At 43.3% G+C, this 57,671-nt stretch carries 42 protein-coding genes and 4 pseudogenes (2 of these 46 cut by a window edge); 33 read left to right on the top strand and 13 right to left on the bottom strand.

Annotation, left to right across the window (positions count from 1 at the left end; genetic code table 11):
* The 3 genes from OCV20_RS10450 to OCV20_RS10440 all read left to right on the top strand — a co-directional run.
* A protein-coding gene (locus OCV20_RS10450; protein WP_086773684.1) for a DUF11 domain-containing protein crosses the window boundary here: on the top strand, positions 1 to 7,319 show its 3' portion. It extends 3,058 nt beyond the left edge of the window; 7,319 of the gene's 10,377 nt are visible here — the last part of the coding sequence; its start codon lies beyond the left edge, outside the window; its stop codon occupies positions 7,317 to 7,319.
* 42 nt (positions 7,320 to 7,361) lie between these two features.
* A complete protein-coding gene (locus OCV20_RS10445; RefSeq protein WP_086773683.1) occupies positions 7,362 to 10,877 on the top strand; it encodes a hypothetical protein in 3,516 nt (1,171 codons plus the stop codon).
* Between the two features lie 62 nt (positions 10,878 to 10,939).
* Complete coding sequence (locus OCV20_RS10440; RefSeq protein ID WP_086773682.1) at positions 10,940 to 11,890, top strand: OmpA family protein; 951 nt, start codon at positions 10,940 to 10,942, stop codon at positions 11,888 to 11,890.
* Between the two features lie 107 nt (positions 11,891 to 11,997).
* On the opposite strand, the gene OCV20_RS10435 is transcribed toward OCV20_RS10440, so the two are convergent.
* A complete protein-coding gene (locus OCV20_RS10435) occupies positions 11,998 to 12,417 on the bottom strand; it encodes a BLUF domain-containing protein (protein WP_086773681.1) in 420 nt (139 codons plus the stop codon).
* Between the two features lie 336 nt (positions 12,418 to 12,753).
* On the bottom strand, positions 12,754 to 12,945 hold the full coding sequence (locus OCV20_RS10430; protein WP_231624734.1) for a hypothetical protein: 192 nt from the start codon (positions 12,943 to 12,945) through the stop codon (positions 12,754 to 12,756).
* Between the two features lie 527 nt (positions 12,946 to 13,472).
* Here OCV20_RS10430 and OCV20_RS10425 point away from each other — a divergent pair.
* The 9 genes from OCV20_RS10425 (at position 13,473) to OCV20_RS10385 (ending at position 20,219) form a co-directional block, all read left to right on the top strand.
* Positions 13,473 to 13,898, top strand: coding sequence for a hypothetical protein (locus OCV20_RS10425; RefSeq protein WP_048614424.1), 426 nt, complete (start codon positions 13,473 to 13,475; stop codon positions 13,896 to 13,898).
* A gap of 218 nt (positions 13,899 to 14,116) precedes the next feature.
* The gene (locus OCV20_RS10420) at positions 14,117 to 14,929 is read left to right on the top strand and encodes a hypothetical protein (protein ID WP_086773735.1); all 813 of its coding nucleotides are present in this window, start codon (positions 14,117 to 14,119) and stop codon (positions 14,927 to 14,929) included.
* A 125-nt stretch (positions 14,930 to 15,054) separates the two neighbouring features.
* Entirely contained in the window at positions 15,055 to 15,303 is a 249-nt protein-coding gene (locus OCV20_RS10415; protein ID WP_050648790.1) for a TIGR03643 family protein, read from the top strand.
* Between the two features lie 67 nt (positions 15,304 to 15,370).
* A complete protein-coding gene (locus OCV20_RS10410) occupies positions 15,371 to 15,766 on the top strand; it encodes a DUF3465 domain-containing protein (protein WP_086773680.1) in 396 nt (131 codons plus the stop codon).
* Between the two features lie 40 nt (positions 15,767 to 15,806).
* A complete protein-coding gene (locus tag OCV20_RS10405; protein ID WP_086773679.1) occupies positions 15,807 to 16,343 on the top strand; it encodes a GNAT family N-acetyltransferase in 537 nt (178 codons plus the stop codon).
* Positions 16,344 to 16,345: 2 nt separating this feature from the next.
* Positions 16,346 to 17,119: a nucleotidyltransferase domain-containing protein gene (locus tag OCV20_RS10400; protein ID WP_414503105.1), complete on the top strand. Its 774-nt coding sequence runs from the start codon at positions 16,346 to 16,348 to the stop codon at positions 17,117 to 17,119.
* Between the two features lie 494 nt (positions 17,120 to 17,613).
* On the top strand, positions 17,614 to 17,823 hold the full coding sequence (locus OCV20_RS10395) for a MerR family transcriptional regulator (protein ID WP_010434910.1): 210 nt from the start codon (positions 17,614 to 17,616) through the stop codon (positions 17,821 to 17,823).
* Positions 17,824 to 19,086 (top strand): site-specific integrase, encoded by a 1,263-nt coding sequence (locus tag OCV20_RS10390; protein WP_086773678.1) that lies wholly within the window; start codon positions 17,824 to 17,826, stop codon positions 19,084 to 19,086.
* Between the two features lie 257 nt (positions 19,087 to 19,343).
* The gene (locus OCV20_RS10385; RefSeq protein ID WP_086773677.1) at positions 19,344 to 20,219 is read left to right on the top strand and encodes a hypothetical protein; all 876 of its coding nucleotides are present in this window, start codon (positions 19,344 to 19,346) and stop codon (positions 20,217 to 20,219) included.
* A 384-nt stretch (positions 20,220 to 20,603) separates the two neighbouring features.
* Here the strand turns inward: OCV20_RS10385 and OCV20_RS10380 are convergent.
* Positions 20,604 to 21,271, bottom strand: a pseudogene (locus OCV20_RS10380) (IS5 family transposase); the annotation flags it as partial.
* A gap of 614 nt (positions 21,272 to 21,885) precedes the next feature.
* On the opposite strand from OCV20_RS10380, the gene OCV20_RS10375 reads away from it, so the two are divergent.
* The 4 genes and pseudogenes from OCV20_RS10375 to OCV20_RS25875 all read left to right on the top strand — a co-directional run.
* Positions 21,886 to 22,806 carry an IS5 family transposase gene (locus tag OCV20_RS10375; RefSeq protein ID WP_086773621.1) on the top strand — a complete coding sequence of 307 codons (921 nt, stop codon included), beginning with the start codon at positions 21,886 to 21,888 and terminating at the stop codon, positions 22,804 to 22,806.
* 366 nt (positions 22,807 to 23,172) lie between these two features.
* Positions 23,173 to 27,954 carry a PKD domain-containing protein gene (locus tag OCV20_RS10370; protein ID WP_086775934.1) on the top strand — a complete coding sequence of 1,594 codons (4,782 nt, stop codon included), beginning with the start codon at positions 23,173 to 23,175 and terminating at the stop codon, positions 27,952 to 27,954.
* A 4-nt stretch (positions 27,955 to 27,958) separates the two neighbouring features.
* On the top strand, positions 27,959 to 29,179 hold the full coding sequence (locus OCV20_RS10365; RefSeq protein WP_086775935.1) for a DUF1552 domain-containing protein: 1,221 nt from the start codon (positions 27,959 to 27,961) through the stop codon (positions 29,177 to 29,179).
* Between the two features lie 383 nt (positions 29,180 to 29,562).
* Positions 29,563 to 29,730, top strand: a pseudogene (locus OCV20_RS25875) (integrase); the annotation flags it as partial.
* Positions 29,731 to 29,853: 123 nt separating this feature from the next.
* On the opposite strand, the pseudogene OCV20_RS10360 reads toward OCV20_RS25875, so the two are convergent.
* Together OCV20_RS10360 and OCV20_RS10355 are read right to left on the bottom strand one after the other, a co-directional pair.
* Positions 29,854 to 30,732: pseudogene (locus tag OCV20_RS10360) on the bottom strand (nuclease-related domain-containing protein).
* A gap of 425 nt (positions 30,733 to 31,157) precedes the next feature.
* Positions 31,158 to 32,132, bottom strand: coding sequence for an integron integrase (locus OCV20_RS10355; protein WP_086775936.1), 975 nt, complete (start codon positions 32,130 to 32,132; stop codon positions 31,158 to 31,160).
* Between the two features lie 295 nt (positions 32,133 to 32,427).
* Between OCV20_RS10355 and OCV20_RS10350 the strand changes: the two genes are divergently transcribed.
* Positions 32,428 to 32,775 carry a DUF3024 domain-containing protein gene (locus OCV20_RS10350; RefSeq protein ID WP_086775937.1) on the top strand — a complete coding sequence of 116 codons (348 nt, stop codon included), beginning with the start codon at positions 32,428 to 32,430 and terminating at the stop codon, positions 32,773 to 32,775.
* A 40-nt stretch (positions 32,776 to 32,815) separates the two neighbouring features.
* Here the strand turns inward: OCV20_RS10350 and OCV20_RS10345 are convergent, their stop codons facing one another.
* On the bottom strand, positions 32,816 to 33,772 hold the full coding sequence (locus OCV20_RS10345; RefSeq protein ID WP_086775997.1) for an IS110 family RNA-guided transposase: 957 nt from the start codon (positions 33,770 to 33,772) through the stop codon (positions 32,816 to 32,818).
* A gap of 625 nt (positions 33,773 to 34,397) precedes the next feature.
* On the opposite strand from OCV20_RS10345, the gene OCV20_RS10340 reads away from it, so the two are divergent.
* The 4 genes from OCV20_RS10340 to OCV20_RS10325 all read left to right on the top strand — a co-directional run bounded on the left by OCV20_RS10340 (position 34,398) and on the right by OCV20_RS10325 (position 37,049).
* Positions 34,398 to 34,715, top strand: a complete 318-nt coding sequence (locus OCV20_RS10340; protein WP_238382971.1) for a YgjV family protein — start codon at positions 34,398 to 34,400, stop codon at positions 34,713 to 34,715.
* Positions 34,716 to 34,779: 64 nt separating this feature from the next.
* Positions 34,780 to 35,700, top strand: a complete 921-nt coding sequence (locus OCV20_RS10335; protein ID WP_261881408.1) for an IS5 family transposase — start codon at positions 34,780 to 34,782, stop codon at positions 35,698 to 35,700.
* Between the two features lie 111 nt (positions 35,701 to 35,811).
* Positions 35,812 to 35,967 (top strand): YgjV family protein, encoded by a 156-nt coding sequence (locus OCV20_RS10330; protein WP_238382984.1) that lies wholly within the window; start codon positions 35,812 to 35,814, stop codon positions 35,965 to 35,967.
* Positions 35,968 to 36,572: 605 nt separating this feature from the next.
* Complete coding sequence (locus OCV20_RS10325) at positions 36,573 to 37,049, top strand: GNAT family N-acetyltransferase (RefSeq protein WP_086775984.1); 477 nt, start codon at positions 36,573 to 36,575, stop codon at positions 37,047 to 37,049.
* Positions 37,050 to 37,397: 348 nt separating this feature from the next.
* Here OCV20_RS10325 and OCV20_RS10320 read toward each other — a convergent pair whose 3' ends face one another.
* Positions 37,398 to 38,426, bottom strand: a complete 1,029-nt coding sequence (locus tag OCV20_RS10320) for an IS110 family RNA-guided transposase (protein ID WP_086774218.1) — start codon at positions 38,424 to 38,426, stop codon at positions 37,398 to 37,400.
* 849 nt (positions 38,427 to 39,275) lie between these two features.
* Here OCV20_RS10320 and OCV20_RS10315 point away from each other — a divergent pair.
* Positions 39,276 to 39,650 (top strand): hypothetical protein, encoded by a 375-nt coding sequence (locus OCV20_RS10315; protein ID WP_086776012.1) that lies wholly within the window; start codon positions 39,276 to 39,278, stop codon positions 39,648 to 39,650.
* Positions 39,651 to 39,714: 64 nt separating this feature from the next.
* Positions 39,715 to 40,635: an IS5 family transposase gene (locus tag OCV20_RS10310; RefSeq protein ID WP_261881408.1), complete on the top strand. Its 921-nt coding sequence runs from the start codon at positions 39,715 to 39,717 to the stop codon at positions 40,633 to 40,635.
* A 335-nt stretch (positions 40,636 to 40,970) separates the two neighbouring features.
* Here OCV20_RS10310 and OCV20_RS10305 read toward each other — a convergent pair whose 3' ends face one another.
* Positions 40,971 to 41,999, bottom strand: a complete 1,029-nt coding sequence (locus tag OCV20_RS10305; protein WP_086774218.1) for an IS110 family RNA-guided transposase — start codon at positions 41,997 to 41,999, stop codon at positions 40,971 to 40,973.
* Between the two features lie 113 nt (positions 42,000 to 42,112).
* On the opposite strand from OCV20_RS10305, the gene OCV20_RS10300 reads away from it, so the two are divergent.
* From OCV20_RS10300 to OCV20_RS10270, 6 genes and pseudogenes are all read left to right on the top strand, one after another.
* Positions 42,113 to 42,997: a CBS domain-containing protein gene (locus OCV20_RS10300; RefSeq protein WP_157896381.1), complete on the top strand. Its 885-nt coding sequence runs from the start codon at positions 42,113 to 42,115 to the stop codon at positions 42,995 to 42,997.
* Between the two features lie 71 nt (positions 42,998 to 43,068).
* A pseudogene (locus OCV20_RS10295) lies at positions 43,069 to 44,248 on the top strand (IS3 family transposase).
* A gap of 212 nt (positions 44,249 to 44,460) precedes the next feature.
* A complete protein-coding gene (locus OCV20_RS10290) occupies positions 44,461 to 45,309 on the top strand; it encodes a TIR domain-containing protein (RefSeq protein WP_086774618.1) in 849 nt (282 codons plus the stop codon).
* Positions 45,310 to 45,456: 147 nt separating this feature from the next.
* Positions 45,457 to 45,951, top strand: coding sequence for a hypothetical protein (locus OCV20_RS10280; RefSeq protein ID WP_261881407.1), 495 nt, complete (start codon positions 45,457 to 45,459; stop codon positions 45,949 to 45,951).
* A 50-nt stretch (positions 45,952 to 46,001) separates the two neighbouring features.
* Positions 46,002 to 46,922 (top strand): IS5 family transposase, encoded by a 921-nt coding sequence (locus OCV20_RS10275; RefSeq protein WP_086773621.1) that lies wholly within the window; start codon positions 46,002 to 46,004, stop codon positions 46,920 to 46,922.
* A gap of 17 nt (positions 46,923 to 46,939) precedes the next feature.
* A complete protein-coding gene (locus tag OCV20_RS10270) occupies positions 46,940 to 47,197 on the top strand; it encodes a hypothetical protein (protein WP_261881406.1) in 258 nt (85 codons plus the stop codon).
* Between the two features lie 350 nt (positions 47,198 to 47,547).
* Here the strand turns inward: OCV20_RS10270 and OCV20_RS10260 are convergent, their stop codons facing one another.
* The 4 genes from OCV20_RS10260 to OCV20_RS10245 form a co-directional block, all read right to left on the bottom strand.
* Complete coding sequence (locus OCV20_RS10260; RefSeq protein ID WP_086774218.1) at positions 47,548 to 48,576, bottom strand: IS110 family RNA-guided transposase; 1,029 nt, start codon at positions 48,574 to 48,576, stop codon at positions 47,548 to 47,550.
* 123 nt (positions 48,577 to 48,699) lie between these two features.
* Complete coding sequence (locus OCV20_RS10255; RefSeq protein WP_086774217.1) at positions 48,700 to 49,089, bottom strand: hypothetical protein; 390 nt, start codon at positions 49,087 to 49,089, stop codon at positions 48,700 to 48,702.
* 323 nt (positions 49,090 to 49,412) lie between these two features.
* Positions 49,413 to 50,333 (bottom strand): IS5 family transposase, encoded by a 921-nt coding sequence (locus OCV20_RS10250; protein ID WP_086773621.1) that lies wholly within the window; start codon positions 50,331 to 50,333, stop codon positions 49,413 to 49,415.
* 275 nt (positions 50,334 to 50,608) lie between these two features.
* Positions 50,609 to 51,529 (bottom strand): IS5 family transposase, encoded by a 921-nt coding sequence (locus tag OCV20_RS10245; RefSeq protein WP_086773621.1) that lies wholly within the window; start codon positions 51,527 to 51,529, stop codon positions 50,609 to 50,611.
* Positions 51,530 to 52,552: 1,023 nt separating this feature from the next.
* Here OCV20_RS10245 and OCV20_RS10240 point away from each other — a divergent pair.
* Together OCV20_RS10240 and OCV20_RS10235 are read left to right on the top strand one after the other, a co-directional pair.
* Positions 52,553 to 52,882: a hypothetical protein gene (locus tag OCV20_RS10240; protein ID WP_261881405.1), complete on the top strand. Its 330-nt coding sequence runs from the start codon at positions 52,553 to 52,555 to the stop codon at positions 52,880 to 52,882.
* 30 nt (positions 52,883 to 52,912) lie between these two features.
* Positions 52,913 to 53,833, top strand: a complete 921-nt coding sequence (locus tag OCV20_RS10235) for an IS5 family transposase (RefSeq protein WP_086773621.1) — start codon at positions 52,913 to 52,915, stop codon at positions 53,831 to 53,833.
* Positions 53,834 to 55,104: 1,271 nt separating this feature from the next.
* Here the strand turns inward: OCV20_RS10235 and rplY are convergent.
* Entirely contained in the window at positions 55,105 to 55,383 is a 279-nt protein-coding gene (rplY, locus tag OCV20_RS10230; protein ID WP_017060373.1) for a 50S ribosomal protein L25, read from the bottom strand.
* A gap of 367 nt (positions 55,384 to 55,750) precedes the next feature.
* Here rplY and OCV20_RS10225 point away from each other — a divergent pair, with 367 nt between their 5' ends.
* Together OCV20_RS10225 and OCV20_RS10220 are read left to right on the top strand one after the other, a co-directional pair.
* Positions 55,751 to 56,479 (top strand): glycosyltransferase family 2 protein, encoded by a 729-nt coding sequence (locus OCV20_RS10225; RefSeq protein WP_017079049.1) that lies wholly within the window; start codon positions 55,751 to 55,753, stop codon positions 56,477 to 56,479.
* 14 nt (positions 56,480 to 56,493) lie between these two features.
* Positions 56,494 to 57,671: the 5' portion of an LssY C-terminal domain-containing protein gene (locus OCV20_RS10220; RefSeq protein WP_086773623.1), read on the top strand. Its footprint extends 142 nt past the window's final position; 1,178 of the gene's 1,320 nt are visible here — the first part of the coding sequence; the start codon lies at positions 56,494 to 56,496; its stop codon lies beyond the right edge, outside the window.

Here is a 57,671-nt window from a genome sequence, read left to right as displayed (position 1 = left end):
AAACGACGGACGTAGTTCGTTATACACCGGGTGAAGATCTTACTTATACCATCGTTATTGGCAACAATAGTGATACTGAAGAAACCGATCTTATTTTTATGGATCGATTGAGCGATATCACCACAACGCTGGCTAACGATAAAGATGGGGAAGCCGAAGACTTTCTTGCTCAGAATCCATTTGAGTATTGGTCGGTTGATACTGGTTCGGGCTTTGGTTCTCCAACGACTGAAGACGTCGAGTTACCGGTTTCTATTCCCGCTAAAGATTACGTGACCGTGCGTATCAAAGCGCGTGTTAAAGATAATGCGGTATCCAGTGGTGTTGCTGATAGAGACGCTGGAATCATCCGCAACGAGGCGGTGCTGATCCACAGCAGTGATGTTGGGTGTACCAATGACTGTGAGTATGCCAAACGTGCAGTGGCTGAAAACCATCAGGTACATAACAGTGGCGGCGTTGTTCGCACAACTAACATTAACCGCTACTCTCCGGGCGATGAGCTGACTTATACCATCAAGTACAACTCTCAGGATGGCCATGGCTACCGTAACAATGTTGACGTCAATGAACTGATCAATGGTATCTCGGTTGAGCTTCAAGACGGTACGTTTGGAAATCCGTTCTTCGATGATGTGGCGGGTACGAATAAGTTTACGGTTGCCGTTGCGAAGAGCGACCCTGCAAATGCGGGAACAACCGATGGCACAAACGACGGCGATGTTAAGAATGATACCGATATCGTGACTTCCATTGATATCGACGCAGGGGAAGACGTGACTTACACCGTTACGGGTATCGTTAGACCTGATGCGACTGGTGATATTCATTACCGCGATACCGTAGTGCTGCCCGATGATTACCACTTGAATTTCGATAAAACAACCGATGAAGTGGTTTATGAACCAGGTAAAACGGTGACTTATCATTTAGTGGTTGAGAACGATGGTAAAGGTAACGCTCACGACATCCCAATCGTCGACAACTTAAAAGACATTACCGTTGATCTCGTTGATGGGTCGACCGGGCCTGCTTATTCAAGCTGGACAATTACATCTATCGCTTCTGGTGCCGATTCCGATTACGTAGATGCTGGAGCTGGTGCGGGTAATGTCTATACCTCAACGGACACTAACCTCAATCTTGAAGCGGATATTCCGATGGGGGCGACACTTGAGTATCGAGTGGTTGCGACCATCAACGATAAAGCGAATGGCGGTATCGTGAATGTATTGACTGTTGATGGCGATACGATTTCTCACAACATCCAACAAGAAGCTCGCAAAGTTGATTTTGAGAAGAACATCCTCGCTTACTACGATGCTGATGATAACCCAATGCCAGGGGCTACAAGTTATATGCCAGGGGGGTACATTGAGTACGAAATCTTAATCGAGAACGTCTCTAGCGCTCACGTTGATGATATGAGTTTACGTGACGACATTGACCAAATTAACACGCAGTACTTCGATGGTTCTCGTGGCCCGGCCTTTGATAGCTGGACAATTGAAACCTTCGCAGACGGTTCTGGAATCTCAGACCCAGACGTTGATAACTCGATTCGAGATAACCAGCCAATTGATACACATTTTGATATCTCGGCGGATAACTTTGGTCGTTCAGGGGCACTCGCATTCGTACGTTATGTCATTAAAGCCAAGATTAGTCCGAAAGCAGTAGGCTCATTTACTAACAGAGCCTACATGGGCGAAGACAACGGCAATGAATTTATTGCCGTTTCTCCGCCAGCATCAATGTCGGAGCCAGAAGTCGTATTCAGCAAGCAAGTGTTCTCCGATTCTGGCCTATCGAGTAAGAAAGAACATTACTCTCAAGCGTCTGGAGAAAGCGAGGTTTACTACCGCGTTCAAATTAAAAATACAGGTAATGGCACAGAGTATGGTTCTCGATTAGAGGATACTATTTCAGCGATTGAAACTCGTATTGCAGAAGACGCTTCAACAACAGGTAGTGACCCTGTCGGCCAGCCGTTTTTGTCTGGTTGGGAAGTGAATCTAGAGAAAGCAGCAGCTGCTGGCTCAATTACGGATGCGGTTGACTTTGTTTCTGGTAACAATCTCGACATTGATAACGAGATCGTTATCGCGCCTCAAGAAAGCCTGACTTTTACCATTCATGGTGTTATCCGTGAAGATGCATTGGGTGAAGTCCTCAACAGAGCTAGTTACGACGGTAGTGTTCGAAGTGCGAATTTATTACCGCTTGAAAACAAGATTAGTGTCTCTAAACGTGTGGTATCGGTGAATGGTAAACCGTTCTCTGATGGTGACACCTACCTACCGGGGGACCAAGTCGAGTATGAGTTTGTCGTGGCTAACCCAGAAAATGGTTGGGCTAACGATGTGCACATCAAAGATGTGATGAGCAACGTTCAAGTTGAAGTCATTGGCGGAGATGTAGAGTCGGCGTTTGTTTCGAGTGAGATATCTCATGAAGTCGGTAATGGTATTGATGCCAACGCTGATACTTATGTACCAGGCTACAACGCAACCAGCAACCTAAACATCGAGACAGATATTGCCGCAGGTGAAGTGTTGACGTTCAACGCAACTGGTGTAATACGCGATGACGCATTGGGTACTATCAGCGCTAACCGAGTAACGGCAGACAGTGAATCTGCTACATCTGAAAAGATTCCACCACAAGCGGTTGAGCTCGATTACTTCAAAACCTTAGTTTATACCGATGGTGAATCGGCAGGGTGTTCTGTTCCTTCAAACGATGGCAGCGGTTGTACTTACGCACCACGTGGTGATGTTGAGTATCAAGTGACGTTAGATAACACAGGCGATAGCATCGCAAATGATGTGAGCGTTATTGATGCGATTCAGGCCATTAAAACGGAAGATGGTGATGATGCGTTTTCTGAGTGGTCAACAGCGATTGCGGTAGAACCTGCTGGTTCATATGATGTACAGGGTGACTATAACGGAAGTGTCCCTTTGGATGCGACTGTCGACCTTCGTCCTGGTGAGCGTATTGTTTTTGATGTGAAAGGCAAGGTATCAACATCAGCAACCGGTACTATCACTAATACGGCAAAAGTGAACGGTGATGACACCAACGACATCGTACTTGATCCGGGTCGCTCGAATATCCTAGTTGATAAGTGGACAGATACTCCTGAGTACGTGCCGGGAGGGACGATCAATTACTACATTGATATTACCAATGATGATGTTGACACTGGCTTGTTCTCAATCCGAGATATGATCAGTGGCTTTGAAGTCGAAACTGTCGATGGCTCGATGCAAACGGCACTCACTGAGTGGACGATTGATTATGATGTTCTTGCTAACTCTGCTCCTTTAGACCCAAATGCGAATGACTTCTCCGAGCTAGATAAATTGGTAGGGCAAAACAGCCCAGATATTAATCTACCGGCTGAGTCTCTTAAGATCTCTGGGCGTGATGACACAGGTACCGGTGGTGGTGCTCAGCACACGCTCGTTCGTATTCATATCGAAGGCAAGGTTCGTGATGACGCAATAGGTCGTTTTACCAATACGGCTTATCTGCGACATGGTTTAGACGACTCAAAGATGATTCGTTTGAGAGAGGGGTATATCACTCCAAAATCGGGGTACTTGGTGTTAACCAAAGAAGCGACTCCGATTGATGAACCTGACGCTAAGTATCAGCCGGGTCAGCCTATCTCCTACAAGATCACCGTCGCGAATACAGGGGAAGGCTACCTTGTGGATCAGATCCTGACCGATCGTATAGATACCATCATGACAGAGGTGGCTAACAGCCCAGATCAAGCGCAAGCGTTGACAGGTAATTGGATCATTAGCGACGAACAGCTTGATGGCAGTGGCGATCCAGCCCTGAATGCTCGCAAAGATGCGGTTAATAACGCACAGGGTTATAGTGCGACGTACAGCATTCACCCGGGTGACAGTTATTCATTTGTCGTGACCAACACTGTTAATGATAAGGCCAAAGGCGAGATCACTAATATGGTTAAAGTCGAAGGTGATGATGGTGAATACACCGCAGATGCGACTTACATTCCTGAAGATGCGCAAGTCGAAATCACGAAAGAGGTTGATAAGGCGGAGTACCTCCCAGGAGAGACTCTGCAATACACAGTGACCGTGACAAACAACGGATTAGGCTGGGCAGAAGATGTTGCCATTGAGGATGCGCTGCAGTCTGTTGAAACCACAATTGCTGGTGGTGAGACGTCGCACGCCTTTGAGCCTGCTTCAATCCAAATCTCGGCAGCCTCAGCAACGGGTGAGACGCCAGTGCCAGCTCCAACGAGTGGCGAAGATCTTAACGAAACGTTAGATATTGCTCCTCAAGATAGCGTTGTTTTCACGATTCAGGTGACAACCAATGCACTTGCAACCGGTGATATCACGAACTTGGCATCAGCCTCTTTTGACGGCACGACTTTTGACGACTCTGCGACGAGTACACCTGTACTAGCAACGCTGTCTATTGAAAAAACAGTCGACACTCCGACGTACGAAGTCACCAAATTGAGCCACTACGAGATCACAGTAACCAACAGCTCTGACTCTTTTGCTGCAGGTGTTCAACTGCAAGACATCATCAGTGACATTCAAGTTGACACGACGACTGATAAAAAAGAGTCGGCATTCCTAATGTGGGAAGTCAGCTTTGAAGCGAGTGATGACCGTACAGTGGTGAACCCAGAGAGCTTTGAGTTGAGCAAAGATATCGACGCCTACATGGATATTGCGCCACAAAGCACCGTGACGTTCCATGTCGAAGCATTGATTCGTACAACTGCTGTTGGTGATATTAGTAATACGGCGACCATCACTTATAACGGTACTCAACAAGATTCTACAGTGGTAATGACACCGAAAGATTCTGAGTTTGTTGCAACGAAAACCAATGTGCAGACGGAATATGTGCCGGGTGGGGAATTAGAGTTCCTGATTACGATTCAGAATACTTCCAACAACAACATCAATGACCTCAGTGTTGTCGATGATATGAGTTCGATTGAAGTTGAGTATTACGACGATACAACAGGCCCAGCTTTCGTTTCTGGCACAACTTCAATGGCGGTGGAATCAACCACAGTCGGGACAACCGCCGAACAAATCAGCCCAACAGAATACAGTGTTGATATCGCTCCACATGGTACGGTCGTTTTCCGTTCAAAAGGTACAGTGGTTGATACGGCAACGGGACGTATCGTCAACACCGCGCAAGTCGATGGCGGTGATGTGGTCAGCCCTCCAGTTCATACTGTCGCGGCCGTTGTCCAGGCTGAGCTCTTTACCGACGCACCTTATTACGTACCGGGTGAGGAGGTCGAGTATCACTTAGTCGTACAGAACATTGGTCGCGGTATTGCCAAAGATGTGGCGCTTTACACTCAGTTTGCTGAATCGATGGGAGACCATATTGATGGCTCACACAGTAATTCCTTTGATAAAGGAACCCTAAGTGCTACATGGGAAGGTGCAGAAACGCAGCCGGGCACTTTTGATACCGATAGGGATTTAGCAACGATCGTTGACATCGCACCGGGTGGCAAGATTGATTACACCTTCATCTTGACGGTTAACGAAGACATGCTGACCAACATCGATGTTTTTGGCTATTACCTTGATTTGACAGGCAGTTCAACAGCACGTGCTCGCTCGAAAAACACCAAGGAATCTGATGCATCTAAACAGATAACGGGTAATCAAGTCTCAGCTTTGAACTTGCCTCCAGTAAGTGCTGATCTGGTTGTTGAAAAACGTTCTGATAAACCTGAATACACCGAAGATGACGACAGTGTCACTTATTACTTAGCCGTCACTAACAATGGTCAAGGTAACGCGGCCAATGTTCGTCTAACCGATGAGATCAGTGAGCTACAAAACAGCACTGCTAATAAAGTCTTTACGGATTGGACAATTGAAGGGGTCGAAGTCGACGACTCGGGCGCGGTTATTCAGCGTCATTCTTTCCCGTTGAATAAAGACTTAAACATCACCGTTAACCTGAAATCCAACAAACGTAATGCCTACGCGTTTGAAGTAGTGGGCACGCTAGGTAAGGGCTTGGATGACGACATTACCAATACCTTCACGGCGACTGAATCTGACGGTACTGAAACCAGCGACAGCGTAACTACTCACATCAAGAAGATTCCTGATAACTCTGGGGAGTTGGAGCTGACCAAGTCTGCGCTGCAAGATACCGCGCAAGTTGGCGATGCGGTTGAGTACGAGATCATCGTTGAGAACAACAATGAATCTTACTTTAAGAACGTGACGGTGGAAGACCGCTACCCAGGTGGTCTGAAATACATCGTGGACACATCAGAAGTTGTGCTGAGCGGCATTGATGGTGAGTTTGGTACTGAAGACGATCAGGTTATCTCTCAAGAGCCATCAGACACGGGCAAGTTAATGTTCACATCGTTGAACTTTGACCCGGGTGAAAAGCTGCGTATTCGTTACTTATTGCGTGTATCGGTAGGCGCCACCTTTGGCGATTACATCAATACAGCAGTAGCGAAGGTTGATGGCACGGCTGTTTCTAATGAAGACACCGCCAAAGTGACCATAGAGCCGGACAAGGTGTTTGATACCTCATCGATCATCGGCAAAGTTTTTGAAGATCATAACAAAGATGGATTCCAAGCTGATGCAACCGCGTTTGATGTTGAGCTAACTGCGAACTTAGCAACACAAGGCTACATCGCTGATTCGACGCACATCATTCGTGATGGTCAAGATGTTGCTATTCAAGATGGCGCAATAACCACAGCACTTGAGCAAGGCTTGGATCTTGGTGACCTTTGGGGTCATTCCGTGAACCGAGCCCTGCCAGAAACCAGCAAAGTGGTGATTCAATTTAAAACTCGCACACAGCAGAGTTTTAATTTCTACGTCACGACTGATGCGGGTTCTCGTATCGAGTTCGACGCACAAGGTCAGATTCAGTTTAAACATGAATCGGACAAGAAAAAGGGACTGAGCGCGGAAAACCTCAATGTAACCAGAAACCTATATCGCGATGGTGAGGATTTCCTATGGGAAATCGTTATCGAGAACAAAGGTATTTACGAAGATGGTATTCCGGGCGTTAAGTTGATGACGGTTGAGGGAATCGTTATTTACACAGACCAGTACGGTCGTTACCACGTGCCCGACCAATGGGTACTCAATAAGAAAGGTAAGAACTTCCTCGTGAAGTTGGACACTGACTCGCTATCCACCTCCATGGAAGTGGTAAGCGAAAACCCGAAAGTGTTGCGAATTACCCCGAACAAGCTCACCAAGTTCAACTTTAGCGTTCATCGCAAAGACCAATAAAGTGAACAGAAGTAAGCCATTGGAACCGTATCTGGAAATTGTATGAAAGTATTTATTAAGTCTCGTTTAGCGACGTGTGTGTTAACGGCCATTCCTGTGATGGCGGTAGCGAAAGACACAGGTAAGCTTGAAAAACTCGGTTCTGAGACGACTGGCATTGAAATCACCAAGCCGAACCAAGACCAAGACAGCTCGCGTATTTACCTAGAACAAGGCGCTATTTGGGCAAGCCGTGACATCACTCGCTTTGACCCAGTGCTCGACGTCAGTGTCAGCGATGAGTTGGAAGTCGAGCAGGGAACACTACGAGACAGCGTAGGTTTCACCATTACCACCAACTATGGTTACTACATCAAAAAGTATCAGTTGGAAGTGTACCGCGTGGGTGACTTTGGCTTGTCTGAGCCAATCGCTGTGCTTGAAGGCGATAAACTGGCGAACGACTCTGACATCAATTGGGATGGTCAAACTGATGTTGATTATCAGTTTGAGGTCGGTGAGCAGCTGATGTTCCGCCTAAAAGCGTGGGACAAAGATGGCAACATGGATGTGACCACCGTTGGTGTGACTGACTTAGTCAAGCCGGACTCTGAAGTCGATATCGACCGAAACGATAACGACGATGAGGAGAGCAAAGATAAAAGCTATGGCCAAGCTAAGTTGATGCGTCACAACATTCCGACCAATGCGGGCTTAGCCAAGTTCATTGGTACCGGTTTAAAAGGCGTTGATAAAGTCATCATCGGTGAAGACGAATTTGACGTTGAAGATGGCAACTTATACGCCGAGCAATACCTACCAACAGACTCCTACATTTTCCCTACCAAGGTTGTGTTTGATAATGGTGATGAACGTCGCTACAAGCTGTACGTTCGTATTCCAGATACGTACTACGCACAAACCGGCTTGGCTGATCTTTATGTTGGTAAGAACAATGTGTCTGGTAATAGCGATGCATTAAGTGTCGATGACCAGTACCAAGATGACATCTATAACCAAGGTCGTTTAGCGTACTTTGGTCAGGGTAAATTTGGCGACAAACTTCGTGTAACGACTCACTTCGATACGCGAGAAAGTGAAATCAAAGACATGTTCAAACATCCGTTCGCCTCCGACGATTCGGATGTGTTCGATATTCTTGAAGACGACGATGAGCTTTATTACGGCAACTATGGCGATAGCTCAAACATCGAAAAAGTGGTCAACACCAAAGGCAAGGTTTACCTCAATGTTGAATACGATAAGTCTCAATACTTGTGGGGTAACTACAACACGGGGTTAACAGGCACTGAGAACAACGATTACAACCGTAGCCTCTATGGTTTCAAAGCTGATTATCGTACTCGCGATACTACACAATACGGTGAAGATCGTCTGAACGTGGTCGGTTTTACCGCAGAAGCAGATTCGTTGTATGCACACGATGAGTTCTTGGGCACAGGCGGCTCTCTGTACTTCCTTCGTCACGGTGAAGCGGTACCAGGAAGCGACAAGGTTTATGTAAAAGTAAAAGATGAATCTGGCCTAGTGCAGAATGAAATCCAACTTGAGCCGGGCGTCGACTATGACTTTGACCCGTACCAAGGTCGAATTATTTTGACCAAGCCACTCGATAATATCCTATCCGACAGCTTTGGTAGCGTGATAGAAAACGGAGACGACTACGAAAACTTTCTGGTTGTTGACTATGAGTACGTCCCACAAGGTTCTGACTCATTAGATGCGATGTCTTACGGTGGTCGTGCCAAAGGCTGGATCAACGATTATATTGGCGTTGGTGTCACGTACGCGACCCAAGAGAAAGACAATCAAGATTACGAGTCTTATGGCACGGATTTAACGCTACGTGCTACTGAGGGGACCTACATTAAGGCTGAGTTTGCGCATAGTGAAGGTAGGCAAACCGAGTCGAATTTCGTCTCTACCGATGGTGGTTTAACCTTTACGCCCATTGGCGAAACATTGGAAGACCGCGAGGGTGATAGTGTCCAAATCACAGCTGTCACCAGCCTTTATGACCTTGCGCCAACCATTTTTGGTGCTGTTGGTAATGACCTGAAACTTTGGTACCGAGACAAAGACGCGGGATACAGCTACGCAAGCAGCAGCGATGACCTTGAACAAGAAGCTTACGGTGCTGAACTTCGTTTGCAAGCCACCGATCGTTTGGCGGTTATGTCTCGCTTCTCGACCAATGAAGAGCGCGATGTCGATGGTAATCTAGAAACAGATACTGAAACGATTGAGATCGAGACTCAAGTTAAAATCACCGAGCACATCAAAGTTTCGGCGGCAGGGCAACAAACTGAAGAGCTTAATCAAAACGACGAGCACAGCGATGCCACCTTAGCGGGTGTGCGTTTGGAATACATGTGGGACAGCGAAAACAGCGTTTACGTCAAAGGGCAAAAGACCGTCGATCAGTCGGATGACTATGATGAAAACGACAGCGCGTCGATTGGTGCTGAATTCCAAGTGTTGGAAGACTTGTCTCTTGGCGGTGAATACACCGATGGCGACCGAGGCCAAGTAGCAGAAGCTACCGTGACTTACGATGTATCCGATGACCACTCAACCTACGTAACTTATGTAGATGATAACTACGAAGGTCAAAACAACGTGGTTGTTGGTCAGCGTGCAGACCTGACTAGCAGTGTCGATTTCTACCAAGAGAACCAGTTTGTTGATGAAAACGACGGTCATGGCCGTATCGACTCGTACGGCTTTGGTTACGACGTGACGGAAGATGTCGAGATGGGCATCGGTTATCAGCTTGGTGAAATTGAAGATGACCAGAACATTGCCACTGAGCGTGAGTCCATCAGCTTCAATGCATCGATTGACCTAGACGACATCACCCTAAGCCACAAATTTGAATACCGAGTAGATAAGAGTGAAGACGATCCAGACATCGCTCAGCGAGAACTGCAACAAATCGTGACCACCAACCGTTATACGCATCATTTAACGGAAGAGTACACGCTATTTGGCAAGTACAACTACTCCATCACCGAAAGCGAAACCACCGGCGAAACCATGGCGCAATTTACCGAAGCCACTGGCGGCCTCGCGTATCGTCCGATCTACAACGATCGACTCAATTTACTGAGCCGCTACACGTATATTGCAGATTTCGATCAACTGGATCGCGATGTGGATTATCAAGACGAAACCAGTCAGATCATTGAAGTTGAAGCGATCTATTCGATCGACCAACACTGGGATGTCGGTACTAAGTACGCGCATAAAGACAAACAGCAAGCTTTTGAACGAGCATCTGGTTCGAATGAGCTGGTTAAAAGCGATATCGACCTATACGGATTAAGCGCTTCTTACCGCGTGATGAAAGAGTGGGATGTGACGGGTGAATACCACTGGAAAACAGACACACTCAACGATGAGCTAGAACACGGTGCGTTAGTTTCGGTGAACAAGCACATCGGCGAGAACTTCAAAATGGGGATTGGTTATAACTTCTCTGCATTTGATAGCGATCTAACCAATGATGATGACTACGATGCATCCGGTGTGTTCATTAACTTAGTCGGTAAGATCTAAGCCAGCCCAAAAGTGGGTTGAAAGTTAAGAGTTGAGAATTCGAAGTGATAGTTAAGAGTAAGATGAAAACAATTATTTTCCTAATAAGCGCAGTGATGAGTACCTCGCTGCTATCCGGCTGTGCAACCGACACGTACGTGAGCCAGGAGAACCGAGACAAGTTCGCAGGCATCGATGTGTCTAAGTTTTTAATCAGCGAGTGTTTGGCGCCAGAGCGTGAGGTGCACATCGCCATCGCAGAGCATTTTGCGTTTGATAAATACCAATTACGCGACCTCGATAAGATCAACTTGGATACCTTTGTTAAAGAGATCAGAGGCCTCAAAGGGCGTATCACGATTGTCGGCCATACTGATTACAAAGGTTCTCTGGAATACAACGAACGTCTTTCACAGCGCCGTGCTAAATCGGTCGCAGATTATCTGAAAGGGCAACTAGACCCAACGCATTATGACTGGGAAGTGAAACACCTTGGTGAGACTCAACCTCTTCTGTTTGGTAAGACAGATAAAGACCGAGCGGAGAACCGCCGTGCATTTATTGTGTTTGAAGAAGCTCAGAAGTACGAAGAGATGCCTTTCTGTGAGCCACCAAAACCAGAACGTAAAGTTTATATGGCAATGACACCACACTTCGATTTCGACAAATCAGTACTCAAACAAGAAGATCTAACGCAGTTAGATGACTTCACAACTAAGTTGAGCGGCCTGCAAGGTAGCATAATGGTGGCAGGGCACACCGACCAAGCGGGTTCACTTTCTTACAATGAAAAGTTGGCAGAGCGCCGCGCAGAAACGGTGGTTGAGTACCTCAAAACCAAACTTGACCCTAAGCAGTTCATCTGGGAAGTGAAGTCATTTGGTAAGTTGCAGCCTGCGATTAATGAACGCTCTGAAAAAGCCGATGCATTAAACCGCCGCGCGTTCATTGTGTTCAAAGAATCTGATATTACCGCCGAACAGCAAGCTCTTGCTGGCAGTGAACAAGAAGCGGTGAGCAGCGAGAGCGAGTAGAGTTCACCGAAGAATATCGAATAGATGTCTCTATAACAAAACGCCAAAAAGCCCCATACGTTGGGGCTTTTTGTTGCTAACTCTAGGGATTCAGTCGGAGCGAAGCTCTATTCTGATGGCAAATTCTGTTTCAGTTCCAGAAGCATTCGGTAGGCACTTTCTCCTGACATCTCATACGGGTTGAACTGATCGGATGTTGAAAACTGTAAATTAACCAGTTCAGTGAGACTAGATTGTGGAATATCACCCATAGACCAATCACCAAACTGCCTACAATCGATCTCTTTGAAATATAAAATCATGACGTTTTTGTGTCGCTTGTCATTCAAAATATGATTGTAAGTATGGTTCACTGCGGTTCTCGAACCTTCAATGCATTGCAGGAAATACTTATCATTGTGGCTTAGAAGGCCAGTTAAATGGCTTTGCTTATTGCGGTCGTGTGAAATCTGAAGAATGTCGTTCAAAGCATGAGAATCGCAACTTTCACAGAGCGTACTGACATAAATTAACCGAGTTAGGAGCATAGGCATCACTTCGATTTTTGTTCAAAGGGTACTAACAAATATAAGCCAAGCTCATGGAATTGCTAATTATTGGTAGAATTATCATTAATGCGTTTTTTGAGGAAAGTGAGAATGGTGAACAAGTAGAGAATAATTAATCATAAGAAGAAAGGGAGCTCAGAAATAAGATGGAATTATTCGAGCGTTGGCAGTTAGCGCACTTTAAGAATGGCGTGAAAAGCAGGCAATAAGCTCTATTTTACAATTGTATTTGGTCAATGAAGAGAGCTGATGCTTCGCCACACCTTCAGTTGATTGCCCTTACCTGCTTTACGCTAACGTTTGAGGTGATAAATCCTACTCGCTTAAAACCGAAATCGATTCGACGTTAGAAGAGGAATCAAATCGAACGTTGACCAACACACTTTCACGTTCGAAAGTCACATCATCAAAGTCAGTCGTTGCAATCTTAAACCCATTTCTTGCGAATAAACTCGTTACCGTTGTTCGTTGTTTCTGTTCCATAGCGCATGTCAGTAGTTCGTTCATCGTGATCTCCATTAGGTAACCGTGTGCATAGTGTAAGCGTACAGGCTCTACATTATGAGATCAATTGCTTAATCGATAAGCTATGTTGATATGTTCAATTGAGTGATTCAGGAATTTAAATGCTGAATGGATAAGTGGTGAAGAGGTTGTACTACCTATGATAAGTAGAGCGTTATGTGACCACTGTTCAGCATTCCTTGAACACGAAATTTGTCCCAAAAATCGCGTTGAAACAAGTGGTTACAAAGTAGGAGGAATCATGCCCGCCGGTTAATCCGTTTGGTCGGTTATTGGAACCATTGTCGGCCTATATCCCACTTAAATAAAGTACACCGGTTTGTGATGAAGCAACGCGCTAATGAACCTTCTTTTTATCTGAATTTTGTATACCAAGTGATATTGTTATAATTATTATTAATTACATAGACTTGATTTTAGCATTGGCTTGATTTATAAAATAAGAATTCGTTCATTAACTTCATGATTATATTAGTTTTTACTAACCTTTAATGACATGGAGAAAGGCGATGAAAAAGAATCAAACACGCAACAGGTTAGCGAATTTAGTGCGACTTCGTAGGTCATACAAAGCATCAGACTTTCTGGTGAGTTCTGATGAACTCCGAGTTAAGAAGGATGTTTACAGCTTACGTAAAATCAAACAGTTAGAAATTCGTCAATTGGGTCTTAAAGAAAACGCAATCAATATCGTTTCGTTGGCTTTAGTCCTCTCGGCAGCGACTTGGGCATTCGTTCCTCAGTTCGGTTTGCCGATGCTTGCACTGACCTTTATTTTGGCGTTTGTTACATGGCGAAGATATGAGTTACGTGCAGAGTTTAAAGGAGCCGATGAAACTGGCGACCATTGGGTTTCCGTGGCGCGCGGTTGTACTCGAGAAGAGTTCAAAGTGTTGAAAAACGTTGAATTGGCTTTACGCGATCAAGTGTCTTAATGGCTAGATCGGTTAATGCTCGGGTCTTATAACCGTTAAGCTCCAATAATCACTAAGGCTCGTCATTGTATGGCGAGCTTTTTGTTTTCGGAACAGCACCGATAGTGAAGGGTAATTTGAGAGGTCTGCGCTTATATGTGTAATAGTTATCTGTATGAATCTTAAGTTACGGCATTTTTGGTGATCTTTACGGCTTTGAACTGAGGAAGAGGATGGAGATGAATACATTAGTCAGAGAGGGTTCCTTTAAAAGGCTCATCCAGTTAGTTGGCTATGTTTTGATTATCGTTTTGAGCAATAGCCGACTCTCCAATGCTCAAAGTGTCGAGTTTCCTACTTGTGCACAGAGTGAGATATTGAATACAGAGATCCATCTATATGTTGATGAATCGCTGTTATCTGAATATTCCAAAGCATTCGTTGCCGCTAAAATAGCGACATGGGAAAGTTATTCGAATCTGGTATTGAATAACTCCTGCATCCCTATCACGAGAAAAGTTACCAAGGTGACTTACACGCCGGAAATTGACAGCCTTTGGTTTCAAGATTTGAGCACTGCAGAGAGGTTATTAAAACTCTCGTTGGAAGAACCGATCCCAGAAACAACAGAAGGCGGCGTTCCCATTTTTACAGGGATAGTATTTTCTAACTATAATTCTAGCTTCGAGTCTGATTATTGCGGCGTCTCATCTCCAGTATCCTATTTTTTCTCTTTAGCGATAAACTGCCCTGATCACCTAATGGAGCATGAAATTGGCCATTTAAGTGGTGCGCATCATGACTACAAAACGTTATTGAAAGACTTTGATAGTATTGAAAGTTACATTTATGGAACGTATCCAAGAGCTCCTCAATATTCGTTCGGCGCAATTTGTGCTGACAGAGGAACTATGATGTCTTATGAGCGATATGTTATACCCGCTTATTCTAGCCCGGACATCAGAGTGGATGGCATAAAGTGCGGGGATAGCAAATACCACAACAATGCAAGAGTGCTTAGAGAGTTCGCGCAAGCTTATTTAACCCCATGATTGCCTAGCTGCTAGCCTGTTGTTTATTGAACGTTATAACGCGTTCAATTCAAAGTGTTTGTCCTGTGATCTTTAGATTTAGAACGAGCGTACTTCTCCAAGTTTTTAAAGGAAGAGTATGCCCAATGTTATCTAAAGAAAATGAATCAAGAATTATCGAAATGGCGTGGGAAGACAGAACGCCGTTTGAAGCAATAGAACAGCAATTTGGTTTGAATGAATCGCAAGTGATTCGTTTTATGCGCAGTCATCTTAAGCTCTGCAGTTTTAAGCTGTGGCGCTCTCGTGTTTCTGGGCGCTCGACTAAACATGTAAAGTTGCGTAATACCGATGTATCGAGAGGTTATTGTCCAACTCAGTACAAGCATCGTTAGAAGAGGGAATGCCCAGTCAGTATCCCAAATCAACACTCAGATATGGGAAACGAAAGAAATGAAGGGAATGAAACAATTTTGCGCTCTACTTTTGGTGCTGCTTAGCTTTGGCATCAATCATGTTCAAGCGAATGATACGCGACTTAAGCAAGCTTACGAAAATCATCAAAGCGACGTTCAGGTGCGCGGAGCGGGTACGGTGTATCGAGTACTTCCTGATGATAATAAAGGCTCTCGACATCAGAAATTCATTTTGCGACTCGATAGCGGACAAACCTTGCTAGTCGCACATAATATTGACTTAGCTCCTCGTGTTCAGGACCTGGGAAAGGGCGACCGAGTTGAGTTTTATGGTGAATATGAATGGAACAAGAAAGGTGGCGTAATGCACTGGACGCACAAAGATCCTCGCAATCATCATGCTCATGGTTGGTTAAAGCATAATGGGAAAGTATACGAGTAAGCGACACCTTGTTTTGTTTTAACATGAAAAAGGAAATTTGATGTTCAAACTCGAAACCAGCAGATTGATTCTTCGAGATATGAGGCCTCAAGATGAGCCTGCGTTTGTTGGCATGTCTCAAGACGTAAAGTATCAGCGTTTCTATGACGAAAGTGATTGTGAACCTAACAAATATCGAGAGCTAACCCAGTTGTTTGTTGATCAGGCTTTGGAAGTACCACGCCAGTCCTATCAGCTCGCGGTTGAAAACAAAGATTCAGGGAAGTTTATTGGAACCGTTTGTTTACGTCTTGAAGGCAACCTACAAGCTTCAATGGGTTGCGCTTTCTCAAGGGAGACTCAGGGAAAAGGGCTTTCTATAGAAGCGGCTGAAGCGCTCGCTAATTTTGGATTCTCAGAGCTAGGGGTTCATCGGATTTATGCAGAAACCATTAGTAAGAACTTGGCAGCAATCAAATTGTGTCAGTCACTGGGAATGAAAGAAGAAGCGCGCTTTGAGAATCATCGATTCTTCAAAGGTAAGTGGTGGGATACTGTGAGGTTGGCAGTTGTTCGATCTGATTGGAAAAAGGCTTAGTGATGGAAAGTGGCATACAGAAGCTAGATAAAGGGCTCGACAAAGACGGATTTATTAAAAATCTTTATTCGCCAAAGAACATTGCGCCTGAATTTCAAGAAGTGGTGTCAGCAGTCGTTGATTCGCTGCCAAGAGAGCTCCCAGGACAAATAGATGGTATCTACTTGTACGGTAGCGTGCCAAGAGGGACTGCCATTATTGGTCGCTCTGATTTGGATGTTTCTATCGTGCTTTCTACGGCAATTGGTCAGAGAGAGCAGGAAGTATTTAAGCTACTTTCTGACACCATTCCCAAATCATATCCGCAAGTGACCAAGCTTGATATCGATCCTGGCTTCCTGCGAGATGTTCTGCAACCCACGGAAAAGTATCACTGGCACTTTTGGATCAAGCATTGCTGCTGTTGTGTTTGGGGGAATGATTTATCTAATGAGTTCCCACTATACAAGCCCAGTATTGAAATCGCCCAAGCGCTTAATGGCGACTTGTCTACTTTTCTTGAGCAAATGAGCCCGTCTTTTCAAACAATGGCTGGTGGGGATGTCGCTAAGGTGATTGGCAAGAAGTTAGTGCGTGCAGCGTATTATTTTGTGGCTGAGCGAGACGGAAGTTGGTACACCGACTTGAACCAATGCGCTGCAGTAGCCAAGCGTTATTACCCTAATCAAAGCGACGACATTGAGTTAGCGTATCAATATGCTCTTGGAAACTTGATATCTAAAACAGAAGCTTTTGAATTGTATAAAAGGCTGAGCAAAGAGCTAATTCGAGAGTAGGTGAATCGGCTAGTCAATGGATGAAGGAGGTATCACCGCTCAAGAAGCTTATGATGTCGCGTGGTATTGCTTTGAAAGAAGTAGAGCACGTGGGTAGGTATCTTTAGTTTGGATTCGATAACCTGTTTACGACGTTTTTGAGGGCACAAAAACGGTGAAACCCCGATGTTGGTAGTAATCTTAGCTGTATGATATTGATTTATATGAATTTCATGTATTTAGAGCTGGAGGTTAAGCTCTAATTGGCCTAAAAAATGGTTAAAAAGGCCAATGAAATAGTCAAATAAAATCAATAGATTAGCAACTTGGTACTACTGTATTAGTCCACCCTAAAGTGGGCTTGAAATCGATTCGTTGAATCATTTTACGCTTCGGGAATTCTTTTTGTTAATTGCTGCGCAAATAGAATGTCACTGAAAAAATCGTGCATAGTTTTTCTACCAGTAGATGAAAAATCTTAATTTTCATGTAGTGAGAAAGGTAAGGAGAACGATATGGCGACGCGTAAAATCAGACCTAGACAATTTATTGATGAGTTTTACCCTGATTCAGGGATATGCAATACCACCATCATAAACTGGATTAAACACGGCAAGCTTGAGGGCACTAGAACGCCAACGGGCCGATATTTAGTCTGTGTTGACGATGAGATAGGGAACCCTGCAGACAGGGTGAGTGAACTTCTAAGATTCTTGGAGTCATAAATGGTTGGTAGAGCTAGAAGCAAAGAAACGGCTCATTACCCTCCATTCTTGGTGAAAATGAGCCATAGGGGGCAATCTCGATTTCGGTTTACGACCGTAGATGGTGTGAAGAAGCTATTTCCTATCGGGACTGTAGAGCAAGAAGCGATACAAGCTGCGCATGTTTACAACTTGCAATATCGTCCTGAGCTAGGAAGCGCGTTTTCCCTTTCTGAGATGACCCCATTTCGCAAAGCTGTCTCCAAAGGTCGAAAGGACAAATTCAATCGGCCTTTAAAAGACTGGCTTCCATTAGTGTTGTCTCGTGTGAAGAAAGAAGAACGGCTTTCCAAAGACGTTTATCGAAATTTGGAGAGGGACTGTTACCGCCTTGATGAGTTCATGGGGCGGTTGCCAACCAAATCGATCAAGTTACAGCACATCAACGAGTTCCTTTCGAAATACTATTCAGAGTTAAATAATCGTCAGCTCAACAATAAAATCAGTAACCTTAAAAAGGTGTTTTCCTACCTTGCCGATGAAAGCGCTATTGAGAGTAATTTTGTTCTCAATAAAAAACAGCGTCGATTGACCAGAGAAGATTACACAAAGGCTCGCCATGACCTAGATATTGAAAACTATCAAAAGGTCTACGATGCAGCGCCACTGTTTCTTAAGGTAGCAATGAGCCTAACACTTGAGACGACTCATGCTGTGAGGGAGATCTATAGGCTTCGTTATCGGATATACAAACCACGGGAAGGTGTTTGTGGGATTCTTTGGAATCCTGACAAAGAGGTGGAGTATGTTGATGGGCATGCTGTGTATGGAATGCTTTATGTTCACCGAGAGAAGGTTAAAAAGTCCGATGCTTCCACTGTTGCCATTCCTGTTACTCAAACGATTAAAGACATTGTCGATCTTTCTAAAACATCGAGATTGATTTGTCCTTATATCGTTCACCGTAAACCCAAACAGCAGCAACGTGGTATTTCCAAAGAGACCGACCATCTTTACCAAGTACATCACCACAATATAAGTAAAGAGTTTAGTAAGGTTCGAGACTCATTAGGGCTTTATAGCCACCTAAAGAAAACGTTAAGGCCGACCTATCATGAAATTCGAGGGCTCGCTGCTCGAATGATTGAACAGCAAGGGCAGAGTGCTACCCAGCGAATGGCACATGCGAACGCTAAAACAACAAAAATCTATACAGGCACAAGTGACATTATTTGGCACCAAGTACCACCTGTTGAGGTTATGCCGAAAAGTGGCCTGAAGTGATTTGTGTTAGTTGTTTAGTTTTGGAGGAATTCGGAATCCGAATTTGATAAAGGGTCGCTTTACCCTATTAACTTTAATTTGAATCTATGCAGATTGTATTGACTCGAAAACGGTTACTGAATAAAGTCAGATATAGGTTATGCGCGACCTATCAGCTCACGGATGAAGCGAAAGCAGCGCGAAGTGAATTATCACTTCATCGATTTTGTATCTTTATTGCGGTTCGTGAGCCCGTAAATTTAATAGGATGCTTAATCATGCTTAAATACCCATCAGTGAGCCAATCTGAGGCCCACGCAAAGTACATTTCAAGAACTTTAAAGATCAAGCTCAGTTTTGCAAAAGAAGCTGTCGCATTTATGTATGGCTGTGACAATTTTAAAGAGCTATGTAGTAGCTCTGATCTAGCGATGCTCGACAGTAATAACGAATTTTCGGCAATTCCAAACAAGCAGGACTTAGAAACATTGGAGCTCTTGTTGAAACCTCACTTACCTGCTATTCGTGCTCACTTGAACCCCGATATCCATTTGGATTGTTCCGTATTGGCGTTAGTAGTAAACAACAGACTAAATTGTATATCTCATGATGCTGTGAACTATCTCCTTTTATTGGGGGACTCTTTTGATTGGAGCGATACGAAATCTATCATCAATGAACTTGAATTTGTTGATGATACTGTATCGACAGTACTGGCAAGTCGAATTGCCATGAATAGAGTCAAAAACAAAGTAAACCCATGGATAGAGTTTTCATCGTTCGGTATCAGAGCATATGGTTACTATAACTTCTCCGGTAAAACCGTCTGTATTGAGATGCGTGAACTCGACATTATGTTTAAGTATCCGAATGGATATAGAGATATTTCGAGCCGTAAATGGATTGGTGATTATGTCATTGGTTTTTTAGGAGTGCTTGCCAAGCAGTTTGAAACCTTAGGGTATACAGGCGAAATACAGCTTTCAAATGTTAACTTTCCAATAAACTTAGCAAATGAGATGAACACCCTAAGGGGGGAGGTGAGAAGTGCTGATCTAATACGTGGAGTAAAAGTTCCACTTGATGTTTTGCTAAATGAAAATGATCCACAAAACATCTGGTTAAGAAAAAACCTAGTGAATGAAATAGGGTAATACCAGTCTCATAAAGCTTCGACGATATCAGTCGAAATAGCTTAAATGCAGAGGCCGAATATGAATATATTCGGCCTTTTTTACGCCTAGTCAAAAGGGTATCTAGTCCTGACTGTAGTTGCCTAATGATCCCGGACACCTAATTAGTTGAAAACGTCGCATAGGAAAGATGCTAAAGTTAATTGGATACCTATAATGGTTGGATCAGTAGGCAACTCTGTCAATCATCAAAAAATATGACCTTAGTGGTTTGGGGTATTGGCTTTCCTCGTCAAGTAAATGGTCGTATAGGCTTTGTTGCGTAATTCAGTTTAGAGGCAGAGTCACCCTATTTCGCATGCTTTTTAGTCAATACGACAATTTTCAGGCATACTTAACCTAGTGAACTTGTTTAACTCGATACATCGCCGTTTCTGAGAGCGAGCTTTTGTGGTAACCATACCGCTCTTTTCAATATTTATTTGACCCGTATAGCTTCTGGCAGGCCACTGCGAGATTTAGAGGATGACCACGCTCCCAGAAGGCTGCCCCTTCTCTTGGGGGGAATAAGCGCAACGGCTCGCTTAGTCTTAATAGCAGCGTGACAGGCTCTCGTGTCGTAAGCGCCATCACCAGACACCTCAAGGATGCTTCGGCGTGTTTGTTTCAGTAAGTTCGGGAGGACTTCACCATCTGTAACCGTAGATAAACTTAGCTTGGCGGCAATAAGTTCATGTGTGCTTGTATCGACTGCAATATGAAGCTTTCGCCAACCTCTACGCTTGCCACCCATCCCGTGTTTTTTGACTTTCCATTCGCCTTCGCCTTCGCTTTCGCCATAAACCTTAAGACCAGTCGTATCAATGGCTAGGTGCTGTATCGCTCCTCTCGTTTTAGTCTTAAATGAGATCTCAACTTGCTTTGCTCTACGACTGATCCAAGTGTAATGCGGACAACTTAATGGAACATGGGCAAGTCTAAATATCGAGTCGATAAATCCTTGCAGCGCTCTCAGTGGCATTGAAAAAACTCATTTCAACATGAGCGCTGTCGGATAGCTGAATCACGGTTATGAGCGATTGGCTGTATTGCTTCCAGTTGGTTGTTTTGTAGAAGGTTAAGGTATGAGGCTACGAAAGATAGTGGATGTAACTGATCAGATCGTAGGTTCTGGTTTTAGTTCCACTGAACTATGCAACAAAGCCTTCGTTATCTGTCATTTTCAAAGAAGATGAGCGACGTAATTATGTAGGAGACTTTGAGCTAAATATGCTTGTTCAAACTAATAATTAAGTATATTTCGAACTCTAATATTATTAACAACAATATTATAAGTCACTTGATGGGCGCTTTTAAATTTAAAATTTATTTAATGCCCTGTCCCAGGTTTCTTTAGTTGATAATACTACAGTAACGAGCGGTGGCTTTAATGGGTAGGATTATGCCATTTAAAAAAGATACAACTAAAACGTTTATAAATTAAAGCAGTTGAAAAATAGGGATATATGGTTACCAATATGTAGAGTATGTTAATAGTCGCACGCAAGTGAAAATTATTTGCAAAAAATAAAGATATTTTTTACAACCCCCGAAAGTACACTTTGCCGCGGCTTTGTTGCGTAATTCAATGGAACTAAATCAAGAACCTACGATCTGATCAGCTACCTCCACTCTATCTCGTAGTCCTATGCCTAAGCCTCGTTATAAAACAACCAACTGGAAGCAATACAACCGATCACTCATTAACCGTGGTTCTCTGACTTTTTGGATTGATGAAGAAGCAATAAGCGGATGGGCGCAAAGCAAACAGAATAAGCGCGGTAGGCCGCGTCGGTTCAGTGATTTAGCTATCACGACAGCACTCATGGTCAAACGAGTTTTTTCTATGCCATTGAGAGCGCTGCAAGGATTTATCGACTCGATATTTAGGTTAGCCCATGTACCGTTAAGTTGTCCGCATTACACCTGCATCAGTCGTAGAGCCAAGCAAGTTGAGGTTTCATTTAAGACTAAAACGAGAGGAGCGATACAGCACCTAGCCATTGATGCTACTGGCCTTAAGGTTTATGGCGAAGGTGAATGGAAAGTCAAAAAACATGGGACGGATGGCAAGCGTAGAGTCTGGCGAAAGCTGCATATTGCAGTCGATACCAACACTCATGAGATCATTGCCGCCGAGCTAAGTTTATCGACGGTTACAGATGGAGAAGTACTCCCGAACTTACTGAAACAAACACGCCGAAGTATCCTTGAGGTGTCTGGTGATGGCGCTTACGACACGAGAGCGTGTCACGCTGCTATTAAGATTAAGGGAGCTATTGCGCTTATTCCCCCAAGAGAAGGGGCTGCCTTCTGGGAGCGTGGTCACCCTCGAAATTTCGCCGTGGGTTGCCAGAAATTATACGACTCAAATAAGTATTGGAAAGAGCGGTATGGATACCACAAACGTTCACTCTCAGAAACAGCGATGTATCGAGTTAAACAGTTGCTAGGAGGGAAACTGAGCTTAAGAAATTACAATGCCCAGGTGGGTGAAACTTACGCGATGATAAAAGCGTTGAACAAGCTTACTGGGTTAGGTATGCCTGAAACTTGTCGTATTGACTAAGAAACAAGCGAAACGGGTTGGCTCTATCTCTAAATTTAATTACGCAACAAAGCCCTTTGCCGCTAGAAGGCATTGCTGTTCCATTTATTATAAGGAAGTTATTGGGCATTATCAAAATGAGTGGCGTAAAAACTTATCTATGGAGAGTTTGTTATTAATGAGAACGCCTTCTCTTATAAATATAGTGTTTTTCAGCTAGATTATATCAGTCAATAGTTCAATTCGGTTTAATGAAAATATTTTCAAGTATAATTTGTAATTACTAAATATCTTTGACCGTTATATGAAAATCAAAAAAACCATATTGTATTTGAACGATTAGTTATATTTAACAGTTTAATTGTACCACAAGTAGTGAGAAACTAAATGAAGCGAATTACCTCGATATGTGTCTTAGTCACAGGCATGTATGCATCCGCGGCACTTGCAGCACCACCATGGGAACCAAAAAGTTACTCAATTGGTGAAAATGTGTGCCACAAAGAAACGTTGTTTGAGTCTAAGTGGTGGGCTGGATCTTATAATGAACCAAACCCACATGGACCGACTTCCTCTAAACAACAAGGTTGGGGAGGAGACCCTTGGCTACCCTTACTGGATTCAGACGAGTGTAGCTCTGGTAGTGTAAATAATGCTCCAGTTGCGTACGCTGGGGTTGATCAAGAAGTACAATCGCCGAATAAAGTCATACTCGATGGCTCCGGCTCTTCGGATATCGACAACGATAGTTTGAGCTTTACTTGGACTCAGACATCTGGACCGACGGTGGCAATTGAAAACTCAGATACTTCTCAAGCGTCGTTTGAGCTACTCGAACGAGACGGTGACACAAAGTATGAGTTTACGTTAACAGTCCATGATGGCAAGGAGTCCTCTACTGATAACGTTGTGATCAATGGTTTGGCAGCTGAACAAACCAATAGCGAACCCGTTGCAGAAGCGGGGATTGATCAAGTGGTTCAATCTCCAAGCAGAGTCATTCTTGATGGTTCCGCCTCGGCAGATATTGACAACGATAACTTGACTTATAAATGGGAACAGGTATCAGGCCATGATGTTATGCTTGAAAACCCTACGTCCTCCAAAGCTGCGTTTAGTTTGGACACATTGGATGATGACGCTGAATTTACTTTTGAACTTACGGTAAGCGATGGTCAAGTTTCTTCAAGTGATACGGTTAAAGTGACTGGTTTAGCCGTAGAACAGAAGCAACCAGGAGCACTTACTGTTGATATCAACGGCGGTGATAGTGGCTTACCTTTGTCGGCGACTTATAAGCTCGTTTTGACGTCACTGCAATCTGGTAAGCGTAATCAATACCATTTTTCTGTGAGCGAAGACGCACTTGTAGATGACCTGACTCTAGGAGACTATCAAGTATGGGTTGAGTTCGATCAAGCCTATCAGCCAATCGCATTACCAACAGTGGTCACTGTTACTGATACACAACCGTTGGAGCTTTCCTTCTCAGTTAAACCAAGTGTTGACTTGTCGAATCTGTCAATAATAGATGGAGTCGAGATCTCTAAGGTCACTGACGGGATTTTTCAAGCACGTCAGATGACGTGGGGGGATGGCTATCTTTTTGTTGGTTCGTCTGCAATTTCAAATGAGCAAGGAGTTCGTGGTAATAAGATATATGCAATACCATACGACTACCAGAATGGTGATGTGGGTGAGCCAATTATTGTTGCTGATAACTTGATTGAGCCGCATGGCGTTGCATACCATAAAGGTGACCTATACTTTTCAACATCTACCTCTATCTTTCGCGTCGAAAATGTCACATCACAGTTGGGCAAGTCATTGATACCCGAACAAGTTTTCACTTTACCAGCAGCTGACGAAAACTTTCCGTTAGATACTACGGGGTTGTACTGGCACCAAAAGCATACACTTAAGTTTAACCCTAATGATGGTAATGATGATCACCTTTACGTTGCAGTTGGATCGCCTTGTAATATTTGTGTGATAGATGAAGAGCCGAGATATGGTTCTATTTTAAAAATTGATACGGGTGATTTTAATGCGATCCAAATAGCGGACGGAATCCGTAACACTGTCGGTTTCGACTGGGATCCCAAGACTGGAGATTTATGGTTTACTGATAACAACCCACAGAATACGAGTGGACACACGACCTATTTCCCAGGTGAAATTAACAAGATTTCAGCAGCTCAGCTTGCAAGCGGTGAGATGCCTCATTTCGGTTTCCCTTACGTTTCTGGTATTGACACAATCTCGATTACACCAGAGCAAGATAACGATACTGTTGTCAATACTGGTGGCTACGACTATTTACCACCAGATGCTATCTATTCTGATGTCCCACTTAGCGAAATTGACCCTTTGGACTATCAAGCCCCAGAGTTCGAGCTTGAAGCGGGAACAGCACCACTTGGACTGACGTTTTGGCAACCAGACGGAGTACAGTTAGAAAGTGGAGAGCACTCGTTCGTATACGCAACACATGGTCCCGGTGATGGTGAAAGGGCGGGTTATGAAGTTCGTATGTTGACATTAGATGCGACGGGGAAACCTTTGTTTGATAGAGCCCTTGTCACAGGTTGGAAGCAACCTAGTGGTATAACCGGGAAACCTGTTGAATTTTTGGTGATGCCAGATAACAGCCTGCTGGTTTCGGACGATGCCGGAAATACAGTGTATCGTCTCAATTATGAACCAGAAGAATCAGGCCAGGTCACTTTATTGCCATCACAAGGTGAGCTCGAAAGCCCTCAGACACTGGTTGAAGCAGCTTTAACTGACAGCTCGGGTAACTCAAGACGCTTATATATGTCGTTGACTAAATCCGACTATGTAATAAATGGACTCGATTACGGCGATTACACTTTAACTATCTCGGCTCACAATGGTATCGAGCCTACTCAAACAATCACTAAGTTTTCTTTATCTGAAACGGACTCGATTGCACAAGTGGACTGGTCTTATGGTGGTGATAATGCTGGCCTGTCAACGGGTCTAATAACGGTAGTAGCGCCAGACAAACCAAGCAATGCTGCTAGTTCGGTTTTGTTAGAGCTCATTGATCGAAACGTCGATGGTGAACCCGAAGTTGTATATATAGACTCTGATTGGGGCAAAGAAACAACAACACAAGTGGAAGTTGGAACTTACCAAGTTGACTTTCCTTTCACTGAGTCTGCTATCCCTAACCCTCAACGTAAACAAGTTAATTTGTCCGATGAGGGAGAAGACCTTTCATGGACCTATACGGAATATGCAAATGATGAAGACTACTTCAACGCGATGCTAGATAGCAGCTGTGGTTCATGTCATACCGGACACTTTGCGCCTGATTTCAGCAACGGTCCTAGTAACGCTATTTTAGGTGCTTACGAGACTAACCCCAACGCAATTAGCGATAAGCTCGCTGAGATGGTAGATACATATGGCTTGTCATGTGATTGGGCGTGTCAAGAGACTTTAGGTCGATACCTAGAGGATGAACTATGGGTCGACGAACTACCTGAACCAAACAATACCGAGGTCTTTGGTAGTCGTCATCTACGACTGCTGTCCAGAGTTGAGTATGTGAATACGGTCAGCGACCTATTTAATGTTGAGGTTGATCCGGATAGGTTACCGCTAGACGACAAAGATGCAGACGGCTCCTTGTATGGTAACTCAGGAAAAACGGGTTACCTGACTAGTGACAAGATGAATGCATACCTCAATGCCGCAGTTTATGTAGAGGAAAATGTCGACATTTATGCAGTGAGTCAGTGTAAGCAAGGAGTAGGGAGCGTTCCTAACTGGGATCCGAATGTCACATATCTCGGGGAAGCCGGCGGAAAATTAGATGAATTTGTCGTTCATGAGTCAAACGTCTATCAAGCGATGCACTGGACCAAAGGTCATCCACCTTCAGAACACTATGGTAATGGTAAACCGTGGAAGCTCATTGAAAAGTATGTAGAGGGGGATTCGAACTGTTTAACTAATTGGTACATGGATACTTTAGAGAGGATGCTTCGACGCCCTGTAACTCAAGAAGATCTGCTTCTATATCCTGCTCAAGAGATAGAGAAGCAGCTAGCTAAACTCCTGATTTCACCGCATTTTATTTACCGTAGAGAGGCTGGAACACTTAGCGAGGAGGGCCGCTATACGTTGAGCGCTCACGAATTAGCGACATTGATTTCTTATACCTTAGTTGGCTCCATTCCGGATACTGAATTATGGGGTCAGGCAAATGAAGGAACACTACTACAACGCACAGTGTTGGAAGAGCAAATTGAACGATTGCTAGCAAGTCCTGAAGCTTATGAGCAGTTTGCCATTTTTATGATGCAAACATTAGAGTTTGACGAAGCGCGTGTTGTTGTTGAGCGTGAGGGTATGTCTAAAGAAATTGGTCAAGCAATGGTTGATGAATTTAAACGATATATCAAGGAAACGGTTTTTAACGAAAACTTAGGTCGATTCTCTGATCTTTTTTCTCATGATAAGACATATGTTAACCAAAAGTTAGCGGACCACTATGACTTTGGGGAGAACGTTGGCTCGCATTTAAGTGAAGTACCAATTCCTGCAATGCGAGGTAAAGGGTTACTGAGTTTAGGTGCCATCGCTGTTGCCTACAGCACTGAGGGACAAACAAGGTTAATTCCTCGCGGAAAAATGGTTCAGCATTCTTTGCTAGGCTGGGAGCAATCCTTACCTTCAGGTAAAGCCCCGGAAGGAATTGAAGATGACGTGTCGACTAAAGACTTTTGGACTAAAGCAACGGGACCTAGTACTGATTGTTGGGTATGTCACCAAAAAATGAATGACATTGGTTTTGCCTACGATGTTTTAGATAAAACAGGGCGCTACCGAGCGTATGAAGATTACATGGCGCTGAATGGTGAAACATTTGAAAACGTTTTGCTAGAAACGAGCGGCGTATTGGTAGATATAGATGATACGGATTCTTCGTTCGAAGATCTCAATGATATCGCTCTCTACATAGCGAATAGTGATCAAGCACGTAAGACTTTTGTTAAAAATTATCTGTCTTATACCTTGGGTGAAGCGTCGAGCAGATTCTCTCCACTTTATCCAGAGTACGCGTCCTTCGAACAATTTAAATCGCTTATGAGTGACTTATTAACGTCGAAAGTAGTATTAGAGCGAGAGGAGTAACAACATGACAATAGCGACGAACTTATCGCGTAGGGGATTCCTAAAAGCGTCGGTTGCAGCCGGTGTTGGTACAGGTTTAAGTGTTTTACCGATGACCAGCTTCGCCGCCGGTAGTGCGAGTGAAACAAAGTTTATTTTCATTAATTTTTCTGATGGATACCCAAGGGGCACTTGGCACCCTAGCGGTGAATCAGGAAATCTAGTGATGAACGAATGCACTGTAGGCCTTGAGGAGTATAAAGATGACATCATCTTCTTCACAGGGTGTCGAAGTGAGGGGGGCTCAGGGCATGGTGGCTATAATGGAGTGTGGCAGGAGAAATCGGGCCAGGGATCGATAGATACCCATTTTGAAGCTTTATATTCTTCAGGTATGCCTAAAAGAGCAGTCCGTATTGGTGTTGATACTAATTATTGGGGCCACGGTGGGTTTGTTACGAGTCGATCTAAGACGGGAGATGCTCTAGTGCATAACGATAATCCTGATGCAATATTTGAAGAGCTATTTGGTTCACAAGCCAGTGGCAATGGTGGTAGTCCAATAGAACAACGTAAATTAGACTTAATGGGTAAATATCTAGATGATGTCGCTATACTGAAAGATAACCTTAATGGTCTTGGGTACAATAAACTCGACACTTACGAGAAATCAGTGTCTGATGTGAAGAACGAGCTAGAAAATGCTTTAGCGAGTACTGGGGAGTGTTCAACTGCTTTATATGGTAGCGACAGCTCTGGTAGAGATAAAACGGCAGACTTACAGGTGGCTAACGCTGCGCTAGCGTTGTCATGTGCAAAGACACGAATTGTCTCACTTCAGTTAGGAACTTCAAATGATTCAGCCGTTGTAACAACGGTTAGCGATATTGCACCTCACAGTGCATCACACTATGGTTCAGCTTCCTTGAAGGCAACCTATATCTCTCATAGGCAATGGTATGTAAGCAAAGTCGTCAAGCTAATTCAGAACCTTAAAGCGATGAACTTATACGATGACTGTGTAATTTATGTGACCTCGGAAATGGATGATGGGCAGAATCATAGTTCGAATGATCTTCCGTGTATGCTAATCGGGGGTAAAAACACACGATTGAAAACGCTACCAGGAGGTAAGATTGTGCGTGATGTTGGCCCTATTGGTAAGGTACTATCATCGCTTGCAAATGCTTATGGAGTACCAGTACCGTATAGCAGCACTGTGATTCCGGAGGTTTTTCGAGTTTAATCGAATTACGATATAATCATGTTGTTTAATTAGTTGGGGTATTGAGTTGTAATACATAAACCTGTTGACTCGACATGTTTGTTTCGTCCTAAAATACGTTGACGACTTTTAGTAAGCCAGTAACGTTAGTTGCTGGCTTTTTTCATGCACTTTGTTTAGCGTATTCATACCTAGGCTGAGATGCGGCCTCAATTCGTTATGCGTATATATCGATTCCTCAACAAGCGTTTTTTAACACGTTAAGCCTAGGCAAGGACTCTTGCTTGAGAGTACAATTCCTTTGACAGGAGCAACCTCAGCCTGTCGAGATATATCATGCAATGAGCATGCTTTATTTAAGCTTGCGCTCCTCCCTTTCTGAAGGCTTCATGTTCCTTCGCTAAAAGAAATCGCTAAGGCCGACCTGTCATGAAATTCGAGGGCTGGCTGCTCGAATGATTGAACAGCAAGGGCAGAGTGCTACCGAGCGAATAGCACATGCGAACGCTAAAACGACAAAAACCTATACAGGCACAAGTGACATTGTTTGGCACCAAGTACCATCTGTTTAGGTTATGCCTAAAGGTGGCCAGAAGTGATGTTTGTCAGTTGTTTAGTTTTGGAGGAATTCGGAATCCGAATTTGAATCCGTACCGCTTTAAATGGCGGCACAATTCGGATTCCGAATAATTGGGTTATGGAAATACGACTTGAGTTCCTTCACCACAAGAGCATGCAATTGAGTACGTGTTCTTTTTCTTACTGACTTTAGCTGAGTTAGATTGGCAAGAATGGCAACTAATACGCATTGCAGTATTCACCTTACATTGTGGGCAGTAGACGTAATACCCATACTTTCCATACCTCGGATCGGTCTGCGGGCTTTGACACTTCTTACAATTAAAACCATGCCTTATTTGTGGAACTTTGGTTTCTTCAATTGTTTCTTGAGCTGGAACCAAGTCTACCTTCTCAGTTTCGCTCAATTCTGCGATATGTACTTTGGGAGCCGGAGAAGACGTAGGCACATGTTGCTCGTTTAGAAAGTGAACTAGGCGGTACAGTTCATCACGATTAAACGTAGGATTCGGATTTAGTATTGAAGCTACGCGGTGCTTTTTGGTGAGATTCTTAACGCAGCTACCAATAGATTAGGCTTTAATGAGCTTCTTCGATATATCTTTAGGGATAGAAGTTCGATCGATTAGAGCGTCATTGGACGCGGCACAGAGTTGATCCCAACAGCGACCACCAAAATACCCTTGTAAAAATGCAATCCGGTCTAGTAACGACTTAGCGTTGTCATTTAAAAGTGCTTTCAATAGTTTGGTTTGCAACTTAGCTTGCTCGATAGGCGAGGGCATTCCTGCCCACTTTCCTCTTACGGTTCGACTCCATTCGAGTTGATTGTTGACCTTAACCTCACCACGAATCGATTTTAACTCAATAATGAAAACGTCATTTGCATCACCAAACTCTCTGCGTAAGTAAAACGCGACATCTTGCTTTACTTTTGCGCCAGCTTTCTTTTGAAGACTGTTGTCGATTTTTGAATCTCTACCCTTAGTAATCATTCTTTATTCCTGCTTTTTTATAAGAGCAGTTGCAATGCAACCTTGCTCATATTGATGGTGTGTATGTTTTTGAGACATATGTTCTTTTTCGAACACTGTTATTGATGAAAATTGTGAAATATCTCTTTTCGAAAACTCGAAGTAGAGAGTAGGAAACCTGCATCCCGCTGTTTAATAATGTGTTTGTTAGGCATCCTGTTATTGTGCGTGTTAGGGCGTTGTGAGCGCCATGAAAGTTGTAAATAGGTAATGGTGGCGCAACAATAAGAGGTGATACGCAGCCATTGCTGCAGAGAAAAACACACACATAAATTGTAATTGAGTTTTGGAGTGACTAGAGGCCTCAGCCTTAAGAGCAGGTGATCGTGCCCTGTTTCGTGATTATGAGGTCATTTCAGAATTCGGAATCCGAATTTCATTTATCGTTATTTCACGAATATTCTTGATACTGGGCTAACAACGCCATTGGCGCCTCTATCAATGATGTGAGTATAGATTTGCGTTGTCTTCAAATCGGTGTGCCCAAGTTGTTCTTGAACGGTTCTGATATCTGCTCCGCTTTGAAGAAGGTGCGTAGCGAATGAGTGCCTTAAAGTATGACACGAGATGTTTTTCTCAATGTTGGCTTTTTGGCCTGCTACCTTAATGTGTTTTTGAAGCGCTGTTGGGTGAATATGGTGTCTACGTAGCTCGCCTGTTTGTAAATCTGGCGACAAACGACCGGAAGGAAAGAGGAATTGCCAATTTAGGCTCCTTTCTGAGCTTGGGTATTTTCTAGCGAGAGCTTCAGGTATGTATACACCAGAAAAAACTGTGTCATTCATGTCTTGATGATAGTAACTCGCGGATTTCTGTTGCTGTTGTTTGATAGCGGGGAAAAGCTCTGGTGCTATTGTCACTATGCGGTTTTTACCTCCTTTCCCTTGCCATACACGTACAGATTTATATGCATAATCGATATCTTGTATACGTAGGCGTAGACACTCCATTAAACGCAACCCTGAACCATACATTAATTGATAAGGTAATTTGTAGTTAGGTGAACAGTGATTGAATAGCCTTCCAATCTCTTCTGGAGTCATGACTGTTGGCAATTTTCGTGATTTATCTGAGCGCCGAAACTGCATATCAAGCTCTATGGGTTCTTGAATAATTTCTTTGTATAAAAAGACTAATGCATTGAGAGCCAGACTTTGCGTTTTCCTCGCTGACTTTTTGTTAACAACCAGATGCGTTAGGAAATCTTCTACATGCCTGGAAGTTAAGCTCTTTGGGTGCTTTTTGTCATGATAAAGAATGTATTGGTGAATCCAATAAATGTACGCCTCCGTTGTACGAAGGGCATAGTGCCGTCCAAGCATGTATTCTTGTATATACGATAGAAATGGTGATTTTTTCATTAAACTGTAACTGGCTACCTATACATGAGTTTCAGTTTGGCACATCAATTCATGCTATATAGAAAAATTCTGTATTTTGGGATGTAGGCAGAGAGCTGTAGTGCTTAAGTGACTGTTAGTTTTCATAAAAACGGGGTATCGTTTACGTCATTGAGATACTAGACAGAATAATTCTGTATTTAAGTGCAGAATTTTTCTGTCTAATATAGCTGTTATGTACTTTTAAGAAAATTGACCTAGATACATATGAAAGTAGATCGTAAACTTAGCTTAAATAAAGGGTTAGGTGATAAATATGGCATTTTCAGAAATTGAACAAAAGCGCTACGAAAAGGCAGTGGAAAAGTATCTCGACTCTTGCCGACCACCAGTAGAAATCCGCAATCAACTTGATATTGGGTATCGCTTAGAAGGGCAGGTAATTGAAATTTTCGAGAACCGTCCGAAATGGAATGATCCATCAGAAAAGATCGAACGACCAGTAGCTAAAGTTAAATACTACAAGTCACGTGACGAGTGGAAAATATACTGGATGAAATCAGACTTAAAATGGCATTCCTACGAACCAATTCCTGAAGTGAAATTTTTAGAGGTGTTCTTCGAAATACTCGATGCTGATGCTTATGGGTGTTTCTGGGGCTAGCTTCAACCACGTACATAACAAACGACTATGGCGTCAATGATTAATTTTTGGCAGTGTTTTCATCCCACATGGCGCCATCTCTCAGCATAGAGTTAAGAGCTACAACCATCTTTCGAACACACGCGATTATTGCGACTTTCTTAGGCTTTCCGGCAGCTAAAAGTCGAGCATAAGTCGCTTTGAATACGGGGTTACATTGCATGGCCGACATCATTGCCATATATAACACTGTGCGTACTTGCGCTCGACCGCCTTGGATCACGCGCTTGCCTTTGTAGCGCCCACTTTCGCGTGTTATTGGAGCGACACCAATCAGTGATGCTGCTTGTTTATTCGTGATGTAACCAAGTTCAGGTACGTTGCTAATTATTGATGCAGCGGCAATGTTTCCTATTCCTGGGACGCTTTGCAATATTGTGTTTTTAGCTTGGTATTCAGGGCTATCTTCAATGAGTTTAACGAGCTTTTCTTCTAACTTGGTGATTTGATTTTTTATCGTGGTTAGCATTGGTTTGATAGTCGGATGGAGAGAGGCGGGAAGTATCTGGATTCGGTTCTTTTCCATGGTTTGCATGGATAACAACTGGTTTCGGCGAATGACTAAGTCACTCATTAAGCGTATGTTTTTTGGCTTTATGACAGTAAGAGCTGGTTTGATTGCTTCTCCATAGTGAGCGATCAATTCTGCATCTAAACGATCATTTTTGGCTCTGCGGCCAATAGCACCAGCGAATCGTTTTATGTGGACAGGGTTTGCTCTGACAATAGGTAATTGAGCCTCTGCACATGCAAGAACAAAAGGCATTTCTAATCGGCCTGTAGCTTCAATAACGATTCGTTCAGGACTGTGACTCTTAATCGTTTTGAGTGCTTTTTTGATGCCTTTATCATTGTTCTCTACTGAGAAAAATAGGTCTAGTGGCCTGATGTGGATGTCTAATTGTGTTTTGCCGGTATCAACTCCAACGTTGATGCTTTGATTGATTTTGGTATTCATAATAAGCTAACTCATGCTTGCGTAATGCGGGTTCGAGACCCAGTCGACTATTCGAGGTTTATGCTTGAAGTCCTATGTAGCGTTCATGTTTGTTATCGGTCTCTCGATAGAGGAGCCAGCGTTTAAACGAACTGCTACATAGAAAGCTTTAGTTGCAGCTAAAGCCTGGGTCTCACATTACCCGATTGGAGCGCTTATTATCCATACAAAGCGTTTAAGACGGATTCCCAACGCTTGGCGTTTTCGGCTTTCTTGGGTTTAAGTGTTTCTGTCACAATGGTTTAGGTCGGGTGGTTGGCGTTGCTCACCACTTAACGCGGCGTTATATTTCTTTTCAACTATTGTCATAATCCATAAGATCAATGGGTTATGTCGAATGGTAACGAAAGGTGACATTACCTTTTTTCTTCGGCATTTTCCTGTAGAATCGCGATGACTATTAGCAGCACCGACGGGAGGAATACAATATGAATATATTTAATGTTGAAATTTCCTCTATCTGTCTGACTCAAGCTGTCGCGATATACCTCCCCTGCAATTTATAATCTGAATCATGCGCTCAGTGCTCTATAGCTCTGAGCCGCTAGAACGTTTTCTCTATTACTTGGTTATTATTGGAGGGGTTATGTCCCTTTTTGTTGCCTCCCAAATATTGGTTGGTTTAGCTGCGCTATTCGATATCGCATCGTTTCAGTTTAAAAATCGTACGCTACTTTTGTCCGCATTAAGCATATCGGCATTATTGATTGCCGCGCATTTTGCCCTACTCACTGAGTGGACAGCGGCATGTTTGCTGGTAATAGGAGCATGCCGTTACTTAGCAGGAATCTTCATTTTAAACCCTAAAATAAAGTGGCTGTTCTATTTCGTTACTTTGTTAGGTACTGTTCTTACTTTCAGTGGTTTAACGAGCATTCTGAGTTGTACCGGCTTTGTTGCGTAATTCAATGGAACTAAATCAAGAACCTACGATCTGATCAGCTACCTCCACTCTATCTCGTAGTCCTATGCCTAAGCCTCGTTATAAAACAACCAACTGGAAGCAATACAACCGATCACTCATTAACCGTGGTTCTCTGACTTTTTGGATTGATGAAGAAGCAATAAGCGGATGGGCGCAAAGCAAACAGAATAAGCGCGGTAGGCCGCGTCGGTTCAGTGATTTAGCTATCACGACAGCACTCATGGTCAAACGAGTTTTTTCTATGCCATTGAGAGCGCTGCAAGGATTTATCGACTCGATATTTAGGTTAGCCCATGTACCGTTAAGTTGTCCGCATTACACCTGCATCAGTCGTAGAGCCAAGCAAGTTGAGGTTTCATTTAAGACTAAAACGAGAGGAGCGATACAGCACCTAGCCATTGATGCTACTGGCCTTAAGGTTTATGGCGAAGGTGAATGGAAAGTCAAAAAACATGGGACGGATGGCAAGCGTAGAGTCTGGCGAAAGCTGCATATTGCAGTCGATACCAACACTCATGAGATCATTGCCGCCGAGCTAAGTTTATCGACGGTTACAGATGGAGAAGTACTCCCGAACTTACTGAAACAAACACGCCGAAGTATCCTTGAGGTGTCTGGTGATGGCGCTTACGACACGAGAGCGTGTCACGCTGCTATTAAGATTAAGGGAGCTATTGCGCTTATTCCCCCAAGAGAAGGGGCTGCCTTCTGGGAGCGTGGTCACCCTCGAAATCTCGCCGTGGGTTGCCAGAAATTATACGACTCAAATAAGTATTGGAAAGAGCGGTATGGATACCACAAACGTTCACTCTCAGAAACAGCGATGTATCGAGTTAAACAGTTGCTAGGAGGGAAACTGAGCTTAAGAAATTACAATGCCCAGGTGGGTGAAACTTACGCGATGATAAAAGCGTTGAACAAGCTTACTGGGTTAGGTATGCCTGAAACTTGTCGTATTGACTAAGAAACAAGCGAAACGGGTTGGCTCTATCTCTAAATTTAATTACGCAACAAAGCCAGTTGTACCGCGTCGCTATTACATACGAAAGCTTCGTTTAGTAGCAACGACAAGCTAATGCGTTGGCTGATGGTTATTGGGACAGGAGTGTGGGGTGTACATGATGTTATCGTTGGCTCACCAGTAGCGGTATTAATAGACGTTTTGTTTATCGCAAGCAGTGTCATTGGTTACTACAGAATACATGTCAAAACTCCATGTCTTGATAATTAAGTGGTTGTTTTCATGCTATTATGTTCGAAATTGGCGTGACGAAAAACAGAAATATAACAAAGCGTTCAAGACGGATTCCCAACGCATGGCGTCTTCGGCTTACTTTGGTTTTAGTGTTTCTGTCACAATGGTTTAGGTAGGGTGGTCTGCGTTGCTCACCACTTAACGCGGCGTTAAACGCTTCCTCAATATATTGTCAGTGAAGTTTAGTGGTGGAATTTTGTTCACCTCATGTAGCTGGCATTTTGGTTGCTTCGTTTAAGCTGACGCCAGTTTAATATGCGCAGCTCGCAATGTCATTTTTCACTTACGTGACCTCGCGCAATTTAACTGGCTATTTTAAAGCGGATATTGGTTTCATCTTCTTCTTTGCTTTGGCAAAGTAGGGCTATGAATTTTAGAACCGTGGTTTTGTTACAGCTGTCGGCGGCAAGCCGCGAAGGTTGGGGTGTCAGCGCTTAACAAGGCCATCAATCCGACAGCCAACGTCGCGCTTTTTTTGGGCAATGGCGCAAGCGCCAGTTTAGCCCAAACGCGCTTTGGTTGCCTGCGGCTTATGGTAGCGTTATGTTGCGGATTGGATTTACCGCTGATTAAGGATGAATATGGTTGAACTCAGAGAAATGCGGCAAGAAGAATATCCGGATTATTGTCAGTATTTTATTGATGATTATAGTCAGGAAATTGCCAAGAATTATGGGCATTCCTTAGACGTTTCAATCGAATTAGCTAAGAAAGATTTACATCGTTGCTTTCCTAAGGGGCTAGAAGGTAATGACCATTCCCTATTATGCATTGATGCAGAAATTGATGGTGAGCTTAAACTTGTGGGTTACCTCTGGCACTCAGTTAATATCAGTGACAAATCTACTTTTATTTATGACTTCTTTGTTTCGAGTGAATATCGAGGTTGTGGCTATGGAACTCAATCAATATTAGCGTTAGAAGCTCAGCTAAAAACTATTGGTGTCAATCAAATAAAGCTTAGGGTTGCGTATCATAATGAACGAGCACTTAAATTATATAAAGATGTAGGTTTTGAGGTTACAGGCTTCAATATGTCCAAAAAAGTCAGTGGATAGCCTCAACATAACAAGCAATTTAAGCAGACTGTCAACGCTCGGCATTTCCAGCTCGGTTAGCTTTAGTGATTACGGTGTTAAATTTTAATATATCAGTAGCGTTGTCAGCTACTTAATTGGGCTACATGGACTCCCTCTTTTGTCAACAATAGCTCCCGCTGACAACAGTGGATCGGACAGCAGCTCTACATTCGGTGTTTAATCGGATTCGTTCCGTCACCTTGATGATATTCGCTTGATGCCAGCCTCATTCGTTAAACAGTATTTATTACTTCCCAATTAAACAGGTTTAGGCATCTCGGTCTGGTCATATTGTCATCATTTGCTATTGCTTTGACTCGGTGAGTGTTAACCGTTTACATAGTTAATCTTGTACTCTTTTCCCGTTGTTAATAATGCCCATATTATACGAGCGTTCTTTGCTGCTAGGGCGACAGCTGCTCGTTTATAACCTCGTCGTTCAACGAGTTGATTTAACCAAATACTGTTGCGATCGGTTTTCTCTTTACATCGTGCAATAACGGCTCTTGCGCCATGAATAAGTAGAGTGCGAATGTGTTTTTCGCCTCTTTTGCTGATGCGACCAAGATGAACATGACCACCTGTTGAGTATTGTCTTGGAACCAACCCTATCCAAGCAGCGAATTGGCGGCTGGAGCCAAATTGTTTGGCGTCATTGACTGTCGCGACAATGGCACTTGCACTGTGTTCACCGACACCTGGAATATCCATGAGGGTTTTGGCTGATGCCATCTCTCGGATTAAAGCAGAGACTCTGCGATCATAGTGCAGTACTTCTAGGTTAAGGTTTTGAATCTTGTTTGATAGATCTTGAAGTAGCTCTCGAGCGAGTATAGGCAGCCCATTTCCTGCATCTTCAAGGACACTACCAATAGTGTTTTGAGCCGAGTAGCGCCCCTGAGGCATCACAATACCAAATTCGGAAAGCAAACCTCTGAGCTGGTTAATAGTCGCCGTTCTTGTTTTAATTAGCCCCTGTCGAATACGATGCAGGCAAAGCACAGCTTGTTGCTCTTCACTTTTTATAGAGACAAATCGTGTTTTGGGTCTAGATACCGCTTCACAGATGGCCTCCGCGTCATTGGCATCGTTCTTCTCATTTTGTCGATATGGAATAACGAATTTGGACGCCATAATTTTCGGGTTATGACCGAGTTTCAGTAGCTCTCTCGCCCAGTGGTGTGCACCAGAGCACGCCTCCATACCGATGAGGCAGGGCGGTAACTTCGCGAATGTGTCTAAGAGTTTGTTTCTTTTGACAGTTTTGCGTAGGACACACTTGCCATATGCATCAACGCCGTGAATACTGAACACATTCTTGGCGAGGTCAACGCCAATAGTTTGAATGGTGGACATAGTAACCTCCAGTTCTTCAGCGTGTACTAAGTAAGTATGGCACGCAGAGTGTCAGGTAGAGGGAGTCCATATCATTCGTTAGGTGTTTGTTTCCATCGGCAGAAACTCAGTATATAATCCACATCCTTTTTTTGTGCAAATAGTTGCACTTTTGTGAGATATGATTGTGTTTGGTAAATGTCGTTGCTGTGGTGTTAATGTTGGTTATTTTGCTCTCACTGATGGTTTTTGTAAAAACTGTATAGCAAACAAAGATGTTGATTCTAGCAAACTCCGCCGAATAGTTAAGAGCATGCCAATAGTGAAATGGCTGCTGCCTCTAATGGTGATTTTTCAGTTATCGAGCCCTTGGATTTTTGAACAGTTAAGTAATGATCTGTCACCTAATGCAAACTCATCGAGTATACCGATGCAAATTGCTTTCAGTATCACTCTAGTCGTTAGTTTTACGATCGCATGTTTGACCTGTTTTATTTTACGATTCTATGTTATTCGACGTAGGCTACACGTCGTAGCTGCTTGGATTGTGTTTCTTGGGGTGTTTTTTATTCCTGTTGGTATAACTGCTGCGCTCGGAGATGGTGGACCGCTTGGGTTGGCATCACTATTATATTTGGTCGCAGGATATAAAGTCCTTCGTATAGAAAATTTGAAAGTTGATTACACGGAACAGTTAAGCTGAAGGATGAATCCCAAACACCTAACAAGAAATTTAAGAGTGATTCACAACGCTTGGCGCTTTCACTTCAAGCCTGTTTAGTGTTTATGGCACAATGCGTTAGGTGAGGTGGCTTGCGTTGTTCACACCTTAATTTGGCGTTATGTTTTTCGGAGAAATATTAAGCAGTTATGAGTCCAGAAATTAAGTTTCATTCTTTAGTTACGTCGGCAACAACGCTGATAGTGTTTTCCGTATGGAGTCTTTCTTTACAAATAGTATCGAAATATCCAGTTGCATCCGTAGCTGTTGCAGGTGTCTTTACGTTGGGTATTTATAGGGTAGTAAATACGATATTTTTGACTATATTTCGTAAGGTTAAGCTCATCAAAAAATTCATTCTTGGTGCTAGCTATATGGAAGGCACTTGGGTAGGGTTCTTTGTTGGTCACAATAAAAATATTCGTTATCTTGTTGAAACTTTTGAGCAAGATCTATCACTTCTAAAAGTTAGAGGTCGTGTTTATAGAGACGACTTTTCATACCATAGTGGCTTTGTTGCGTAATTCAATGGAACTAAATCAAGAACCTACGATCTGATCAGCTACCTCCACTCTATCTCGTAGTCCTATGCCTAAGCCTCGTTATAAAACAACCAACTGGAAGCAATACAACCGATCACTCATTAACCGTGGTTCTCTGACTTTTTGGATTGATGAAGAAGCAATAAGCGGATGGGCGCAAAGCAAACAGAATAAGCGCGGTAGGCCGCGTCGGTTCAGTGATTTAGCTATCACGACAGCACTCATGGTCAAACGAGTTTTTTCTATGCCATTGAGAGCGCTGCAAGGATTTATCGACTCGATATTTAGGTTAGCCCATGTACCGTTAAGTTGTCCGCATTACACCTGCATCAGTCGTAGAGCCAAGCAAGTTGAGGTTTCATTTAAGACTAAAACGAGAGGAGCGATACAGCACCTAGCCATTGATGCTACTGGCCTTAAGGTTTATGGCGAAGGTGAATGGAAAGTCAAAAAACATGGGACGGATGGCAAGCGTAGAGTCTGGCGAAAGCTGCATATTGCAGTCGATACCAACACTCATGAGATCATTGCCGCCGAGCTAAGTTTATCGACGGTTACAGATGGAGAAGTACTCCCGAACTTACTGAAACAAACACGCCGAAGTATCCTTGAGGTGTCTGGTGATGGCGCTTACGACACGAGAGCGTGTCACGCTGCTATTAAGATTAAGGGAGCTATTGCGCTTATTCCCCCAAGAGAAGGGGCTGCCTTCTGGGAGCGTGGTCACCCTCGAAATCTCGCCGTGGGTTGCCAGAAATTATACGACTCAAATAAGTATTGGAAAGAGCGGTATGGATACCACAAACGTTCACTCTCAGAAACAGCGATGTATCGAGTTAAACAGTTGCTAGGAGGGAAACTGAGCTTAAGAAATTACAATGCCCAGGTGGGTGAAACTTACGCGATGATAAAAGCGTTGAACAAGCTTACTGGGTTAGGTATGCCTGAAACTTGTCGTATTGACTAAGAAACAAGCGAAACGGGTTGGCTCTATCTCTAAATTTAATTACGCAACAAAGCCGTTTACGGCGTCCAAAATGAGTGCAGTGGTAGCGTGGCTCACACCTTAATTGGGCTACATGGACTCCCTCTTTTGTCAACAATAGCTCCCGCTGACAACAGTGGATCGGACAGCAGCTCTACATTCGGTGTTTAATCGGATTCGTTCCGTCACCTTGATGATATTCGCTTGATGCCAGCCTCATTCGTTAAACAGTATTTATTACTTCCCAATTAAACAGGTTTAGGCATCTCGGTCTGGTCATATTGTCATCATTTGCTATTGCTTTGACTCGGTGAGTGTTAACCGTTTACATAGTTAATCTTGTACTCTTTTCCCGTTGTTAATAATGCCCATATTATACGAGCGTTCTTTGCTGCTAGGGCGACAGCTGCTCGTTTATAACCTCGTCGTTCAACGAGTTGATTTAACCAAATACTGTTGCGATCGGTTTTCTCTTTACATCGTGCAATAACGGCTCTTGCGCCATGAATAAGTAGAGTGCGAATGTGTTTTTCGCCTCTTTTGCTGATGCGACCAAGATGAACATGACCACCTGTTGAGTATTGTCTTGGAACCAACCCTATCCAAGCAGCGAATTGGCGGCTGGAGCCAAATTGTTTGGCGTCATTGACTGTCGCGACAATGGCACTTGCACTGTGTTCACCGACACCTGGAATATCCATGAGGGTTTTGGCTGATGCCATCTCTCGGATTAAAGCAGAGACTCTGCGATCATAGTGCAGTACTTCTAGGTTAAGGTTTTGAATCTTGTTTGATAGATCTTGAAGTAGCTCTCGAGCGAGTATAGGCAGCCCATTTCCTGCATCTTCAAGGACACTACCAATAGTGTTTTGAGCCGAGTAGCGCCCCTGAGGCATCACAATACCAAATTCGGAAAGCAAACCTCTGAGCTGGTTAATAGTCGCCGTTCTTGTTTTAATTAGCCCCTGTCGAATACGATGCAGGCAAAGCACAGCTTGTTGCTCTTCACTTTTTATAGAGACAAATCGTGTTTTGGGTCTAGATACCGCTTCACAGATGGCCTCCGCGTCATTGGCATCGTTCTTCTCATTTTGTCGATATGGAATAACGAATTTGGACGCCATAATTTTCGGGTTATGACCGAGTTTCAGTAGCTCTCTCGCCCAGTGGTGTGCACCAGAGCACGCCTCCATACCGATGAGGCAGGGCGGTAACTTCGCGAATGTGTCTAAGAGTTTGTTTCTTTTGACAGTTTTGCGTAGGACACACTTGCCATATGCATCAACGCCGTGAATACTGAACACATTCTTGGCGAGGTCAACGCCAATAGTTTGAATGGTGGACATAGTAACCTCCAGTTCTTCAGCGTGTACTAAGTAAGTATGGCACGCAGAGTGTCAGGTAGAGGGAGTCCATATCATTCGTTATGCTGTTTTATTAAATTCAGAGGTTTTATCAAATGGGTTATCAACTGTGGATGTCACCAATAACGGGTTATCGTAGAAACGGCACTCGTTTTAGTGCATTGAAAAAGATATTTATCGATAGTGTCACAGTTCGAGATATATACGAGCCTTTGCTTTGTTGTCGTGTAGATGATCCATCTGGTCATGTTAAAGAGACACTAATGCACCGGCAGTTTGATACTGCGGGGGTGATTGATCAAAACCAAAAGGTAATTGGTTATGTGAACACATCAGATTTAAAAGATGGCAGCATAAATCAATATCGGATTGACATTAAACTTGAACAAGTCATATCTGATTCTACTCCTTTAGCAAGCCTTCTAAATGTCCTTCAAACGAGTGACTTCCTTTATGTTAATCATGGAGCGAAGATAGTCGGCATAATCACAAAAGCTGACTTAAATAAGCCTCCTGTACGAATATATGTTTTTGGAATGTTATCGCTTTTTGAAATGCATCTGAATTCATGGATTCGTTATGAATATCCAGATAACAGTTGGCAAGAACACATATCAGAACAGAGAGTGGCCAAAGCTCAAGAAACTTACGAGCTACGTAAGCAAAATAACCAAGATTTATCTCTCTTAGATTGCTTACAATTAGCAGATAAGCGTGACTTATTAGCAAAGTCCAAAGAATTTAGAGAGCGTTTTGGTTTTAATAAGAAGGGCGTTGAGCGTTTTATACGATATGCGGAGCGAATCCGAAATGAAATAGCACATAGCCAAGACTCCATTATCGCTAGTCTTCCTTGGGGTAGCTTTGTGAGTGTTTTGGAAGATGTAGATAGGTTCCTTACAGAATCAGACAAACTGATCGAAACTGAAGCAAAGGCTGGTGCGGCCGATTTTGTAGAATATCTGACAACAACAGCATAACAATGCATTTAAGACGGATTCTGTAGTTGACCCGATCTAGTGGACTCCTTCAATAGCAATTGGAGGTGTTTATGCCAGCTTATAAATCAGGTAAAAAAACTCAACAATATCTCACGGAATTTAAGGTAACTGCTGTCCGACTTTCGCTTCGAGAAGGAGCTACAGTTAAAAGCGTGGCGCTATCATTAGATATCCACCCTTATATGCTTTCTAAATGGCAAAAGGACTATAGAGAAGGGGTTATTTTGGAAGATAAACGTAAGAAAAGGATTAAGATCCCGAGTCAGAAAACTGAGTCTAGTCGGATTGCAGAGCTTGAACGTCAGAACGAACAACTTAAGCTCGAGAATGACTTGCTAAAAAAGTGGCAACGACTCGTTGCCTAAGAAAATCGACAAAATTCCGATTCATAGCCCATCACAAAACGCGTTATTCCATTGTATTGATGTGTCGTTTTTTATCTGTTTCTTAGTCGGGTTATTACGCATGGCTTGATAGAGAGCCAAGCCGCTACGATCAAGAAGAGCAGGCTTTGAAGAAGCGCATAACTAAAGTGTTTACCCAGAGTCGAGAGACTTACGGTAGTCCACGAGTTCATGCAGAGCTGAGGCGGCAAGGAGTTTTGGTCAGCCGCAAGCGTGTGGCTCGGATCATGAGAGAGCAAGGGCTAAGAGCGCGAAATTATCGCATTTACATGAAAATGGCCAAGCTACATCGGTTCTATCAATCGATTAAGAATATCAAAAAAGACACACCAAAACCAACGGCAGTTAATCAACAATGGTCTGGAGATCTAACGTATATAAAGCAAGGTAAACGTTGGATGTATCTAGCGGTCGTTATCGATCTTTACTCGCGTAAAATCGTCGGTTGGTCGCTTGGTAGTAAGAAGAGTACACAGCTAACGATGAGTTCGTTGAGAATGGCAATTAGAAATCGAAAGCCACAAGAGCGCTTATTGTTTCATACCGACAGAGGCTCTGAATATCGAGCCCATGAAGTTCAAGCTTTATTATCAAAAAATGGAATTGCCCCAAGTATGAATCGTCCTGGTCATTGCACTGATAATGCGGAGGTGGAGTCGTTCTCCATACGCTCAAAGCCGACATAATTAGGAAAAATAGTTTTAAAAGTGAGAAGCAGCTTAGAGATAAACTTGCCGGTTATATCCAGCATTTTTATAACCATTATAGACTGCACTCAAGTCTTGGATATCGAACCCCGCATGAATATGAAGTAGCGACGGGTTAAAGATAATAGGGTGTCCATTTTATCGGGTGAAGATCACTCACAACGCTTGGCATTTTTGGTCTGAATCAGCTTTAGTGTCTACGGCACAATGGTTTAGGTTTGGTGGTCGCGTTGTTCACCACTTAACGCGGCGTTATACGAATTCGCTCAGTTTCATACCCTGAGGTTCAATATGTTATACTGGCGGCATTAATTCAATTGGTTGCGATTATATGAAAAAACCTCGTTTGTTTATTGGTTCATCTTCAGAAAGCTATGATATTGCAAGCGCATGTAATGCCTGCCTTGATAGAAAGGTTGAAGTGACAATTTGGGACAAAATATTTAATTCTGGTGGCGATACTCTTACTTCTCTAACTAAAAAATCAAAGAATGTCGACTTTGCTCTGTTTATATTTCGTCCGGAAGACTTAACTGTAATGAGAGACAATCCTAAGCCAACTGTCCGAGACAATGTGATATTTGAATTAGGTCTTTTTATTGGAGCGTTAGGGAAAGATCGTTGCTTTATTTTGAAACCGCGTGATGAAAAGTTACATATGCCTACTGATTTATTGGGCGTCAACGTCAATGACTATGACCCAAATCGTAGTGATGATGACCTCGAGTCTGCGGTAAATGCAGCTTGTACTAGGTTTTTGAAGCAAATAAATGAATTAGGTAGTTTTCATAGTAAATCTAAAGATGACTTGCATCAGCCAGTGGATTCCCAACATTCACCAAAACATGTCATTTCAGAATCAATGTTAGCGATTCTCGGTAACTTGCTTTCGACAGCCACTGATAATGATCTCATAACTTCATTTAATTTATCTAATGGTTTGCAACCATACAAACTAAATCTTGCGCTAATTAAACTTGAACGAATGCGTTTGATTGAAAGAGCCCTTGATTCAGATTTTAATGGTAATGAGTGGTATGGGTATAGATTAACTCAAGATGGAGTTGACTATATATTAGACAATGAGGAGCAAGTTGACGCAGCGATGCACCCTAAGCCTCCTCAGCAGCAGTTTATATCTGTACCAGACCTTGAATTTGAAGATGATATTCCCTTCTAAATTCGTATAACAAACTATTTAAGAGTGATTCGCAATGCGTTGTGTTTAGTGTTTAAGGTGGCCTGCGGCGGCTTTTGTATTGCGTTGCTCACGCCTTAACAGGGCGTTATACGCATTCAGTAAAGTGTCAATTTTCAAGTGAGATTTATGAATAAGAGTGACCCAACTCAGGAGCAAGTAGATGCAGAAGTAACTAGTGAAAGCCGATTTGTTAAATTGGCTAAAAATCAATCTCTACCTATATTGATTTCAATATTTGCTGTATTTATCTCGTGCATCAGTTCTTTTTTCTCGTATCAAGCTAATCAGTTAGCAATAGCTCAGTACAAGCAGGAAAGGTTATTAATATTAAAGGGTGTGTTTTCTGGAGAAGACAAGTTCAGCATGTCTGTTTTACCGATTTCAGATCGTGCTCATTTTATGAAAGGACAAGTTGTCTTTCCATCAAAGATCTATGGTGAACCTGCACCTATAGCCTCTGACGGACAGGTGTTACGAATGGGGGCAGTTATGTTTGACTTAGAAGAGCTTTTTCTAGAATCAGTAAAGCCAGAAAGCGGCTTTGTGAAAATTGCAGATAGGGACGTCCCGATAATTATCACAACATATTATGGGCTTTGTTGCGTAATTCAATGGAACTAAATCAAGAACCTACGATCTGATCAGCTACCTCCACTCTATCTCGTAGTCCTATGCCTAAGCCTCGTTATAAAACAACCAACTGGAAGCAATACAACCGATCACTCATTAACCGTGGTTCTCTGACTTTTTGGATTGATGAAGAAGCAATAAGCGGATGGGCGCAAAGCAAACAGAATAAGCGCGGTAGGCCGCGTCGGTTCAGTGATTTAGCTATCACGACAGCACTCATGGTCAAACGAGTTTTTTCTATGCCATTGAGAGCGCTGCAAGGATTTATCGACTCGATATTTAGGTTAGCCCATGTACCGTTAAGTTGTCCGCATTACACCTGCATCAGTCGTAGAGCCAAGCAAGTTGAGGTTTCATTTAAGACTAAAACGAGAGGAGCGATACAGCACCTAGCCATTGATGCTACTGGCCTTAAGGTTTATGGCGAAGGTGAATGGAAAGTCAAAAAACATGGGACGGATGGCAAGCGTAGAGTCTGGCGAAAGCTGCATATTGCAGTCGATACCAACACTCATGAGATCATTGCCGCCGAGCTAAGTTTATCGACGGTTACAGATGGAGAAGTACTCCCGAACTTACTGAAACAAACACGCCGAAGTATCCTTGAGGTGTCTGGTGATGGCGCTTACGACACGAGAGCGTGTCACGCTGCTATTAAGATTAAGGGAGCTATTGCGCTTATTCCCCCAAGAGAAGGGGCTGCCTTCTGGGAGCGTGGTCACCCTCGAAATTTCGCCGTGGGTTGCCAGAAATTATACGACTCAAATAAGTATTGGAAAGAGCGGTATGGATACCACAAACGTTCACTCTCAGAAACAGCGATGTATCGAGTTAAACAGTTGCTAGGAGGGAAACTGAGCTTAAGAAATTACAATGCCCAGGTGGGTGAAACTTACGCGATGATAAAAGCGTTGAACAAGCTTACTGGGTTAGGTATGCCTGAAACTTGTCGTATTGACTAAGAAACAAGCGAAACGGGTTGGCTCTATCTCTAAATTTAATTACGCAACAAAGCCCATATTATGCGTCAAATGGTATTGGATATACTGACACGTCATTATATATGCTTGGGATGCAGATTGTACTTGGAGAAGAAGAGTATGCTCGCCCTGAGGTAGACTTAAACAGCCTGTCCTTCATCATGCGCTTTGATGATCAAGAGTCTATACCCAATGGATTACTTGATGACTTACTATCGGGAAATAAACATATAAACTTACCTTCCGGAGTTCTTTGAAATACGTATAACGATCTGTTTGAGAATGATTCGCAACACATAGCATTTTTGCTATGCGTGGGTTTTAGTGTTTAAGGTAGTATGCAGTGGCATCGGTATTGCGTTACTCACACCTTAACAGGGCTACATGGACTCCCTCTTTTGTCAACAATAGCTCCCGCTGACAACAGTGGATCGGACAGCAGCTCTACATTCGGTGTTTAATCGGATTCGTTCCGTCACCTTGATGATATTCGCTTGATGCCAGCCTCATTCGTTAAACAGTATTTATTACTTCCCAATTAAACAGGTTTAGGCATCTCGGTCTGGTCATATTGTCATCATTTGCTATTGCTTTGACTCGGTGAGTGTTAACCGTTTACATAGTTAATCTTGTACTCTTTTCCCGTTGTTAATAATGCCCATATTATACGAGCGTTCTTTGCTGCTAGGGCGACAGCTGCTCGTTTATAACCTCGTCGTTCAACGAGTTGATTTAACCAAATACTGTTGCGATCGGTTTTCTCTTTACATCGTGCAATAACGGCTCTTGCGCCATGAATAAGTAGAGTGCGAATGTGTTTTTCGCCTCTTTTGCTGATGCGACCAAGATGAACATGACCACCTGTTGAGTATTGTCTTGGAACCAACCCTATCCAAGCAGCGAATTGGCGGCTGGAGCCAAATTGTTTGGCGTCATTGACTGTCGCGACAATGGCACTTGCACTGTGTTCACCGACACCTGGAATATCCATGAGGGTTTTGGCTGATGCCATCTCTCGGATTAAAGCAGAGACTCTGCGATCATAGTGCAGTACTTCTAGGTTAAGGTTTTGAATCTTGTTTGATAGATCTTGAAGTAGCTCTCGAGCGAGTATAGGCAGCCCATTTCCTGCATCTTCAAGGACACTACCAATAGTGTTTTGAGCCGAGTAGCGCCCCTGAGGCATCACAATACCAAATTCGGAAAGCAAACCTCTGAGCTGGTTAATAGTCGCCGTTCTTGTTTTAATTAGCCCCTGTCGAATACGATGCAGGCAAAGCACAGCTTGTTGCTCTTCACTTTTTATAGAGACAAATCGTGTTTTGGGTCTAGATACCGCTTCACAGATGGCCTCCGCGTCATTGGCATCGTTCTTCTCATTTTGTCGATATGGAATAACGAATTTGGACGCCATAATTTTCGGGTTATGACCGAGTTTCAGTAGCTCTCTCGCCCAGTGGTGTGCACCAGAGCACGCCTCCATACCGATGAGGCAGGGCGGTAACTTCGCGAATGTGTCTAAGAGTTTGTTTCTTTTGACAGTTTTGCGTAGGACACACTTGCCATATGCATCAACGCCGTGAATACTGAACACATTCTTGGCGAGGTCAACGCCAATAGTTTGAATGGTGGACATAGTAACCTCCAGTTCTTCAGCGTGTACTAAGTAAGTATGGCACGCAGAGTGTCAGGTAGAGGGAGTCCATATCATTCGTTATAACACATAGCTACTTTAGCCAAAGTAGCTATGTCGTATTCACTAGTGACGACAGTCTAGTTCTAGTTCACTTTGCTCTAAAAACGTAACGAGATCGCCCGAAAGTGTTTGGCACTCAACATCTGTAAAGTACTTACTGTCATTGTTGTAAATGTGTATCACAGTATTTTTCCAACCTATATCATCCCCTCCTAGAGTTAGTAGCCTCTCAGCCGTAACTATTGAAAGTTCATCTAAACCTTTACATTCGTCTTTGTTTAAGCAATCACTACGTGCTTTTAAGTAATCAAAATAAACAGAATATGCATCTTTCTTATCGTTGTCTGCACTGTCTACTTGCCAAATTATAATAGAAGCAATTAGAGTCAGGGTTGTTAATACCTGAGGAAAAATCACGCCAAGGAAGTGAGAGGATGGTTTGCAATTGTTCATTTATATAATGTCATTATATTAAAGGGGGCGCATGCTAATCTAGTTCGTGATACATTGTCAATAAAAACAGTGTGTTGTGTTATAATGAAGCATTTAAGAGTGGTTCGCAACGCTTGGCAATTTCGCTTCGCTCAAGTATAGCCAAGCAAAGCTCACACCCTAATGCTGCGTTATGTTTTTGAGGTTTAAAATTGATGAATCATCTAATTTCAAATATATGGATCCCAATATTATCAGCAATCTTGGCATTTCTAGGTGCTATTGCTGGCGGCTTTGTTGCGTAATTAAATTTAGAGATAGAGCCAACCCGTTTCGCTTGTTTCTTAGTCAATACGACAAGTTTCAGGCATACCTAACCCAGTAAGCTTGTTCAACGCTTTTATCATCGCGTAAGTTTCACCCACCTGGGCATTGTAATTTCTTAAGCTCAGTTTCCCTCCTAGCAACTGTTTAACTCGATACATCGCTGTTTCTGAGAGTGAACGTTTGTGGTATCCATACCGCTCTTTCCAATACTTATTTGAGTCGTATAATTTCTGGCAACCCACGGCGAAATTTCGAGGGTGACCACGCTCCCAGAAGGCAGCCCCTTCTCTTGGGGGAATAAGCGCAATAGCTCCCTTAATCTTAATAGCAGCGTGACACGCTCTCGTGTCGTAAGCGCCATCACCAGACACCTCAAGGATACTTCGGCGTGTTTGTTTCAGTAAGTTCGGGAGTACTTCTCCATCTGTAACCGTCGATAAACTTAGCTCGGCGGCAATGATCTCATGAGTGTTGGTATCGACTGCAATATGCAGCTTTCGCCAGACTCTACGCTTGCCATCCGTCCCATGTTTTTTGACTTTCCATTCACCTTCGCCATAAACCTTAAGGCCAGTAGCATCAATGGCTAGGTGCTGTATCGCTCCTCTCGTTTTAGTCTTAAATGAAACCTCAACTTGCTTGGCTCTACGACTGATGCAGGTGTAATGCGGACAACTTAACGGTACATGGGCTAACCTAAATATCGAGTCGATAAATCCTTGCAGCGCTCTCAATGGCATAGAAAAAACTCGTTTGACCATGAGTGCTGTCGTGATAGCTAAATCACTGAACCGACGCGGCCTACCGCGCTTATTCTGTTTGCTTTGCGCCCATCCGCTTATTGCTTCTTCATCAATCCAAAAAGTCAGAGAACCACGGTTAATGAGTGATCGGTTGTATTGCTTCCAGTTGGTTGTTTTATAACGAGGCTTAGGCATAGGACTACGAGATAGAGTGGAGGTAGCTGATCAGATCGTAGGTTCTTGATTTAGTTCCATTGAATTACGCAACAAAGCCATTGCTGGCTCATATGTTTCCGCTGACAAGGCTGAAGATCTTTGGCAGAAACAAGAACATACGGTTCAATTGAAGGCTATTTTAGATAAAAGAGTTGAGTTGGTTGAAAGGGTCTCGAAGTTAAGTAACTTAACCAAAAAATGGCTTTGTTGCGTAATTAAATTTAGAGATAGAGCCAACCCGTTTCGCTTGTTTCTTAGTCAATACGACAAGTTTCAGGCATACCTAACCCAGTAAGCTTGTTCAACGCTTTTATCATCGCGTAAGTTTCACCCACCTGGGCATTGTAATTTCTTAAGCTCAGTTTCCCTCCTAGCAACTGTTTAACTCGATACATCGCTGTTTCTGAGAGTGAACGTTTGTGGTATCCATACCGCTCTTTCCAATACTTATTTGAGTCGTATAATTTCTGGCAACCCACGGCGAAATTTCGAGGGTGACCACGCTCCCAGAAGGCAGCCCCTTCTCTTGGGGGAATAAGCGCAATAGCTCCCTTAATCTTAATAGCAGCGTGACACGCTCTCGTGTCGTAAGCGCCATCACCAGACACCTCAAGGATACTTCGGCGTGTTTGTTTCAGTAAGTTCGGGAGTACTTCTCCATCTGTAACCGTCGATAAACTTAGCTCGGCGGCAATGATCTCATGAGTGTTGGTATCGACTGCAATATGCAGCTTTCGCCAGACTCTACGCTTGCCATCCGTCCCATGTTTTTTGACTTTCCATTCACCTTCGCCATAAACCTTAAGGCCAGTAGCATCAATGGCTAGGTGCTGTATCGCTCCTCTCGTTTTAGTCTTAAATGAAACCTCAACTTGCTTGGCTCTACGACTGATGCAGGTGTAATGCGGACAACTTAACGGTACATGGGCTAACCTAAATATCGAGTCGATAAATCCTTGCAGCGCTCTCAATGGCATAGAAAAAACTCGTTTGACCATGAGTGCTGTCGTGATAGCTAAATCACTGAACCGACGCGGCCTACCGCGCTTATTCTGTTTGCTTTGCGCCCATCCGCTTATTGCTTCTTCATCAATCCAAAAAGTCAGAGAACCACGGTTAATGAGTGATCGGTTGTATTGCTTCCAGTTGGTTGTTTTATAACGAGGCTTAGGCATAGGACTACGAGATAGAGTGGAGGTAGCTGATCAGATCGTAGGTTCTTGATTTAGTTCCATTGAATTACGCAACAAAGCCCCAAAAAATATGCGGTGTACCAGTCTTATGCTGATCTCCAAGCTCAGCTTGCTCGTGAGTTCTTATTGTGTAAAAAGTCTGCGCACGATGATTGCATTGCTCCAGATGGTGCAAAGGAAGTAACAGAGATAACTCTAAAAAGAGTTGATTTGAACTCTGAATTAGCATCGACGTTGCAACTTGTCTCGTTATATTTCTATTGTGATGCGAAAGAATCTGCTAATGAACTAGGTGGAGTGTCTCAGTGGTGGCTTGTAGAAAATAGAAATCTATTTACTCAACTGATTTCTGCGATGTTGGTAGAAATTTCAAATCCAGATATAAAGAGCTGTTCATTTAATTGAGAACAAACATAACAAAGTATTTAGAGCGATGCGCAATGTTGTTATGCAGCGGCATAAGTATTGCGTTGTTCATTCCTCAACAGAGCGTTATAACGAATGTAGTTTAGAGGAAATATGGAAGTCAGCAAGTTTCAGAGCTTATTGCAGTTTTTTGCGGCAATTTATCTTGTAGTCGAATCGGTGAACCTAGAAAGAATGCTAGGTCACTATAAAAACTCGCATATTAACGAAGTTAAATAACGTATTCTGAGGTTCAAAAAATATAGTACTGATTTACAGGATATATCGTCAGATTACTCTCGAGAGGGTAACGTTTTAATTAGTACTCATGACATTGATAAAAATTACTCATTTTTCCGGACACTTTGTAAAGAGTTTCGAGACGCTAACTCTTATTCAAGACGTATAGAAGCCGTCAAAAAAGGCGTGCCGGTTATCCCGATGCACTTACTAAGCATCATGAAGCCGTAAAGTCATACAATCAAAACTATGATCTACACATGAAAAACTCGTTATAACATAGCATTAAAGAGAGGCTCTCCACGCCCTATATATGCCGTAATGTCCTACCCTAAAAAGTAACACTTTATGGAGGTCGATATGAATATCAAAGAGTCTGATTGGAAAATCTTTTGCGAAATAAAGAGTGAAGCTGCGCAACGGTTTTGTACTCGTCAACTAGATGAAGCCATCAAAACGATTACTGATGAGGCAGAACCTGTAGGGGAAAGGTTTAACTTTATGTGCCAGCACTCTAAAGAATCTCAAAAGCAAATGAAGTCTATCTTTGATGGCCACTCTCGAAGCCGTGCATTTATCCAGCTCATGCAAATGTGTGAGGAAGGTTTGGTTGCACCAGAACAATTCGAACGCCTTTCAGGGGCTTTGTTGCGTAATTCAATGGAACTAAATCAAGAACCTACGATCTGATCAGCTACCTCCACTCTATCTCGTAGTCCTATGCCTAAGCCTCGTTATAAAACAACCAACTGGAAGCAATACAACCGATCACTCATTAACCGTGGTTCTCTGACTTTTTGGATTGATGAAGAAGCAATAAGCGGATGGGCGCAAAGCAAACAGAATAAGCGCGGTAGGCCGCGTCGGTTCAGTGATTTAGCTATCACGACAGCACTCATGGTCAAACGAGTTTTTTCTATGCCATTGAGAGCGCTGCAAGGATTTATCGACTCGATATTTAGGTTAGCCCATGTACCGTTAAGTTGTCCGCATTACACCTGCATCAGTCGTAGAGCCAAGCAAGTTGAGGTTTCATTTAAGACTAAAACGAGAGGAGCGATACAGCACCTAGCCATTGATGCTACTGGCCTTAAGGTTTATGGCGAAGGTGAATGGAAAGTCAAAAAACATGGGACGGATGGCAAGCGTAGAGTCTGGCGAAAGCTGCATATTGCAGTCGATACCAACACTCATGAGATCATTGCCGCCGAGCTAAGTTTATCGACGGTTACAGATGGAGAAGTACTCCCGAACTTACTGAAACAAACACGCCGAAGTATCCTTGAGGTGTCTGGTGATGGCGCTTACGACACGAGAGCGTGTCACGCTGCTATTAAGATTAAGGGAGCTATTGCGCTTATTCCCCCAAGAGAAGGGGCTGCCTTCTGGGAGCGTGGTCACCCTCGAAATTTCGCCGTGGGTTGCCAGAAATTATACGACTCAAATAAGTATTGGAAAGAGCGGTATGGATACCACAAACGTTCACTCTCAGAAACAGCGATGTATCGAGTTAAACAGTTGCTAGGAGGGAAACTGAGCTTAAGAAATTACAATGCCCAGGTGGGTGAAACTTACGCGATGATAAAAGCGTTGAACAAGCTTACTGGGTTAGGTATGCCTGAAACTTGTCGTATTGACTAAGAAACAAGCGAAACGGGTTGGCTCTATCTCTAAATTTAATTACGCAACAAAGCCCCTTTCAGGGGAGCTCAAAAAAGACATTACGAGTATTCTAGAAAGAAGAGCATAAGGAAAGTTGGCTAATCAGGCCGCTTCTTTTTCATAGCTGCAACCATCTCAATATTACTCCTTTTTATTCGTGAATTCTGATATCCGCTACAATTCTGCCTCGGTAACCTCATCTATACGAGTTTTATTATACGAGTTGTATTGAAAAACCTGAGAGTTACTCGTTTTTTCTCCTTCAAAACGCCGTTGATTTTTAAGAATTAGCACTAGAATCTGGATTGAGATTTCTTCCAAAAAAGTGTCAACATTACTTTGTCAATAAAATCTCTAGCTAGCCCTTTAAATCCGTGCGCTCTAGGTGAACTGAAAGTGTCACCTAGAGTGCACGAAGGTGGGGGTTGCGGGAGTTTATGCTTGTGATGCGACCAGAGCCCCACCATCACAAATTCTTGGACCCAAATACTTGAATATTTTTGGTTTGCTTAGACGTTCTAGCAATTATTCGGATTCCGAATCCATGATTTTTGGCCAGAGAAACCGAGTGTGCGGATCATAGAGTGCCTATAGGTCTTTAAAGTTCTTAATACTGGATGAGTAGGTTTACTTGCTAATGGCTAGTTCTGGCGTGTTATGTCATTAAATGAGAGTTGAAGGATTGGATTGGAAGATGGTGTTAAGAATGAACGAAAGGCCAGAAGTGTTTTCTTGATCGCCTTTCAGTGTTGTTTGATTAGCCTAGAGTGTATTACGCGGTGGTAACGTCTTGTCTAATACACAGGAATGTAATTAGGCGGCTCTCAGCGATTTTTAGTTATGCCAAAGGAGTCGTCCCATTATTGATGACGATATTCGTTTTGAAGTGCGTACAAGGCCATACAAGTAATATTCTAGATGCTAGTCGGTTTTGTCTTTTTGTTTGAGTAGTGTGTTGAACCTAGCGAAAAAGCGGTCTAGTCTTACTGTTAGAAAAACTACTGTATAAGTCCACCTTTCGTCCACCCTTAATCCACCCAAGCAAGATTGGGATAAAGTGGGGAAGGGGAAAGTTGATTATTTTCAGTGTATTGCGCGAGATTTACGACGTTTTTGAGGGCTCAAAAACGGTGAAACCCCGATGTTGGTAGCATCGGGGTTTCGAATTTCTAGATTTCTCGACTGGTAAGATCGATTATCTTTTCTATGCAGAAGGCTGGATTAATCCAATCTTATTCCTTGGTAGGGAATTAGATACGGATGAAGTCCATGTGCTCAACTTTTGGCTTGAACGCGTGACGTTGAACGTCTTGTGGCTTAACCTTAACTTCTGCGCCGTCAATCAGTAGAGTGATTGCTTCGTAGAATTCAGGCTTATCCATTTGGTTGATCACGTCAGCGTGAACAAGTTCGATAGCTACAGCTTCAGCTTCGCCACCGTAGATTACAGCTGGGAATTTACCAGCGTGACGTAGGCGGCGGCTCGCACCTTTACCTAGTTCAGTACGTACTACTGCTTCAAATTTCATAGTTTTACTCTCAAATTAGTAAAAATTAACTTCACACCTCAATGCGACCTTGAGTGTGTGGTAATGCTTAAACATAAAAGTTCATGCTTAAGCGAGCGCGGATACTAACATCACATTCCAATATGAGCAAGTCAGAAGCCCATCTCAAAGTGAATTTCCTTCGATAATGGGTTCGTTTGGAGATAAAACGTTCGCTAACGCTTGTTTAGCTCATTTTAGCCTCTTTTACATCGCCATTCTTATCTATTTATATCACCGCTAAATCATCAAGTTAATGAACGGAAAATGAATGTTTGCCTAAGACTTGGTTAAGGCTTAGTTCGTTAATCTTAGTGTTAATTAAACAGCAGAATGAATAGGTGAAAATATGGAACCGGTAAGCATTGTCGTAATTACGCTAAACGAAGAGAAACGCATTAGCCGCTTAATGGAAGAGTTGAGCGTGCAAACCCACCAAGAGTTTGAAGTGATTGTTGTCGACTCGAACAGTGAAGACAACACAAGAGAAGTGGCGCAAGCTTATGAAAACGCGTTGCCAAAATTAACGGTTCATCATATGGAAAACCGTGGTGTGAGCCTTGGCCGAAATACAGGTGCGTCATTAGCGCAATACAACCGGATCCTTTTCCTAGATGCCGATGTGAGCTTGCCTCGAAACTTCCTTGCGAAAGCGCTTTATGAACTAGAAGAGAAGAAGCTTGAAGTGGCGGGTGTGTACATGAGTTCGAAAGGTCTGCCGCTTGTACACAAGTTTGGTTACGGGCTATTTAACGCAGGCTTGTTTACTACCCAGTTCTTTTTCCCGACGGCGATTGGCGCATGTATTTTCTCGACTAAACGAGCGCATGATGAGATAGGCGGTTTCGATGAAGAGATCGTACTGTGTGAAGACTGTGACTACGTAAAACGTGCGAGCAAAACATGGCGATTTAGATTCCTTAATATGACTTTTGGTTTTGACCCACGTCGTTTAGACCAAGATGGCGTTGTGAAGACAGGCTCTACTTATCTTAAAGCCAATGTAAGACGCTTCTTTAAAGGCGAAATGCGTAACAACGAGATGAACTACAAGTTTGGTCACTACAAAGAACAGTAAGCATTGAGGTTGTTATGTTTGATGGACTAGGGCTGTTTCTGGGAGCATTGGGTGATGCTCTCATTGGCCCAAACCTATTTGTACCGGGAGAGCCGTTCTTTATCGCAGCGGGCTTTCAACTGTATTCAGGTGCATGGATGGCGTTGGTTTTGGTGATGCTAGGTGGTTTGCTTGGTGATCAACTCAGTTATTTCATTGGTTATAGATACGGTGCTAAGGCGCAACGAAGGCTCATTAAGTTTCGTCCCAAAACCAAAAGGTTAATCGCGCGATGCCGCTATCTGATTGCTCGCAAAGGCACATACATTATTCTTTTTGCTCGCTTATTAGGGCCTATCGCTTGGGTAGTGCCATTTATAGCGGGTTCGCATCGTGTACCGTGGCGCAATTTCAGTGTGTTGGCGTTTATCGGCTTGGCCCTTGGTGGAGGGCAGTTTATTGCTTGGGGTATGTTATTGGCGCACGGCGTTGAAAACTTTCCGTGGCTTAATAGCCTTAAGATATTTATCTCTGAGCATAATAGTTTGATCGTCGGTGTGTTCGCGGTATTGGTTTTCACTATTATTGGCTATCGAATGAAGTGGCGACGCTTGGTTCTTAAGTCGAGTGCGCTGTTGTTAGCGTGGATATTGTTTGCGAACTACGCCCACTTTTTTTGGAAAGCGGATGACTTTCAGAATCAACAAGAGACGGCTCAAATAAACAAAGTAGACTGGAACTCGGTTACTTATAAAGCGTTCCCCGGCAAATCTTCGTTCTACTCGGCGCAAGCGATCAACGTGATTTATGTTGGGGCAACCCCAAGAGATTTAATGAAGCAATTAGGCTGGATAGAGAACCAAACCTTCTCTCGAAATGAGATTGAATGGGCTAGCTATCTCGCATTGCTTAGAGATAAAACGCCACCTGTATCTGATTTGTATTGGCGAGACAAGCCGCAAGATATGGCGTTTCAATTGCCGGGTAATTTGATGAAGCGCAGCCATATTCGCTGGTGGCGTGCAGGTGTTGATATTAAAACTAACCAGCCTCAGTGGTTAGGTGCAATTAGCTATGATGATGGCCTTAAAGTCACGCCTTACTCAGGCATTGTGACCGTACTTCATAACATTGACCCTAATGTTGATGAAGAGAGAGATCGGCTCGCTAATCAGATACGAACGTCACTACCAGACATCGAGTTAGACAAGTA

Source organism: Vibrio coralliirubri (assembly GCF_024347375.1).
Taxonomy (GTDB): Bacteria; Pseudomonadota; Gammaproteobacteria; order Enterobacterales; family Vibrionaceae; genus Vibrio; species Vibrio coralliirubri.
This window is presented reverse-complemented; position numbering and strand designations above follow the sequence as displayed.

Bases quoted from the DNA above. Each gene is read 5' to 3' on its own strand.
- OCV20_RS10445 (WP_086773683.1), top strand. From the start codon at position 7,362: ATGAAAGTATTTATTAAGTCTCGTTTAGCGACGTGTGTGTTAACGGCC.
- OCV20_RS10440 (WP_086773682.1), top strand. From the start codon at position 10,940: ATGAAAACAATTATTTTCCTAATAAGCGCAGTGATGAGTACCTCGCTG.
- OCV20_RS10435 (WP_086773681.1), bottom strand. From the start codon at position 12,417: ATGCTCCTAACTCGGTTAATTTATGTCAGTACGCTCTGTGAAAGTTGC.
- OCV20_RS10430 (WP_231624734.1), bottom strand. From the start codon at position 12,945: ATGAACGAACTACTGACATGCGCTATGGAACAGAAACAACGAACAACG.
- OCV20_RS10425 (WP_048614424.1), top strand. From the start codon at position 13,473: ATGAAAAAGAATCAAACACGCAACAGGTTAGCGAATTTAGTGCGACTT.
- OCV20_RS10420 (WP_086773735.1), top strand. From the start codon at position 14,117: ATGAATACATTAGTCAGAGAGGGTTCCTTTAAAAGGCTCATCCAGTTA.
- OCV20_RS10415 (WP_050648790.1), top strand. From the start codon at position 15,055: ATGTTATCTAAAGAAAATGAATCAAGAATTATCGAAATGGCGTGGGAA.
- OCV20_RS10410 (WP_086773680.1), top strand. From the start codon at position 15,371: ATGAAACAATTTTGCGCTCTACTTTTGGTGCTGCTTAGCTTTGGCATC.
- OCV20_RS10405 (WP_086773679.1), top strand. From the start codon at position 15,807: ATGTTCAAACTCGAAACCAGCAGATTGATTCTTCGAGATATGAGGCCT.
- OCV20_RS10400 (WP_414503105.1), top strand. From the start codon at position 16,346: ATGGAAAGTGGCATACAGAAGCTAGATAAAGGGCTCGACAAAGACGGA.
- OCV20_RS10395 (WP_010434910.1), top strand. From the start codon at position 17,614: ATGGCGACGCGTAAAATCAGACCTAGACAATTTATTGATGAGTTTTAC.
- OCV20_RS10390 (WP_086773678.1), top strand. From the start codon at position 17,824: ATGGTTGGTAGAGCTAGAAGCAAAGAAACGGCTCATTACCCTCCATTC.
- OCV20_RS10385 (WP_086773677.1), top strand. From the start codon at position 19,344: ATGCTTAAATACCCATCAGTGAGCCAATCTGAGGCCCACGCAAAGTAC.
- OCV20_RS10375 (WP_086773621.1), top strand. From the start codon at position 21,886: ATGCCTAAGCCTCGTTATAAAACAACCAACTGGAAGCAATACAACCGA.
- OCV20_RS10370 (WP_086775934.1), top strand. From the start codon at position 23,173: ATGAAGCGAATTACCTCGATATGTGTCTTAGTCACAGGCATGTATGCA.
- OCV20_RS10365 (WP_086775935.1), top strand. From the start codon at position 27,959: ATGACAATAGCGACGAACTTATCGCGTAGGGGATTCCTAAAAGCGTCG.
- OCV20_RS10355 (WP_086775936.1), bottom strand. From the start codon at position 32,132: ATGAAAAAATCACCATTTCTATCGTATATACAAGAATACATGCTTGGA.
- OCV20_RS10350 (WP_086775937.1), top strand. From the start codon at position 32,428: ATGGCATTTTCAGAAATTGAACAAAAGCGCTACGAAAAGGCAGTGGAA.
- OCV20_RS10345 (WP_086775997.1), bottom strand. From the start codon at position 33,772: ATGAATACCAAAATCAATCAAAGCATCAACGTTGGAGTTGATACCGGC.
- OCV20_RS10340 (WP_238382971.1), top strand. From the start codon at position 34,398: ATGTCCCTTTTTGTTGCCTCCCAAATATTGGTTGGTTTAGCTGCGCTA.
- OCV20_RS10335 (WP_261881408.1), top strand. From the start codon at position 34,780: ATGCCTAAGCCTCGTTATAAAACAACCAACTGGAAGCAATACAACCGA.
- OCV20_RS10330 (WP_238382984.1), top strand. From the start codon at position 35,812: ATGCGTTGGCTGATGGTTATTGGGACAGGAGTGTGGGGTGTACATGAT.
- OCV20_RS10325 (WP_086775984.1), top strand. From the start codon at position 36,573: ATGGTTGAACTCAGAGAAATGCGGCAAGAAGAATATCCGGATTATTGT.
- OCV20_RS10320 (WP_086774218.1), bottom strand. From the start codon at position 38,426: ATGTCCACCATTCAAACTATTGGCGTTGACCTCGCCAAGAATGTGTTC.
- OCV20_RS10315 (WP_086776012.1), top strand. From the start codon at position 39,276: ATGAGTCCAGAAATTAAGTTTCATTCTTTAGTTACGTCGGCAACAACG.
- OCV20_RS10310 (WP_261881408.1), top strand. From the start codon at position 39,715: ATGCCTAAGCCTCGTTATAAAACAACCAACTGGAAGCAATACAACCGA.
- OCV20_RS10305 (WP_086774218.1), bottom strand. From the start codon at position 41,999: ATGTCCACCATTCAAACTATTGGCGTTGACCTCGCCAAGAATGTGTTC.
- OCV20_RS10300 (WP_157896381.1), top strand. From the start codon at position 42,113: ATGGGTTATCAACTGTGGATGTCACCAATAACGGGTTATCGTAGAAAC.
- OCV20_RS10290 (WP_086774618.1), top strand. From the start codon at position 44,461: ATGAAAAAACCTCGTTTGTTTATTGGTTCATCTTCAGAAAGCTATGAT.
- OCV20_RS10280 (WP_261881407.1), top strand. From the start codon at position 45,457: ATGAATAAGAGTGACCCAACTCAGGAGCAAGTAGATGCAGAAGTAACT.
- OCV20_RS10275 (WP_086773621.1), top strand. From the start codon at position 46,002: ATGCCTAAGCCTCGTTATAAAACAACCAACTGGAAGCAATACAACCGA.
- OCV20_RS10260 (WP_086774218.1), bottom strand. From the start codon at position 48,576: ATGTCCACCATTCAAACTATTGGCGTTGACCTCGCCAAGAATGTGTTC.
- OCV20_RS10255 (WP_086774217.1), bottom strand. From the start codon at position 49,089: ATGAACAATTGCAAACCATCCTCTCACTTCCTTGGCGTGATTTTTCCT.
- OCV20_RS10250 (WP_086773621.1), bottom strand. From the start codon at position 50,333: ATGCCTAAGCCTCGTTATAAAACAACCAACTGGAAGCAATACAACCGA.
- OCV20_RS10245 (WP_086773621.1), bottom strand. From the start codon at position 51,529: ATGCCTAAGCCTCGTTATAAAACAACCAACTGGAAGCAATACAACCGA.
- OCV20_RS10240 (WP_261881405.1), top strand. From the start codon at position 52,553: ATGAATATCAAAGAGTCTGATTGGAAAATCTTTTGCGAAATAAAGAGT.
- OCV20_RS10235 (WP_086773621.1), top strand. From the start codon at position 52,913: ATGCCTAAGCCTCGTTATAAAACAACCAACTGGAAGCAATACAACCGA.
- rplY (WP_017060373.1), bottom strand. From the start codon at position 55,383: ATGAAATTTGAAGCAGTAGTACGTACTGAACTAGGTAAAGGTGCGAGC.
- OCV20_RS10225 (WP_017079049.1), top strand. From the start codon at position 55,751: ATGGAACCGGTAAGCATTGTCGTAATTACGCTAAACGAAGAGAAACGC.